Raw genomic sequence first — 57,671 nt, 5'->3', positions numbered from 1 at the left:
AACAAAATCATGGGTCTGTTAATACGCATCCTTATCAGCGCGGTAGCCGTTTTTTTTGCCAGCCGCCTGATTCCTGGCATTTCTGTTCCAGACTTTGGTACGGCGCTGCTCGTTGCCATCGTTCTGGGTTTATTGAACGCCTTCTTGAAGCCCATTCTGGTATTTCTTACCATCCCAATCACGATTCTGACCTTGGGGTTGTTTTATCTGGTCATCAATGTCCTGATGGTTTATCTGGCGGCGTATTTAGTCAGCGGATTCGTGGTGAGTGGCTTTATCGCGGCCCTGCTATTTAGCTTTGTCGTTGCCATCATCACCTGGATTATGGACGCCATTATTAACTAAATGAAAAGTGAGTAAGAATAGAGGTATTGCTGGTTATCAGGCCTTTGTTCTTACTCACTTTTGTATTTTAGGGCTTTACATCAATTCTTCCCCCGGCAGAGTGGGCCGCAAATTCGGGCGCGTAGAAACACTGCACCGTTGCTACCCCGCTGGTAAAATTCCCCGCATGAACCACCCGCAAATCGTACTCAAATACGTGCGTACCTACCGGTAAATACTGAATAAAAAAGTCGGTGCTGGCATCACGGGGCGTTTCATAATACCCAAGACTATTCTGGTATTTATAGCCAGAAAGCGCAACAACTGGCTCGAAGCCGGATGCGCGCCCATCCTTGAGATGCACGTATTCCGTCGTCCGATCGGTCGTCAGAATTAATCTAACTTTCACAACGTCACCGGGTTTTAAAGCCGTTTCGGGTTTGATTGCGCTTATGATTGGTCCAGCAGGAGAATCTTTTTGCTGGAAAAGGGTTTTCTGTACCGAAAGTCCCGCCGAACCCGCCGCTACCTGATCCATCGGAACAAAATGTTGCCAATACAAAGCGCCCCAGGCTGGACCGTCCGACTTTTTAGTAATTTCAACCCGGCCCATCTCCGGCTTAATTTCCGATGCTGTAAAACTAACTTTTTGATAGCCAGTCAGGGCTTCAGTTTGATCAGTCCGGCTTGCCAGCGAAACCGAACCAAGACGAACATCCGTATTGGGCTTTTGATCCAGCCAGTCGGTGCCACGGATTAAAAGCGCATAGATGGCCTCCGTAGTGGCTTTAGTCGAAGACCACGATTGCGTCTGCTTTTGCCGCAGCAGCCAGCGCTTAAGCTGATCGACCTCGTTTGAATTAGCACTATTTATTTCCGAAAACGCTTCGATAAGGTACGCTTGCGTTTCGATGGGCGCCTGGTGCCAGTAAACACCAGCTTTGTTTTCGGGCCAGTACATGCCTAGTTCTTCCGACGTTTTGGCTCGTTCGCGCAGCGACGCCAGGATGGCTGAGGCCGTCTGCGTCTGGTCGAAGCGGTGAAGCGCCAGGGCGGTCATGGCCTGCGCCTGCAACGTTTGTTTTAGCCAATCTTTGCTGACAATAGGGTATAGTTTGGCCAGTAACTTTTGGGCAACGGCCGGTTGCTTATAGAAACTCCGGGCATACAAGTACTGGGCAGGCAGGTAAGGCGCGTAGGAAGCCGTTTTCTGTTGTTTCTGTTCGGCCAGCCAACGGGTGATTTCCGCGTCGGCGTAAGCCACCGCCTTAGGAAGCATCTCATCCAGATCGGCTTGAATGGTTTCTGAAAATTGAACACCTAATTTCTGTAAATGACCAAAACCGCCCAACAGATGCAGGGTGATAGTTAGATCGGGTTGCATCCCACCAAACCACCGGAAACCGCCCGAACTGGTTTGCAGAGCCTTCAGTTTATCGATGGTTCGTTGCTGGTCGCTTTGCAGCTGATCTCCCTCGAACAAATCAGCGAGTTTAGCCTGTCGCTCCGCCTCCGTACGCGCCTCGCGTAGCCAGGGCGTGTTTTCAAGCGTTATTGCCTTTAGCTCTGCGTTCGTTGCCAGAGGATTTTTAGGCGCTTTTGTTTTCCAATCCTTAATAATTTGCTGAAAAGCAGGCCGCACCTGGATAATGTGTGCGGCGAGGCTGTTGGCATACAACCGACTAAACAATTGCTCAGCGCATTCGTACGGGTATTCGATCAGGTAGGGCAGGGCCTGCAACGCATACCAGGCTGGATTGCTGGTCACTTCGGCGGTCAGGCGCTCGTGTTGCACGGGTAACTCGGATGAAACATTGGCCAGGGCATCCAGCCGGAACGCTTTTTTCTCGCGGCCATTGACCCAAAACGGCAGGGTTTCGGTAACGAGCATCCGATTCGGTAACACGGGAATTGTGGCTTCTTCACCATCCGTAAAAGTCCCGGCGTTGGCTGTCAGGCGGTAAGTGATCGTTTCGTAGCCTGTTGGAACCAGCAACCGCCAGCCAGCCGCCGCACTCTGGTTGGCCTGGGTCGAGAACGTTTGCACCGGCAAATTATTCCCGAACGCCGCATTGATCGGCTGCCCTGTTTTGGTATCCAGTAGCTCGAATCGGACGTTCCCAGACAAATTTCGGTTGGTCAGGTTATTGATACGGGCTGTGATTCGAAGCGTATCGCCTTCGCGCAAAAAACGGGGCGCATTCGCCGTGACCATCAGCTCTTTCTGGGTCATCACTTCCTCTTCCAAATAGCCTGTTTTTAGGTCTTTGGTGTGGCTAAAAACCAGCAACCGCCAGCGTGTCAAGGCATCGGGCATGGTGAATTTAAGCGTCACCCGGCCTTGTTTATCAGGGCGTACTTGCGGAAGGAAGAAGGCTGTTTCGTTGAAATTCCGGCGGAGGGGCTCTATTTTGTTGGCAGGCTGTTTAGATGCTTCTTCATTCGCTTTGGGCTTTTCGGAGGCCGTAGCGACTTCGAGCTCTTGGACGAACTCAGCGACGGCGGGGGCGGCCATACGGGCTACCGATCCAGTTACGGAGCGTTGCAACGTATTGCCGTAGCCAACGACAACCACCTCATTTAAGCTAGTATGATCCGGTTTCAGCCGCACCGTCGCGCTTTTTTTATCCGTCAGGTTAATTTCTGTGGATTTTAAACCTACAAACGAAACTATAATCCGAAGCGACTTCGATGGATTGGTAACCGAAAAAGCAAAATGACCCGTCTGATCCGTAACAGTACCTTGGTTTGTTCCTTTAAGGGTTATCGTAATGCCGGGTACGGGCTGTCCAGAAGGATTAGTAGCACGTCCGCTAATTTTGTTTCCCTGCCGAGTGATGGTGATGCGTGGCGCTTCCTGGGCCAACGTTCTCGCTTGAAATAGTTGCTCCGGGTTACCCGTCAGATCATACGAATACCAGCTCAACTGATCGTAGACCCGACTGGACTGCCCTGGGTAGAAACTACGAGGTTCATAAACAAGAGGTTGCGTTCGTGTCAGGGTAAAGGCATTCGAGATCCATGCGCTAAAACCTGCCTGATAGCGTTCGTAAGGATTCCGCGTCCAGCTATGCCGTATAAACGTGTCCAGCGAAGCATCGTAGAGCGTGGCCGCCAGCTCGGCGGAAACCTTTTCCCGATCTGGCCCACTAATACGCAAGGTCCATTCTTCCGGCTGTCCGGGTTTCAAGACTTTCCGAACGGTTTCTGTCTCGATGCGGAGGCGCTTGTTCGTAAAGGGTACCTGAACGCTTGTATTTTCGGTTAGTAGACGGCCATTTTGTACCATCGTAAACAAAACACTAAAGCCACCGCGCTGCTCCTCGGTCACTGGAATGGCAACGCGGTGCGGCCTGCCATCTGTCTTAATCCAGCGTTCATCAATCGATTTTGATGTTCGCTGAATGGTCATTAAAATCCAGCCTGGTTGTGCATTACCAACGAAGAAAACGGCTTCCTGACCTGGTTCAAAACTGTTTTTTTCGGCGCTAACCCAGGTATTAGGAAGGGAGGAGGCTATCGGAGCCGCCGGATTATTGACAGTAAAATAAACCGACTGGCTTACTTTTTCGCCCGTAGAATCCTGTGCCGACAATACCGCCACGTATTCACCCGGTACAAACTGGCTTGATTGAAGCGTTAGATTGGGTTTAAGACCCGTTAAGGACGCTTGTTGCACCATCTCTCCTTTGGGCCAGTTTGCCGGTACATCCTCATCGGCGTAAATATCGTTGGGGAAAAGACGCTCATAATCAGTGCGGTTCACTAGGTAGCGGTCTGGCTTCTGCCAGAGTCGCCTCCGAAGCTGGCGGGTTGGACTTTGCAAGCGGTAAATCAAAATGTCGGTCTGGGCATTCACGGGCTTTCCGGCTGCGTTCGTAATCTGGACGGGCACGGGTAGATTCGAATCTGTATTGACGCGCTCGGGAATGGGCAGTTGCGCCCGCAAAGCCGTGTAACCAAGATTGAGTGAATAGGTAAGCGTATGGGTTTCGCCCGAACGATCGGTTACATCAAGGGCTATTTCAAAATCAAAAACCGGATTCTGACTCGGAGAAATCATGGGGTCCGGCGTGGCCGTAAAGGTAAAACTGACAGCTCCGGTTGCATCCGTAGTCAGCGTACCGTTGGCAATGGCTACGTCTGGCCCAGCGTCAATGATGCGTCGGCTCCACCCAAGCGCCCAGTGACGTTGCCGACGCGTGATGCGATACCGAACGTTTGCCGCGTCGACCGCCGCTCCAGAAAACGTTTTTGCCTGCGCGCGAACGGAAATTTTCTGATTCAGTCGATACGCTTGCCGGATGGTATCAAGGCGCACTTCAAACGTTGGGCGCTTGTATTCCTCCACCTGAATGAAGGTCTGACCGTTCTCCGACTGAAGCGTCATTATCCCAGTAAGCACGCCCGTGGGGGCAGTGAAGCGGCCTTCGAACGTGCCAAATTCATTGGTGGGCAGGCTCAGCTTGGCCACTTCTGACCCGTTCGTATCCAGTAAGCGGATGTCTGCCTCACGGTTCGCGACAACCGTAAAATCTCTATCCAACCCTTCGTATAGAATCCCTTTAAAAAAAATAGTCTGGCCGGGGCGGTAAATAGCCCGATCGGTGAAGAGCAACGTTTCCCGCTTTTTGGCCTCTGGTTTGGGACCTCCAGAGCCATATCGTATGTTGTACTGAAGTTCGGTAAGTAACGTATCGCCACGCGTTGTAATTCGGTAGCGGTATGGCGTATTAGACGGTAAAGACTTTGCTGGTGCCTTAACAAAGCCCATGGAATCGGTTTGAAAGCGAGCTTGCTGTTGTTCTTTTTGGTCCGTTACGGACAGTAAATCTACTGTAATATTCGCCAGGGGCTGGCCCGTTTGCTGGTCAACCACACCAAGTCGGTCCAGATTCGATGCCGTTTGCGAATGTTGGGTAAGATAGCCCAGGCGGGATACCGTCAAGGGTACATAGCTAAATAGCTCGGAATCAATCTTAAATGAATCATGGGTCGAAATGAGCAATACGTAAGCACCCATCGGCAAGCCACCCATTGGCGCTTCAACGGCGTGTTGGTTCAGGTCGCCATCATCCGGGAGTGTTATGGTTCCAAAGGTGATCTGCGGACGCAGCAGCAGCCGTTTCAGCCAGGTCTGCCGTTCTTCCTGACTGCGTATCGCAGTCAGATGCGCGCCTTCTGACCGGGGAATTCGGACGGTACGAAAATGAACTTTGGCCAGATTCTGATAAGTCACCAAAGCCCGAAACGCTTTATTTGGGTCAATGATTTTTTCGAGTTGGATGGTTAGCACGGACTTGGTGAGGTGTTCCAGCAGCGAACGGGCGTTCTGGGCAGCCAGGGTTTGCGGGTGTTTTTTGATCAGATTCCGGCACAGATCAGCGGCCTGCTTGCGATTCCAGCGGTCTGGGTTGGGCAGTGCAGAAGAGCTTAACGGTTGATTGCGGTCGGTCTGCTCACTCAGCGATTTTGCCAGGGCATAGATATAATCTGCTTCGGCAGGCTGGTTTTGGTAGCGTTCCATTTGCTTCCGGAGCGTTTGCCGGTAAATCGAATCTTTGTTGGCAACGGTGCTATACCGATAAATAAATTCCAGACGGTGAATATCGGCATCGACCAGCGCCAGCGGATTTTTATCTGGAAGATGCAAGGCAATCAGGCGCTGATAAAGCCGCAATGTCTGAAACCGAAGCGAGAGCGAATCGGGCGTTTGAAGCGTCAGACGGGCAAAAACGTCTGGCGTGTCGAGATAAGCCGCCTGATCAAGCGTAAATTCAAAAACGGGTTTGGTTAAGTCGGCTTCGGTATTGGCAAAAAAGTCTATCGCCCGGTAAGTCAGAAAATCGTAGAGGGTGGGGCGGCGGAGTCGGCTTTCGGCATCGCCTTTTTCCAGGAGCAAATCATACGTCGAAATCGGAATTTCCTGCAAAAGGGTTGACTGAGCCAGCGAAGACTGGTATAAAGCCGAAATGGTGGAGATCAATCGTTGCACATCCCAGGTTCGCGGGTCAGCATCTGCGTTTGTCGAATCACCAGTAGAACTAGCCTGCGTCGAGTTTTCCAACCGTGCCCGATTCCTGAATTTCCAGCGATTTTGCTGATAATAACGCCAATAAACTTCGGCCAGAATGGATTGCAGAATTGAACGAGCCGGAAACGGTGTTTCACGAATAGTCGTTTGCAGCGCCTTTATCCGAGTCACATAGTCAATCTCGTCGAAATAGCTTCGGTAGATTAACTGGTGCATGGCCACCTTGACAAGCTGCGGATAATTCTGATTTTTACGGGCGTCCGCTTCAATGCGGTTGACAATCTCCAGGGCGGACTTAGGCAGGCCCTTTTGGGCCAGCGAATCGGCCCGTTGCCAGTCGCGCACGTAAATTTTTGTCTGCGACTGCCCTTCAGCCGCGGTGATTACCAGAAGAATAACAATGAAAAAAAAGCGAAATAGGGTGGGCATAGCTGATGTCAAATTATAACCTTTAGGCCAATAACGGGTTTTAATCGTAGATGCTAAACAAACTAAAATTGCACACGTCATGAAAAAAAATAATTTCCTTCGGGGAGCGCTGGTCATAGTTTTTGCCAACTTCATTACGTTGGACGCTCAGTCTCAGTGCCGCGATGCCAGCGCCGAACAGAATGCATCGTACGAACGGGTTGTCAAGGCTTTGCAGCAGCAACTTAAGGAAAATCAGCCTTCGGGCACCTGGCGTATTTTTGACGAGCGTCATTCGCTGGGTAAGCTTCAGGTAAGTGATGAATATGGCCGGTTGTTTCATCCCTGTGGTGATCGGTACAGTCTGACGCTGGAACGGGGGGCCGCCAGTCGTGAACGCCGTGCCCGAATAGACAGCGCGGTGGCCCAGGCCAATCCCGAAAAGCAGGAAACGTCTTTGGTGTTAAGCACGGATTCAGTGTATAGCTCTTCGACGCCAGAACGAAGCCGGGAACTGGCAATGTCTACCATTGATATTGATGTGGCCATGAATGCCGGTAATTACCGTTTACAAGAGCCGATCAGCAACCGTTTTGTCGAATCATACAAAACCATTTCGGTAAAAGGGGCGCCACTGGCACTGCAAATTAATCTAAAAACGGATAGCAGCGGCATAGGTGCACGCCCAGAAACAGTGGTTCTGCTGGGTAATTGGAAAAATAATTTACGGAGCGATTCAAAAGGCAACAAGCTCTATCATTATTCCTTCGCGAAGGGCGGAAACCTGATTGAAAATATGGTTATAACGATCAAAGCACCGACCGATGTAGCGGAAGAAATTATCAAAAAGACCGACTGGCAGGCACTGAATCAAACGCTTGTTAAGTAATTGTGGCAAAAAAAGGATTCTGCGTTACTTTTGGGCATGAAAAGCATCGTAGTGTATTGTGGATCAAGTCCCGGTACTAATCAAACGTACAAGGAAGTTGCCCGCGAGTTGGGTGAAAAAATGGCAAGCCGTTCCATCCGGCTTATTTATGGCGGCGGTAATTTAGGTTTGATGGGGACCGTTGCCGATTCGGTTATTCTCAATGGTGGGCAGGTTACGGGCGTAATTCCAAACTTTCTGGCAGCGCTGGAAGTGGCCCACCAAACCCTAACGGAACTGCATTTTGTTGAGACCATGCACGAACGCAAGTTCAAGATGGTGCAATTTGCGAAGGGGGTTGTTGCCCTGCCCGGCGGCTACGGTACGCTGGACGAACTGTTCGAAATTCTGGCGTGGCGGCAGCTAAAACTGTATGATGGACCAATTGCCGTTTTGAATACTAATGGCTTCTATGATCTGCTCCTTCAACAACTGGATCGCATGGTAGAAGATGGATTTTTGAAACCAGAAAATCGTGCCTTGCTGATTGTGGCTGAAACCGTCGATGAAGTACTGGAAAAAATAGAAGAGTACTGGCAGGAGATCATATAAAAAGCGTACTTAGGGGAAACAAGGGCAGGCTTTCTTTTCAGAATAAAGTTGCCCAAGTATTCGTTTTACGTAGTAAAGCTTTCTCAACCGTAGCGTATGAAGGGCAAAGGAGCCATTCTAACAGGAATTTTTGTAGCCATAAGTCATTTGATCATTGCGCAACCCAAGGTCGAAAACCTGGGTAATCTGATTAATTCGGAATACAACGAAATTAATCCCGTGATTTCGCCCGACGGGCGAACGCTGTATTTTGCCCGTATCAGTCATCCCCAAAACACCCACGGCGCCAAAGGAAGCCAGGACATCTGGTACTCCGAAATGGGACAGGATAACAAATGGGGATCTGCACGCCGAATGACTTTCCCGTTAAACAAAGACGAGTACAACTGCGCCTACAGCATTTCTCCCGATGGCAATACCATGTTAATCAAGGGCGCTTATAACAACGGCACCTACGAAACGCGCGGCTTTTCCATTAGCAAGCGAACGGCAAGTGGCTGGGCTCCACCCCAGAAAATGCCCATTCCTGCCTACGAAAAAATGAGTAAAGGCCAGTTCGACTGCGGCTATCTGTCGGCAGACGGCAAGGTGCTGATTATGGCGTTCAGTGAGAAAAAAGGCAGCCAGAAGGATGATTTATACGTTAGTCTAAAGCAAAAAGACGGTTCGTGGAGTAAAATTATTAATCTAGGACCTGAGGTGAATACGGGTGATTTTACCGAAACAACCCCTTTTCTGGCAGCTGACGGAGCTACGCTTTACTTTTCGAGCGACCGGGGTGGCGGTCTGGGCAGCAATGATATTTACGTTTGCCGGCGCGTGGATAACTCGTGGAAACACTGGTCAAAGCCGGTCAATTTAGGTCCAGCCATTAACACGGATGGTTACGATGCTTACTATACGCTATCTGCTTCGGGCGAATATGCCTACCTGACTACCTTCAAGGAAACGTTGGGCAAAGGCGATATTGTCCGAATTAGGCTAAAAGACCTGGAGCAGGAACCGCAGACGCCGAAGGAAACCCTACCGGATCCCGTCGTTCTGGTGAGCGGTAAAGTAATCGACCAGCGAACCGGCAAACCCGTTGAGGCGCGTATCGTTTATGAAACGTTGCCCGATGGCGTTGAGGTAGGTACGGCGACATCTAATCCTCTGACCGGCGAATACAAAATTGTACTGCCTTACGGGAAAAAATACAGCTTTCGCGCCATTGCCCCTGATTTTATTGCGGAAGGAGATAATATAGATCTAACGCAAGCAAAAGAACATCAGGAAATTACAAATAAGTCCTTAAAGCTGATCCCAATCGAGGTAAACAGTACGGTTCGTCTCAATAACATTTTCTTTGATCTGGGAAAAGCAACCCTGCGTGAAGAATCCTTCCCTGAATTGGATCGTTTGGCGCTAACACTCAACGAAAATCCGAAGATTGTTATTGAGATTGGCGGACATACCGATAATACGGGTTCCAATGAGTTGAACCTGAAACTGTCTCAGGATCGGGCGGATTCAGTTCGGGAGTATTTTATTGGCAAAGGCATTGAACCCGACCGCGTAGCCAGCAAGGGCTATGGAGAGTCCAAGCCGGTTGCCATGAACGACTCCGATGAAGGTCGGCAAGCGAACCGCCGCGTTGAGTTTAAAATTCTGAAAAAATAAGCATCGGGCAGCCATTTGGCTGCCCGAAACATTTAATCCAGACCGGGGCGCACAAACGTTCTGGCGGTCGGAAAAAGCACGTCCATTTTGCGGCGAATGCGATCCAGCAGTACCATCATATCCAGCACCTCATCCATTTTTTCCGGATATTGCTCCAGCAACGTATGCCAGGCTTGCAGCGAACGATCAACGCTGACAAGAACTAATTTTGCTTTTCCGTTAAAATAAAGCGCCATCACTTCATCGTTTGCCGGGGCGCGCTGCATTTGCAGGGCAGACATCACCTTAACGGGAATAAGCGTGCGATACCATTTGATTACCTCCCAGGCGTCTTTCAACGTGTTAAGGAGTTTCAGCGATTCTGCCTCCGACCGAATGCCTAAATCAACTTCAAATGCTTGTTGCTGCGCCGACTGGTGCAGTAGATTATTCTCTTGTTTGAGCCAGTCAGCCGTCGTTTTCAGGTAGTCATCGCACAAACTGGCTATGGGTGTTTGTTCGTCTTTGTTGATCGCATAAACACCCGCCGCCTTGCTTTCCAGCGCTGTTTGCGCATGCTGGGGTAAGGACGACTGGTTTTTTTCGATGTAAGATTTAGTCATTTGCAGCGCTTCCATGAGGCGTTTGACCAACGTTTCGGCACTCATGTCTTGCTGGGGGACGCCATCGGGATATTGCAATGTGAAACTTTGGCAGCGCTGGGTAAACCGGCATCGTTCGCACCACGAATCACAATAATTGTAGATGCCTGGAATAAGCTCAGATGAAGGAATCATTTTAAAGTACAGGTTACGAATGGGTATTTAGTAAAAATAAACTTACAACGAATACGGCCTAAAGAATAGTCGTTTATTAATCACAATTTAATAGCTTCCAGGGCGATTTTACCTTGGATGTATTCACGAAAAAGCGGCTTTTATCAGCTTCGAATTTGCCAGGATAAACTAAGTTGTATTTTTGCCGCTATACGATCACGAACTTTAATTAAATGGCTATAATAAGTGTTATTGGGTGCGGCTGGCTGGGTTTACCCCTGGCCGAGAGTCTGGTACAGGCGGGTTATCGGGTGAAAGGAAGTACCACCTCTGCCGATAAGCTGACCCTATTGCGCCAGAAAGGAATTGACGCTCACTTGCTTCGGCTGTTTCCTGAACCTGAAGGCGAATTGGTTACGCTACTGGAAGCAGACGCCATCGTCATTAATATTCCGCCCAAAGCGGGGCCGCAGGGCGATGACTTTCATCCGCAGCAGATCCGCCATTTGCTGGCGGCTTTGGCGGAGACAGGCTCATCGCCCTATCTGATTTATGTAAGCTCAACGTCCATTTACCCAGATTTAAACCGGGAAGTAGTGGAACAGGATGTCGTTACGCCGGACCAGGCCGCTTCGCCCGCTTTTGCGGAGGCTGAGCAGCGGGTATTGGCGCAGGGCAACGCAACAGTGCTTCGTTTCGGGGGACTGCTGGGCTATGAGCGGGTGCCGGGAAAATACGTAGCCGGTAAACAAGGGCTGACCACGGGGGACGTGCCCGTCAATTACATTCACCGCGACGACGGGGTAGGCATCATTCAGGCTATACTTCAGAATCCGCAGCCCGGCCAGACTTTTAATGTCGTAGCACCGATGCATCCATCGCGTGAAGCGGTCTATCGGAAAAACTGTGAAGAATTAGGCTATGACTTACCTACGTTCGCTGTGCCCGCCGAGCCGGTGCCTTTTAAAGTAGTAAGCCCTGAAAAGTTACAGCAAACAATTACCTACAAATACCATTACCCAGATCCATTGGCGTTCTATTATACTCGTTAGGAGCTTATAAACCATTTACTTATCGGTCATTCCAATTAAGTTCATGTCGTTTATTTTTGTGTAAAAAACAACAAATACAGACGATGAAACGATTATTGAGTGCGCTGGTTCTCAGCGTTGGCTTATCAACTTTTTCCTTTGGGCAGGCCTTTGTGCCCCCCTTCGAAGTTTTTTCCGGTTCTAAATTGGCTTATATCACTCTGGAAGATGGGACAATGCTGGAAGGAACCATTCATGACATTGACCGGCGGAAAGGCCTCATTGAGGAGATCACCATCAAAGACACGACGAATAAAAAAGTAAAACTGACGGCAGATAAAATCAAGTACATGTATCTGCCACCGAGCAACTTTGCAAAGTACGCAGCGGCAGATGATTACTTGATGAAAGCCAACAAATGGGGACGGGGTGAACTCAATAAGGATATTCTTAAAAAAGGGTACGCCTATTTTGAGAAATCAAAAGTGAAGCTGAGGAAAAGTGAAGAAGAACTGCTTTTGCAATTGCTAAACCCGGCAACCAGCAACCGCATTCGGGTTTACCATGATCCGCTTGCTCAGGAAACCAACGGCGTCAATATGTCGGGGATTCAGCTTTCGGGTGGCGAAGATCGGTCTTATTTCGTTAAAATCGGCGACAAGCCCGCTTTTAAATTACTGAAAAAGAACTACGACGATGAGTTTGCCAACCTGTATGGTGACTGCCCAACGTTTATTCAGAAGGCAAACCGCAAAATAAAATGGGCCGATTTCGATCAGCACGTTGCCGACTATACTACGGAATGCGGTCTGGTAAGCCAGAAATAAGAAATTTTTGAAGCTATACTATAAGAGAGGCGCTACCGAGTAGCGCCTCTCTGCATTAAAAAGCATACTTAAGTCTCAGCGCAATGTTTCGGCCCATGTCGTCGGAATAATACCGGAAACGATTTAAATAATCGCGGTAGACCGTGTTAAATAAGTTGTTCACACTCAGGCTGGCCTCGATTTTATGCTGCTCTGTAACCGGCACCGAACAGCCAGCGGTTAAGTTCCAGAGGGCGTAGGCGGGTGGTGGCGGTGCAAAATCGCTGTTGGCGGGTACCCTCTTTTGCTGGGCTACCCACAAGTTGCCAATACCCACATACGTATCCTGAAGAAGCCCGGTTTTTCCAAAATCATAACGCAAACTATTTTCCCAGCGATTGGGCGGGATCATGACAAGTGGCTGGCGCTGTTGCAAATCCTGCACATACAAAAGCGTCAATTTAGTGGTCCCGCTCAGTTTGGCAAACAAGTTAGCGTTGACAGTGGCGTCGAAACCGGCATAAAGCGCGTCCGTTTGCGTATACTGAAAGGCTGGGAAAGCGCCCCGAATGGTCAGAATAGGAGCTGTTTGTGGCTTTAGATAAATGTAATCCCGAATCGTATTGGCGAAAACACCTAGCTCGGCTTGAACTCGTTTGCCCGTAAATTCAGCGCTGATATTTAAGTTATACGCCATTTCGGGTTGTAAACGCTGGTCACCTTTCTCATAAGCTGCGGCTCCGTGGTGCACGCCGTCGCTAAAAAGCTCGCTGACATTGGGCGCCCGCCAGGAAGTTCCCGCGTTAAAACGCGCTGTCCAGCGTTCGTTAATGGTATAGGTTGTACCGAGCGTCCCGGAAACATTTCCAAATTGGAATACAGGCTCGGTCAACTGCTGGCTAACATACCGGAAAACCTGCATGTGGCGGTAATCGTACCGCAATCCCATCTCAAATTCCCATTGGTTATGGCGGTATTTTTCAATCCAGAAAAGCCCGGCATTATAAAGCCGAAAGTTAGGAATTAGTGGCCGCCCGTTCATGATGTTGAACTGGTAAAGTCCGCTCAAGCCAAGGCTGCCCCGCCATTTACCGTTGATTGGTTTGTGCTCATACACCAGATCAGACGTAAAGGTTGTCAACCGGAAGCGAAGTTCGGGGCGGTTGAGGCTGGCGAGACTGTCGTTACGCGGACGGTGTAAGTCAAATTCGCCTCGGTCGTCGTATTGCCGGGCCAGCGTAAGGTTCCATTCACCACCATTTTGGGGTTGCCAACTGGTTTTCCATTTTAGCAAATCATGCCGGATATCCTGATTAGGCCGGTTGATGGCGTAGCTAAAGCCCGATTTGATCAGCGGTTCGCCATTCTCCAAAACGGTTTGCAAATCCGTTAGGCTGCCGATGTGCGAGCCAGAGAAAATGCCAATATTGGTAGCAAATAAGCTATAATATAATTCCGTGCGGAGCCGTCCCATCCGGTAAGCGGCTGACGCCGAGAAGTTCTGTTCAGCAATGCCTGTATTGTCCAGATAATAACGAGGTGTCCGAATGTTACCTCCTCGCTTCAAGGTGCCTTGCACTCGCCAGCTTAATTGGGGAAGAGCTTTAAAAACGCCTTCGGTCTGTAGGGAAGCAACTCCCTGGCGACCATTAGAAAAACCAGCCAGATTCAGAGCGCCGTGAATGCCCGGTGTGGTTGGCAAGGGGGCCGGTTCGACCAGAATAACGCCGCCAATGGCATCCGACCCATACCGTACGCCCGCCGCCCCTTTAATGACTGTCAGCCGATTGGCGACAAACGGGTCTATTTCGGGCGCGTGTTCAGATCCCCATTGCTGGCCTTCCTGACGGATGCCGTTGTTCAGGATCAAGACCCGATTGCTGTGCATGCCGTGGATAACGGGCTTGGCAATGGAGGAGCCTGTTTGCAGCGTGGTCAATCCCGACAAGCCTTTCAGCGCTTCTCCGAGTGATTGCCCGCGAGTTTGGTCCAGCGCCTGCCCCTGTAGCTGCGAAATGGCTTGGCTGTTCAGTACTTCAGTGCGTTGTGTCGTTACATTGACATCGTGTAAGTGAATGGATTCTTCGGATAAGAGCACATCCTGTTCACTCGTATGTTCCAGGGCAAACAACCGTGCCACTTCTTTGTAACCAACAATCCGGCAAACCAGGGTATAATTCCCTTGACAAAGGTCGGTAAACCGGTAGTTGCCATTATTATCTGTAATGGTACCCTTTTGTAACTCCTTTATATATACAGTTGCGCCAGGAATGGGCGACTTGTTTTCCTGATCCAGAATCTGACCTTTTACGAAGCAGTGACATTCTTCCTGTGCCCAAGCAGGGACTTGTATACCCACCTGGAAAAGGAGAAGAAAAAAATAAGCGGTTTGCCGCCTTAAGAAAAGACCCATTAATAGACCAATTATTGACCTTAAAATCACAAAGATACAATAATTGCAACTATGTTGCGAATAAGAATTGTGAAACAATTCTGCGTGTTTTTAGATGATGGAAGTTTGTTTAATTAAAGGTTGGGTAACTATAAACAAAAATTCCCCATCGCTATTCCACAAACTGGGGTTTATTTTCCACACTCACCGAATTTAAAAAAATTGGCACTTGGGCCACTGGCTCAGTCTGATTTTTATAAATGGCTGTATTTCAGGGATAAAAGGGCATTGGGGCCAGATAAGATTGAATTTTAAGATAAGTGGTTACGTATTTGTCTACTACTCTAGCAGAATAGGTTCAACAAAAACGGTTCACAGTCATGACAGCTCTTGAATTCACATACCACATCGGCAAAGTTTCAAAGTCGCTAAAACCATTTGCACTTCGGTTAACAAAAGATGTTGAAGATGCTAACGACCTGCTGCAAGACACGTTGTTAAAAGCCTTCACAAATCGGGATAAATATACAGATGGTACTAACCTCAAAGCGTGGTTATATACTATCATGAAAAATACATTTATTACAAACTACCAGCGGATGGTGCGGAAAAACACTTTTATCGATACAACCGATAACCTGCACTATATCAATTCGATGGATAGCAGTACCGATAACACAGCATATTCAACGTTTGCACAGGAAGACATTCAGAGAGCCGTTAGCGCTCTTGACGAAACATACCGGATGCCATTTATGATGCATTTCCGGGGCTTTAAATACCACGAAATCGCTGCCCGTCTGGATATCCCCATCGGAACAGTGAAAAATCGGATCCATATTGCGCGTAAAGAACTGAAAGATAAACTGAAAGTATACGCGTATCAGGCATAATCACTTTTACTAAAACTGGATTTCGGTTCAGATTGTTTCCAGCGAAATTACCTGAACCGAAACAGACAAAATACTGATTGAGTAGTTTTTGGTTAAAAAAGAGGAAGGTTCCGAAAAGTTAGATGGTTTCCGTCTAACTTTTTTGATTTTATAGGTTTTGCTCCATTAGGCTACTATATTCCGAAGATTTACGGTAGTTTTCTGAATTGCTACTCTACCGCACCAGTAGCGCAAGTTATTTATGCCAAAAAAAGTAATTGTAATTGGGGCCGGGTTTGCCGGCCTTTCTGTGGCCACCAGTCTGGCAGACAAAGGGTATGAGGTTACAATAGTAGAAAAGAATAGCATGCCGGGGGGCCGGGCACGCTTGTTCCAGGCCGATGGGTTTACCTTTGATATGGGGCCAAGCTGGTACTGGATGCCTGATGTCTTCGAAACCTATTTTGCCCGCTTCGGCAAAAAACCATCCGATTATTACAACCTTGTCCGCCTGGATCCTTCTTATTCCGTCATTTTTGGTCCGGATGAAGCCGTCCATTTGCCCGCTAACCTAGAGAAGCTAAAAACCCTGTTTGACTCTATAGAAGCTGGAGCAGGTCAACGGCTAATGGATTTTCTGGAACAGGCTGCTTATAAATACGATGTAGGCATTAACAAGTTTGTCTGGAAACCAAGCCGCCACCTCAGCGAATTTGTTAGCTTAAAGCTGTTAGCCGATGTGATGCGGCTGGATGTTTTTCAGTCATTTGCCAGCCATGTCCGGAAATATTTCCACCATGACCGACTGTTACAGTTGATGGAGTTCCCGATTCTCTTTTTGGGAGCCACGCCCGAGAATACGCCCGCCATGTACAGCCTGATGAATTATGCCGAAATAGCCTTGGGAACCTGGTATCCAATGGGTGGCATGCACGAAATCGTCAAAGCGATGGTTTCACTGGCGGAAGAAAAAGGCGTTAAAATTCGGCTTAATCAAACGGTCGAAAAAATTGAAGTCAGTCAGGGGGCCGCTCGTCGCGTGAAAACCAGCACAGATTCGTTCGATGCCGATGTTGTAGTTGCAGGCGCTGACTACCAGCATGTTGATAGCAAAATACTCGAGCCTGCTTTTCGCAACTACGACGATAAGTATTGGAACAGCCGCGTTATGGCTCCTTCTTCTCTACTTTTTTACCTCGGAGTAAATCAAAGGGTGCCCAAGTTACAACACCACAATTTGTTCTTCGACGAGGATTTTAAACTGCACGCCAAGGAAATCTACGAAACCCCCCAATGGCCGTCAAAACCGCTCTTCTACGTATCCGCTCCGTCAAAGACAGATCCGAGTGTAGCACCAGCGGGCATGGAGAATTTGTTCGTTTTAATCCCTGTTGCTCCCGATCTGGAAGACTCCGAAGCGATGCGTGAAAAATATTACAATATCGTGATGGAGCGTCTGGAAACGTATACGGGTCTGGACATTCGTAATCATTTGATTTATAAAAAAAGCTATGCTCATCGAGATTTCATAGCTGATTATAACGCCTTCAGAGGAAATGCCTACGGGTTGGCCAATACCCTAAAACAGACGGCAATTTTAAAACCTAGCCTAAAGAACAAAAGGGTAAACAACTTGTTCTATACGGGTCAATTGACAGTTCCAGGCCCCGGTGTTCCACCTTCATTGATCTCAGGACTGGTAGTCGCGGATGAGGTAGCGAAAGAGTTTGCTTTAGACTAATTGCAACTAAACCAATAACATAAGCTGTACCTGTAGCCCCAAAAAACAGGTTTGGCCTAAGCCTATAAAAGGTATGATGGATTTATTTAACCAAACCTCTCTGGAGTGTAGCAAACTTATTACAGAGTGTTACAGCACCTCGTTTACGCTAGGGATTAAAACCCTGGATCGTAAATTTCACCTCCCAATTTATGCCGTCTATGGCTTTGTACGTTACGCCGATGAGATTGTAGATACGTTTTATGATCATGATCAGAAATATCTGCTGGATAAATTCAGAGCGGATACATACGAAGCACTTAACGAAGGAATCAGCTTAAATCCTATTTTGCAAGCCTTCCAGTTGATCGCTAAAAAGTATAAAATCGAGCGGGAACTGATCGATGCTTTTCTAAAAAGCATGGAAATGGATTTGTACTTTAGCCAGTATAACTCCGATGGGTACGAAGAATACATTTATGGTTCTGCGGAAGTAGTTGGCCTGATGTGTCTGCGGGTTTTCTGCGAGGGCAATGAAGAAATGTACGAGCGCTTGAAGGAGCCAGCCCGTAAATTAGGTTCTGCGTTTCAGAAGGTTAATTTTCTACGGGATATAAAAAGTGATTACGTAGATCGAGGCCGGGTATATTTTCCGGGCGTTGATTTCAACGATTTCGGTAAAGGGGCTAAACAGCTTATTGAGGAAGATATTGAACGGGATTTCGACGAAGCCTACATAGGCGTAATGAATCTGCCCCGTGGTGCGCGTATGGGCGTGCATCTGGCGTACACCTATTACCGCACACTTTTTAACAAAATCAAAGAAATTCCCGCTTCCCGAATCCAGCAGGTCCGCGTTCGGGTACCTGATTTGAAAAAAATGGCTTTATTGGCTCAAACCTACGTTATGTTTCGGCTAAATGTAATGTAGCAAGCCGTTTATAAGTCGTTTTTATGATCAACCATTCCCATCAAAACCGCTATCTTTGCTGAAAATCAAGAATTTTCAGTAATGGTATCCGAAGAAAAAACGGTATCACCCGACGTAATGGCTCGCTACGAGATGGTTATTGGTCTCGAAGTGCACTGCCAGCTATTGACCCAGACCAAGATTTTTGCGCCCGATTCCAATCAGTTTGGGAGTGAGCCCAATACAAATATTAGCGTCATTACGCTTGGGCACCCCGGTACATTGCCAAAACTGAACCGCCGCGCCGTTGAATACGCGGTGCGGATGGGACTCGCCTGTAATTCAGCCATTACGCGGTACAATATTTTTGCCCGAAAAAATTACTTCTACCCAGATCTTCCTAAAGGCTATCAGCTTTCGCAGGACAAAACACCCATTTGCGTTGGCGGAGCTATTCCTGTTAAATACAAAGACGCGTCTGGACAACTGGTAGAAGGCGCCGTTCAACTGCACCACATTCACCTGGAAGAAGATGCCGGAAAATCCATTCACGAAGCGGGTGAATGGGACACCCTCCTGGACTACAACCGAGCTGGTACGCCTCTCATCGAAATGGTGACTGACCCTTGCCTGGGCAGTGCCGAAGAAACCGCTGCGTATTTGACCGAAGTACGGCGACTGGTTCGCTACCTGGATATTTGCGACGGTAACATGGAGGAAGGCTCTCTGCGCTGTGACGTCAATTTATCGGTCCGTTTAAAAGGAGCAAGCGCGCTGGGTACCAAAGTCGAGGTGAAGAACATGAATTCAATCCGCAACATCCAGCGGGCCATTGAATTTGAATTCCGTCGGCAGGTAGAATGCGTTGAACGGGGTGAGCCGATTTTACAGGAAACCCGCATGTTCGATGTCGCCAATGGCCAGACCTACGCCATGCGTACAAAAGAAACCATGAACGATTACCGCTATTTTCCGGACCCCGATCTTAGTCCGGTAATCGTGTCGGAAGAATGGCTGGAAGAAATCAGCGCGGCGATGCCTGAGCTTCCTAAAGCAAGGTACGAAAGACTGCTAAATCAGTATGGCCTGCCTGAATACGATGCGGCCTTGTTGTCTGATACGAAAGAGTTGGTGGATTATTACGAAGCCGTTTGCCAGCACACCTCTAATTTCAAAGCGGTTTCTAACTGGATTATGGGCCCAGTGAAAGCCCAGCTAACCGAAAAAATAGCCCGTTCGGGGCAGTTTCCGATTTCGGTGACCACCCTGGCGGCGTTAATCAATCTGGTCGATTCAGGAAAAGTGAGTTTTTCGACGGCGAGCCAACGCATTTTTCCAGTCTTATTGGAAGAGCCGGGAAAAACGCCTGAACAAGTTGCCCAAGAGCAGAATTTACTGCAAAACAGCAATACAAACGATTTGCAAGCGTTGGTAGATGAGGTACTTAATTCGCTCCCTGGCAAGGTTAAGGAATATAAGAATGGGAAAAAAGGGTTGCTAGGCATGTTTGTCGGAGAGGTCATGAAAAAGTCGAAAGGCAGCGCTGATCCGCGTCTAACCAATGAATTGGTAACCAAAACCCTAGCCTTACTCTAATTTTGAAAATAGCTATGAACTACACAGTAAAAGCAGCTGGTCGAATGCTGACCGGACTAGCGTTAAATGCGGTTTTTGTACTGTCTGCTTTGGCCCAGGACAATCAGAGCTTCACGGTAAAAGGAACGGTTAAAAATAGCAAACCGGGGGCAAAAGCCTATCTGGAAACCGTTCAGCCCGTTCGAAAGGTAGATTCGGTGCAAATCGGTGAAAATGGTCAGTTTAGTTTGAGCGCCAAAGAACCCAATGGCGGCAGCTTTTACCAGCTGAACTTGGGAAATCAGCAGCGCATTGGTTTGCTGGCTGAAGGAGGCGAAACACTAGACGTAACGGCCGATATCACGGGGAAAAAATCGGAAGTGAAAGGCTCTAAAAACATGGAGTATTACCAGAAAATACTCGAAATGGAAGCCGACATGACCGAAAAAGGCAAAAACTGGCAAAAGCAATATTCCGAAGCGAGTCAGAAAGGTGATACCAAGAAAATGACTCAGATTGAGCAGGAGTCAGCGACCGCCAGTCAGAAAGCAGTTGCTTCCATCAAGGAGCTAATGCCTGGTATGGGCACTTCGCTGATTGCCGTCATTGCCATTAAATACCTAAGCCCTGAGGAAGATTTTACGGTTTATGAATCCCTGGCGAAACGGCTGGAAGCAGAAAAAACAACCAGCAAGCAAAAACTCGCCTTTGTTGACTACGTCAATAAAATAAAAGGAGTGATGGTAGGATCTGCCGCTCCCGATATCATTCTCAATAGTCCAGACGGAAAGCCCGTTAGCTTATCATCGCTGCGCGGAAAATATGTTCTGATTGACTTCTGGGCTTCGTGGTGCGGACCTTGCCGGATGGAGAACCCCAATGTTGTACGGATGTATAACAAGTTCAAAGACAAGGGATTTACTATTTATGGCGTTTCGCTGGACCGGGAAAAAGAAAGTTGGGTAAAAGCCATCCAGAAAGACGGCTTGCCCTGGACCCACGTCTCCGACCTAAAATTCTGGCAATCCGAAGCAGCGCAGCAGTACGGTGTGCAAGCGATTCCAGCTACGTTCCTGCTGGACAAAGAAGGCCGGATTGTTGCTAAAAATCTTCGTGGTGAAGCTTTGGAGAAAAAGCTGGAGGAAGTGCTGGAAGCAAAATAAGTCATTTACTAATTCGAGACATAATTCTAGCGACCCCGCAGAAAGCTCAATGTGCTTTCTGCGGGGTTTTTTAGTGCATACGGTTGTGGATTAACAGAATATGTGGATTTTTGCGGTTCACATCACTGGTTTTGATAAAGATGAAAGTAGCCATTGTCGGTTGTGGAAATATGGGGATGGCCTTCGCCAAATCGTTTCTGCAATATAATCTGGTTCGGAAAGAAGATTTGCTGTTAATCGAGAAAAGCGCAGGTCGCTCCGAAACCTTGAAAGCGGAAAAAGCGGGTGTTGTTGTGGATACGATCAGCCCACGCGTTTCAGAAGCAGAACTAATTATTTTGTCCGTAAAGCCGCAGGATTTTGCAAGTGTTCAGGACGCTTTGCGCGAGGTTGTGCAGCCTAAACAGGTTGTTTTATCCATTATGGCTGGGATTCCGATTGCGCTGATTCAGGAGCGGTTGGATCATAAACTGGTTATTCGGGCAATGCCTAATACACCGGCCATGCTGGGAATGGGTATCACCGGCTTTACGGCGGCCCCAGAGGTAGATTTCAATAACTTACGCAAGGTTGAAAACCTGATCAATGCAACCGGACGATCTATTTTTCTAGAGGATGAAGCGATGCTGGATGCTGTGACTGCGCTGAGTGGTAGTGGACCGGCTTATTTTTACTACCTGGTAAAGGCGATGGTCGAGGCCGGAAAACAGATGGGATTTGAGGATGCTGTGGCGTCTTTGCTCGTTAAACAGACCATGCTAGGTGCTTTTCACCTGATTAATACGGCCGATCAATCGCTGGATGAACTTATCAAAGCCGTTGCTTCGAAGGGTGGAACGACCGAAGCTGCGTTAAAGACTTTTGAAGAAGGTATGCTGGCCGACACGCTGATTGCCGGGATAAAGGCCGCCCAGGTTCGGGCTACCGAACTGTCGAAGGGTTAATATAAACAGCTTCACTCTAGCTCAAAAAGCTGGGCCAGAGTGAAGCTGGCATTTTCAAAGGCCGGTATAATTGAACGGCGTTATTTTCCGAAGTTCTTCTTTAACAGACTCTTCAACGTTCAGATCATTGATGAAACGCTGGATGGTCTGCTCCGTAATTTTCTCGTTGGTGCGCGTTAAATCTTTAAGGGCTTCGTAGGGTTTTGGATAGCCTTCGCGCCGCAAAATGGTTTGAATGGCTTCGGCTACTACCGCCCAGTTTTCATTCAGATCTGCTTTCAGGGCAGCTTCGTTCAACTCCAATTTATTCAGTCCCTTCAGCAGCGCCTTTAGGGCAATAACCGAGTGGGCAAACGGCACGCCCAGGTTCCGCAGCACCGTCGAATCCGTTAGATCGCGTTGCAAGCGGGAGATAGGAAGCTTGGCGGCCAGGTGCTCGAAAAGGGCGTTTGCAATGCCAAGGTTACCTTCCGAATTTTCAAAATCAATCGGGTTGACTTTATGCGGCATGGCCGAAGAACCTACTTCACCCGCTTTGATTTTCTGTTTGAAGTAATTCATCGAGACATACGTCCAGATGTCACGGTCCAGATCGATCAGGATGTTGTTCAGCCGTTTATAGGCATCCAGCGTAGCCGCCAGCATGTCGTAATGCTCAATCTGCGTAGTTTGCTGGCTGCGTTGAAGCCCCAGCCGATTACAAAACTGGTTGCCAAAGCGTTTCCAGTCGATATCCGGATAAGCAACGGCATGTGCGTTGAAATTCCCCGTTGCGCCGCCAAATTTGGCCGATACCGGAATATCTTCGAGCATGAATAACTGTTTCTCCAGACGCTCGCAAAAAACCAGCAATTCTTTCCCCAAACGCGTGGGCGAGGCTGGCTGACCATGCGTACGGGCCAGCATCGGAATGTCCTGCCAGCGACTGGCCAATTCCTGTAATTTGATGTAAATCTGCCGATACGTAGGCTCAACGACCATGTTCAGGGCGTCGTCCAGTAACCGAGGAATAGCCGTATTGTTAATATCCTGCGAGGTCAGTCCAAAGTGAATAAATTCCAGGTATTCAGAAATATTCAGGTCAGCTAGTTTTTCCTTAATAAAGTACTCAACGGCCTTTACGTCGTGGTTGGTTACACGTTCAATTTCTTTAATTCGCAGCGCGTCATTCTCCGAAAAATTTTCGTACAAGCCGCGAAGGGTCGGAAAAATCGCGTGATCAATGCCCTTCAATTGCGGCAATGGAATCTCGCAAAGCTCGATAAAATATTCAATTTCAATCTGGATTCGGTAGCGAATCAATCCCCATTCCGAAAAATAGGGGGCCAGAGATTCAATCTGAGCGCGGTAACGACCGTCGATAGGAGATAGGGCTGTCAGTGCAGAAAGTTGCATAGAGTCGATTACTAAAATACAAAGGTAGTGGATGTTGGCTAAACGCAGCTAATGGAATTTGTGTATATTGGCGACCGTTGAATTTTACCAGTATAAAATAGACCTAAACCCGTATCTTGTATGCAGCCTTCTCCGTTTCTCGGTGAATTGGTCGGTACGATTGTACTTTTATTATTAGGAAATGGCGTAGTAGCCAATGTGGTTCTCCGGCAGACAAAAGGCGAAAACAGCGGCTGGATGGTCATCACCACCGGTTGGGCTTTTGCCGTCACGATGGGTATTTTTGTGGCCAAGGCTTTTGGAAGCATTGATGCGCACTTGAATCCAGCGGTTACGGTAGCCTTTGCGGTAGCTACCGACGACTACAGCCATGTTATTCCTTATATTTCTGCGCAACTTATCGGCGCTTTTTTGGGCGCTATTCTAGTCTGGCTCTATTACCTGCCACACTGGCGCGTTACACCGGATGCCAGCGCCAAGCTAGCCGTTTTCGCTACAGGCCCCGCTATTCGTAATCCCGGTGCCAATTTTATCAGTGAGGTTGTCGGGACACTGGCCCTCATTATCGGACTGGCTGGAATTTCCTCAAAATCGCTCGGTGAAATGGCCATTGGCGTAGGTCCTTATATGGTCGGGATACTGGTTTGGAGCATCGGCCTTTCGCTGGGGGGGACAACGGGTTATGCCATCAATCCTGCCCGGGATTTTGGGCCGCGTATAGCGCATGTACTGCTACCCATTCCGGGAAAAGGTTCTTCTGATTGGGGGTACGCCTGGATTCCGGCGATTGCTCCCCTGGTCGGTGGAGCAATCGGGGGCCTCTTGATTCGCCTGTTTACGTTGTGAAAAATCAATTAATTACCGACTTAGCTAAAATTATGCCTTCTTATATCGCTGCCATTGATCAGGGAACAACCAGTACGCGCTGCATTATTTTCGACCGTCAAGGGACCATTGTATCGGTGGGCCAGAAGGAACACACCCAGATTTATCCGCAACCTGGCTGGGTGGAGCACGATCCGGAAGAAATCTGGCGAAACACGCTGGAAGTGATCGCTATTGCCCGAATTAAAGCGACGATCCAAAGCAGTGACATCGCGGCGGTGGGAATTACCAATCAACGTGAAACAACCGTTGTCTGGAACCGCCGGACTGGTAAGCCTTACTACAACGCCATTGTCTGGCAGGATACGCGAACGGGCGAGCTGGTCAACCAGTTTGCCCATGAAGGTGGCATCACCGGCTTGGGTCAGGACCGGTTTCGGGCGAAAACGGGCTTGCCGTTGGCTACCTACTTTAGCGGGCTAAAACTTCGGTGGATCCTGGATAACGTACCCGGCGTTCGGGAGGATGCGGAGAAAGGAGAGGCTTTGTTTGGCAACATGGATACCTTTCTGATTTGGCACCTGACGGGTGGTCCGTCACACGGCGGTCCGTCGCACGGTGGCCCGTCACACGGCGGTTTGCACATCACCGATGTGACGAATGCCAGCCGGACGCAGCTGATGAACCTGGAAACGCTCGCCTGGGACGATGAGCTGCTGCACGTGTTTGGGGTACCCAAAGCCATGTTACCCGAAATCCGGCCTAGCAGTGAAGTTTACGGAACGGTAAAATCCGAAGTATTACCCGGGGTCCCCATTGCCGGTATTTTAGGCGATCAGCAGGCAGCGCTGGTCGGGCAAACCTGCTACGAATCCGGAATGGCCAAAAACACTTACGGAACCGGTTGCTTTCTGCTCATGAACACCGGAACCGAACTGCGCCACTCGACTTGTGGACTGTTAACCACTGTCGCCTATCAGTTCAAAAATCAGCCAGTTCATTATGCGCTCGAAGGAAGCGTAGCCATTACGGGCGCATTGGTGCAATGGTTACGGGATAATTTAGGCCTAATCAAGCATAGTTCGGATATCGATGCGCTGGCCCAGACGGTAACTGATAACGGCGGGGCTTACTTTGTGCCCGCTTTTTCGGGTTTGTATGCGCCATACTGGAAAGCCGATGCGCGTGGTATAATTGCTGGCCTGACGCGCTATGTCAACAAAGGACACATTGCCCGGGCGGTTCTGGAAGCCACTGCCTACCAAACGCTGGACGTGGTGCGGGCGATGGAGGAGGACGCGGGCATTCAGTTGAAATCCCTGCGCGTCGATGGCGGAATGACCGTCAATAACCTGCTCATGCAGTTTCAGGCGGATATGCTGGGTGTCTCCGTCATTTGTCCAAAAATTGCTGAAACTACTGCCTTAGGAGCTGCCTACGCCGCTGGGCTGGCCGTAGGCTATTGGAATGGTTTCGATGATTTGCGGCAGAATTGGGGCGTTGACCGCGTGTTTGAGCCCACTATGAATCTGGAAGAAAAGGACCGATTATACCAGGGTTGGAAAAAAGCCGTGGTACGTTCATTTGCCTGGGAAGACTAGCTAAACCGCTCATTTCGATTAATTCAGCACTGGAATTGACTATAAAACCGCCCAACCTTCCTACTTTTGTAGCTGTAATTATGTACTTGTGCAAGAAATGACGCATCAGCTCAAACTCAAAAAGCCACTGGCTTTCTTCGATCTCGAAACAACGGGCATTGAAGTTATGAAGGATCGGATTGTCGAAATATCCATTGCGAAAGCGATGCCGGGAGGCGATGTGATTATAAAAACACATAAAGTCAATCCTACCATTCCTATTCCGCTGGAGTCGAGCTTGATTCATGGCATTTACGACGAAGATGTAAAAGATTGCCCGACCTTCAAGTCGATTGCCCGCAACCTGGCCCAATTTCTGGACGGCTGCGATCTGGCTGGCTACAACTCCAACCGATTCGACATTCCGTTGCTGGTAGAAGAGTTTTTGCGGGCCAACGTCGATTTTGACCTGAAAAACCGGAGATCCATTGATGTCCAGCGCATTTATCACTTCATGGAGCCACGCACGCTGGTGGCTGCGTACCGTTTCTTCTGCGGAAAATCGTTGGAAAACGCGCACAGTGCGGAGGCCGATACGCTGGCTACCGCCGAAGTGCTGGATGCCATGGTAAAACGCTATGAAGGCCAGACAGTGCGCGATGAGCGGGGCAACGAAATCGTAATCAGCAACGATGTCGAAGTGCTGAATAAAATCATGATTAACAACAATGTGGACCTGCGGGGACACATGATTTACAACAACGACGGCCAGGAGATTTTTAACTTTGGAAAGCACAAAGGCCGTCTGGTCATGGATGTTCTGAAAAAAGAACCATCCTTCTACGACTGGCTGATTAAAGGCGAATTTCCGCTGGATACCAAGCGAAAACTGACCGAGATTAAGCTACGGATGTTCAACCAGCGGTGAGGCAAATTGCCAAACCATTTGAGTAAGCGGGAATAATCTGTAACTTTGCTCAGTCTTCTCTGGCATTCTGCCTCCTGAATAAGACCGTAACGATGTGTTAAAGACCGACTGATTGGTATGCAACCAACGCAAATGCCTGTTCAAGTACCGGAAGTTATTCAGCTTATAGATCTGAAATACTACCTCATTATCAGTACTGCCTTATTTGTCATTGGCATCATTGGCGTACTAACCCGGCGAAACGCTATCATTATCTTCATGTCGATTGAGCTGATGCTTAATGCCGTCAACCTGCTTCTGATTGCCTTTTCGTCGTATCGATCCGACCCAACCGGCCAGGTTTTTGTCTTTTTTATTATGGCCGTGGCCGCCGCTGAAGTGGCCGTCGGATTAGCGATTATTGTTATGATCTACCGAAATATCCGGTCGATTGATGTAGGTGTACTGGATAAACTCAAGTGGTGATGCCGCTTTTGTTAAGGCAGGTTTTAAGCTAAAATTTGCCAAATCAGTCACTTACAAATTTAAACCTATTAACATACTCTACCTTTCATGCAGACGGATTTGTTGGTAAAACTAATACCTCTGTTTCCTCTTCTGGGCTTTCTAATTAACGGACTCGGTTTCCGGCGTGTTCCTAATGGCATGGTCGGATTGATTAGCTCGGCGGCTCCGCTCGCGTCTTTTGCTTGCGTGGTGTTGCTCTTTATGGGTTTCTCCGGTCCACAACCCGAAAAAGTAGCCCTTTTCGACTGGATTACAGTGGGTCACCTGAATATCCCCTTTTCCTTCCAAATTGACCAGCTCTCCCTGATTATGTTGCTGATTGTGACGGGAGTTGGATCGCTAATTCACATTTATTCAATTGGTTACATGCACCACGATGCGGGTTACGGAAAGTTCATGGCTTTTCTGAACCTGTTTTTGTTTTTCATGCTCCTGTTGGTGATGGGATCCAATTACGTCATTATGTTCATTGGCTGGGAAGGCGTGGGGCTTTGTTCGTATTTGTTGATTGGCTTCTGGAACAAGAATACCAATTATAACAATGCGGCGCGTAAAGCCTTCGTGATGAACCGCATCGGTGACCTGGGTTTCCTATTAGGAATTTTCATGATCATCGCCGCTTTTGGCTCCGTTGAATACACCAACGTCTTCGAGCAGGCGGCAGGCTTCCCCATTGGCGACCCAACGGTGGTAGCCATTACGATGCTGCTGTTTGTGGGAGCGATGGGTAAATCGGCGCAGATTCCGCTGTATACCTGGCTACCCGACGCGATGGCGGGTCCTACTCCCGTATCGGCTCTGATTCACGCCGCAACAATGGTAACGGCGGGGATTTACATGGTTGTTCGCTCGAACATTCTGTATACGTTGTCACCTATCACGCTGGAAATTGTCGGAGGAATTGCCGTTGTAACGCTTCTGTTAACAGCTTCGATTGGTCTGGTGCAGAATGATATTAAGAAAGTACTGGCCTATTCTACAGTTTCTCAGTTGGGCTATATGTTTTTAGGACTGAGTGTAATGGGCTACACGGCGGGAATGTTCCACGTCATGACCCACGCGTTCTTCAAAGCTTTGCTGTTCCTTGGCGCAGGTAGTGTTATCCACGCCATGTCCGACGAGCAGGATATTCGTCGAATGGGTGGTCTGCGTAAATACCTGCCGGTTACGTACTGGACCTTTTTGATTGCCACGATTGCCATTGCCGGTATTCCTCCGTTTGCGGGTTTCTTCTCGAAGGACGAGATTCTGATGCATGCTTACGAGCATAACAAATTCTTGTGGGTACTTGGGGTAATTGGCTCAGCCATGACTTCTTTTTACATGTTCCGGCTGCTATTCCTGACCTTCTTTGGGCGGTTCCGGGGAACGGAACACCAGCGGGAGCATCTGCATGAATCACCGGCAACGATGACCATTCCGTTATTGATTCTGGCGGTTCTGTCGGCGGCGGGTGGCTTCCTCAACGTTCCGGAAGTACTGGGTGGTAGCGCCAAACTGGCAAACTTCCTGAGCCCTATTTTTGAACTGTCGCGGCAGGCAAATCCCAATGCATTTGGCGAAACACTGTTGACGCATAGCGAAGAATACATGCTGATGGGTATTTCAACCGGCGTAGCTATTCTGATGGCCGTTGTCGCGTATGTTATCTACGTTCAGCGTGCGGTGCTGCCCGAATCTGACCTAGTTGAACGACCAATGACCGAAAAGGTGCTGTACAACAAATACTACGTGGATGAGCTATACGAAGCGATTATCATCAAGCCAATTCGTGGGTTATCCGACGTCTTCTACAGCTTCGGTGAGTTCCTGATCGACGGGGTTGTAAACGGCACGGCGTGGCTGGTGAAACAAATTTCGGGTCAGTCGCGGCGGCTGCAAACAGGCTCCATTAGCTTTTACGTCTTCGCAATGGTCGTTGGAATCGTTTTGATTCTGGGCGTCCGGTTTTTCATCAAAATATAGCGGTAAAGATATAGATGCTTACACTTACGCTCATACTATTTCCGATTGTAGCTGCATTACTGGTTTTGGCGGTTCGTAGTGAACAAACCAAGCAATTGGCTTTTGTTGCTGCACTGGCTGAATTTGGTCTGGCAGCCTATGCTTTCCTGAATTTTAAAGCCGATACAACTTCTCAGTTTGGTTTCGACTATCCGTGGTTGGCAAACTTCGGCATTCGCTTTAGCGCTGGCATCGATGGTGTCAGTATTCTGCTGGTTTTGCTAACGGGTTTACTGACGCCGTTTATTATCCTGTCGGCCTTCCAGCGGAAATATTCGCGTCCTAATGTGTTTTTTGCCCTGATTTTGTTCATGCAAGCGGCGCTGATTGGCGTATTTACGGCGCGGGATGCCTTTTTATTTTACCTGTTCTTTGAGGCGGCCCTGATCCCTATTTACTTCCTGGCAGCGCTCTGGGGCGGCGAAAACCGAATTGCGGTAACGTTCAAGTTTTTCGTTTACACGATCTTCGGTAGTTTGTTCATGCTGGTAGCGCTGGTATATCTGTACTTTCAGACGGGTACGCCTGGTGTTCCGGGATCGCATTCAGCCGCAATTGTAGACCTTTACAACTTAAAACTTAGTCCGGTGGCCCAAGGATGGGTTTTCTGGGCATTTTTCATTGCTTTCGCGATCAAGATGCCTGTCTTTCCTTTCCATACCTGGCAGCCAGATACGTATACTGAATCGCCTACCCAGGCAACCATGCTTTTAGCAGGTATCATGCTGAAGATGGGGGTCTACGGGGTTATTCGTTTGCTCCTTCCGATTGCACCAGCAGGCGTCGACACGTGGGGCTTTACGGCCATTGTACTGTCTGTTATCGGCATTGTTTATGGGTCTATCATTGCCATCCGCCAGCGGGATATAAAGCGTTTGATTGCTTACTCGTCTTTCGCCCACGTGGGCCTGATGGCTGCCGGCGTTTTCTCATTGACTGAAAATGGATTACAAGGTGCCCTGGTGCAAATGCTGGCGCACGGTATCAACGTGGTTGGAATGTTCTTCGTCGCTGATGTGATTCTATCCCGTACCAATACGCGCCTGATTGACCAGATGGGAGGCATTACCCAGCATACGCCGAGACTAACGGTTTACTTCATGATTCTACTGCTGGGTAGTGTGGCACTGCCGTTAACCAATGGATTTGTGGGTGAATTTCTGCTGCTGTTAGGCGTATTCGAATACAATAATGTGTTGGGAGCTGTTGCCGGAACTACCATCATCCTGGGAGCCGTTTACATGCTTCGCTTATTCCAAAAAACGATGTTTGGTAAGAAAACCGAACTAACCGAAACCTTTACCGACGTATCTGCCAGTGAAAACTGGGTGCTGATCCCGCTCTGTATTATGGTTTTCTGGATCGGTATTGTACCAAACACATTCCTGAAGCTGACTGAACCAGCTGTTGCTAACCTGTTGCAGATCATTAATCAGTAAAAGCATATGTTGCCTATCGTTCTGTTGTCTGTCTTCGGAATTGCCATGTTGTTTCTGGGCTTTATGAAATCCCGGGCAGTTCTGTTGCCAGCTGCGTTATTATTTCTGCTAGTTGCGTTTGCGGCTAGCTTCCTGGACTGGAATCATACGTATCTCTATTTCAAAGGGATGCTACTGACTAATAACCTAACCATTCTTTTCTCTGCCATCGTGCTTCTTTCCGCCTTTATGATTGTTGCCTTATCCGGCGATTTTCTGGAGGATGAAAACGCGCAACCCGCCGAATATTACGCCATCATGCTTTTTTCGCTGGTTGGCGCCATCATGATGATTGGGTTCGAAAACCTGATCATGCTATTTGTGGGCGTGGAGATTCTATCCGTATCGATGTACGTCCTCACGGGTTCTGACAAGCGGAACCTGCGGTCAAACGAGGCGGCTCTGAAATACTTCCTGATGGGGGCTTTCGCGACGGGGATTTTGCTTTTTGGAATGGCACTGCTTTACGGAGCGGTTGGCTCTTTCACCATTACCGACATTAAAGCGTATGTTCTGCTGGCAAAAGGCGGTGTGTCTTTGCTACTTTACATGGGTCTGCTGCTGGTACTTATCGGCCTGTTGTTTAAAGTATCAGCTGCTCCTTTCCACTTCTGGACGCCTGATGTGTACGACGGAGCGCCAACCTTATTTACGGCTTTCATGTCAACCGTTGTCAAGACCGCCGGTTTTGCGGGTCTGTTGCGGTTGTTATCCGTATCGTTTACGGACATTTATAATTTCTGGTGGATCATCTTAGCCGCCATCACTGTACTTACCTTGCTGATCAGTAACCTGACGGCGGCTTATCAAACCAGTTTCAAGCGGATGATGGCTTATTCCAGCATCTCGCACGCAGGTTATCTGCTAATAGGTCTGGTTGCTTTGGGCCAGCAAAGCAACGGAGCGTTAGCGTTTTATTCATTAGCCTATTCGTTAGCGACCATATCGGCCTTTGGAATTTTGATACTGGTTGCTAAACACCGGGGAACCGAAGGCCGCTCAGGAGAAAGCTACGAAGCCTTTAACGGACTGGCGCACCACAACCCACTACTGGCATTCGTGCTGGCCGTGTCGATGCTATCTTTGGCCGGTATTCCACTCACCGCCGGATTCTGGGGTAAATTCATGGTATTCTCTGCGGCAGTAGAAAAGGGGTTTGTTTGGCTCCTGGTTGTTGCTGTGTTGATGTCGGCAGTGGGGATTTACTATTATTTCCGCGTGGTAATTGCCATGTACTTCCGGAGTAGCGAAACAGAAAGGATTCGTGTGGCTCCTTTTTACCAAATTGTGCTCATTACCGCTACTGTTCTAACCATCGTGTTAGGAATTGCGCCGGGTCTGGTGCAAAAGCTGGTTTAAATAAATTGCTTTCAGGCTGAAAAGCGCCCGCCAACAGCTTGTTGGTGGGCGCTTTGATATAGTATAAATCTTAATGGGTAACCCCCGTGCTGTGCATTGATAACCGTGGAGAAAAACAGTCAGACGAAGAAAGACACCCAAAAAAAGGAAATAAGAAGCTTTCTTTCTTTCTTCCTGACGGCATTATTGGGGGCATCCGTCAATTTTTTTAGTCAGATATTCTACCGCGACCACTTTGACTACGGCATGAGTGTCCTGTTAGGTTACCTGACGGCGACGGTGGTGAGCTTTCTTCCCACGAAGATTTATGCCTTCTCGGCTAATAAAACGGGTAATACTTACCGGGAGGCCATCAAGTTTGGCATCATTGCGCTGATCGCGTGGGGCGTGCAGGTGGGCATAGCTGTTTTAACCCTGGACTGGATTGCTAATCCTTTCTTTCCCTTCGTTCCTTTATTCTGGCGGGAGAAGATATCACACGTAGTAGGAATGGGCTTTAGCTTTCTGGCAAATTACTTCGGGCATAAATTACTTACCTTTCGGAGCACGGGCGTATACGACCTTTTGAAATCGCGTTCTGAAAAATAGGAGCTTAAAAGATACTAACAAGATTTTTCCAATTCACGAATGCATTTTGTGGATATTTTGCTGGTATACTCTTGTATTTTAAGGGTTTCTGTTAATTTTGTGATGAAAACCTTAAACGTTCCGAAACAAAATGAAAAAATTATTCTCTTTGTTGTTTGTCGCTAGCATGATGACATTCGCAGCTTGCCAAAGCAAGCCTAAAGCTGAAGAAACAACAACTACAGAAGCAACAACGATGGATAGCTCAGCATCAGCAACTGGTAGCTCTATGGTTGATAGCGCAACAACGACAGTTGATAGCGCTGCTGCTACTGCTGACAGCACAAAATAAGCCCTGCTTAGGCACCAAGTAAAAAGCCCCATCCAAGATGGGGCTTTTTGCATATAAGGGAAGAGCGTTTATTCCGCCGACGATTGCATAAAGGCTCGCGCTTTTCGAACGTTTTCATTAATGCGGTCCGTTTCAATCAATCCGTCACGAAGCCGGATGATTCGATGGGCATATTCCGCAATATCTTCTTCGTGCGTTACCATAATGATGGTATTGCCTTTGCTGTGAATCTGGTCGAAAAGATCCATGATCTCGTAGGAGGTCTTCGTATCGAGGTTCCCTGTCGGTTCATCAGCCAGCAAAATACTAGGATCATTCACCAAGGCACGGGCTACTGCGACCCGTTGCCGTTGCCCACCCGATAGCTCATTAGGACGGTGACCAGCGCGATTTTCCAAGCCTACGTTCTTCAGGGCCAGCATGGCTTTTTCGGTCCGATCTGCCTTGTTATAGCCCGCATAAATTAAAGGCAGCGCCACGTTTTCAAGCGAAGTCTGGCGGGGAAGCAAATTGAAGGTTTGAAAGACAAAGCCAATTTCTTTGTTTCTAACCTCAGCCAAGGCATTTTCCGTCATATCGCTTACGTCCTGGCCATTAAGAATGTAATTGCCGGCAGTAGGCGTATCCAGACAGCCCACAATGTTCATGAGCGTTGACTTTCCGGAACCAGAAGGCCCCATGAAAGCAACGTATTCTCCCTTTTGCACCGAAATGGTCACGGATTTTAAGGCTTCAATAACCTCGCTACCCATTACATAGCGTTTGGAAATAGTGTGGGTTTCAATGATATTCATTGGCTGCGGTTCTGGCGTAAAGTTGATTAACCGATGGCGGCTATTTTGCGTCTTCGTAAGAAATAATTGCGGACAAAAAGGCCCGATAAAATCAAAACTTCGGCATTGGGTGATGACGTCAAGAGTTCAATGTCGCCCTCATCGCTCAAGTAAGCACGGTTTCGGTCATAATGAATAATCTCCTGCTGGTCGTTTTCCGAGATAATACTCCATTCATGCATCAAAAAGTTCTGCCGCTGCCACAGGTATTTTTCACCGGTAGCCAGTTGCAGTTCTGCCGTTTTATCCCAATCGAATTCAATATGACCGATGGCGTGCTTCTCCCCATTAATGTGTTGGTAAAGCGTCACTTTGTGGAGCAGAAACCCTTCTACATCAAAATGCAACTGAACATTATTCAAATACGCATGAACATCACGAGCCAGAACTTCACGGAACATTTTGCCAACAACGCGTTCTCCTTCCATCAGGACAACTTCGCGACTAAAGGCTTCTTTAACCCAATGTAGTTTCGTTTCCATAAGTGAAAGCAATTGAATAACCTAGGTAAGCAAGCTACCAAACTTACCCAAATTATTGAAACGTTTCCCGCTGTTTTTCTATCAACGTTCGTCGGGTCTGATAGTGGGTTAGAAATGCCTGATAATCGGTAGGCGTGGTAATGGATGGAAGGCGATTTAAAGCGGTATCGGCATAGTCGAATAAGCCCAAATCGAGGCAAAGATCAATGTATGCTTTTTGCAATTCCGCGTTCTGCTCATTCTGGGCCAGCGCACTTACAACCAGATTATACGCCTTTTCCGTTTGTTTGTTTTTTTGTTCCAATCGAGCGGCGGCCACCACTATTTCGGCATTAAACGGTGCTTGCTGCAAAGCTTTGGTATACTGTTGCCGGGCCTGAGCTACTTGGTTTTTCGCTTCGTAAGCGCGCGCAATCAGAAATTCCTTTTCAGCCTGAAAGGAAGGAGAAACCGCCTGATGGGCGGCCTCAATGGTTAAATCAAATTGCCTCTTCGCATTTTGTAAGCGCATGTAAGCAACCGTAATGACCGAGCCTGCGTATAGATTAAGGTTTGCATATTCGGCGACCTGCTTAAACCAAGTCTCTCCGTCAGTTAACTGATTTGCCAATAACGATTGCCGACTGCGCTGGGCGGCTACTACCGAGCGAAGATTAGGATCTTGGATGGCCACAATGAGCTGCTGACTCTGTGCAAACGAAGCGGGTGGATTATAAAGCAGGAGAAAAGCGCGTTCAAGATCATTGGTAGGTTGCTTATTGGTGTACAACAAATCAGCGAGCGCTTTCACGTTAGGATCGGTCTGGCCCGCAACTTCCCAGGAAGTCTGAGCCGAAATCAAATCACCTGCCTTGGTGTAGGCCAGGGCGCGGTAGTAAGCCGAAAGGGTATCTGAGTTAAGTTGAAAGCTTTCAGCCGCTTTGGTATACAGACCCTGCTCCAGCATCCAGAGTCCAGTGACCGAGTTGAAGGTAGCCCCATCCTGCGTATTTCCCTGCGCTAATTGATTCGTAAGCTGGAAGGCCGTCAGCTGATTCCCCGTGTAATAATTGGCAACCGCGCGGGCAAATGACAAATCATCCAGAAACTCCTGATTGGCTGGATTCTGCTCCAGACGTTGTAGCTGAACCAAAAGCGTTGTATCCGCTGTGCGATTAAGTAAAGCATAATTGTAAAGATTGGAAAACCGACCAACGCTTAAAACCATTCCGCTATCAGGCTCGGCCAGCCAGTCGGGGCGAAAGGCGGCGGCTTTTTGGGTGGTATCAACTGTGGTAGCGCGGCGCAACACAGCCAACGCAGCCCGGTTTGCCTGATAAGAGTCGTAATCGCGGGAGTCGGTGGTTTTGGCCAGTGAATCCAACGAAATAAGGGTTGGATTACGCAGCCAGAACGCCAGCAGGTTGGTTTGCGGCACTACTTCCTGACTTGTGTTACCGGTAGAGGCGGCAAAATAATAGTAAGCGGAATCAGCAACGCTGGTTTTGGCGTATAGAAAGCCCAGGTTATTCTGCAACTCCCCACTTTTAGGAAAAGTACGGATTCCTTGCTGCAACGTTTTGATGGCCTCAAAAAACAGGTTTTCCTGCAAAAAAGTGAGGCTTAAACCGGCATAAGCCTGTGGACTAGGTTGCTTCAGCAAGGCCTGTTTGAAATACTGCGCCGCCAATGCATTGTCCTGCTGATTCAGAGCCAGTGAGGCCAGCGCATAATTGGACTTATGGTTTTGAAATTCGCTTTGCAAAGCGAGTTGGTAATATTGCTCGGCAACACGAATTTCGTTCGTAGCAGTATGTAAATCCCCTAAATTATTAAAGTAGCCCGCAACAGCCTGGTTTAGGGGGAAAAACCGCTGGGTCGATAGCAGCGCCATAATGGCAATTCCTGCCAGGATGCGGGTTTGAAAGAGGGAGAAAATAGTCGGTTTGTAGAGGACACGGTGAACGGGCAATGCTTGCCGATACAGCATCTGAAAATTGATAATTACGTAACCCGTAAAGATGGCTCCCACCGCCAAATACGTGTAAATAATGGTATCCTCCAACGCCTCGATGAGCGGATCGTTGGCCGTAGCAAACGCATAGGCCATGGTAAGCGTCGAAATGAGGGCTAGACCCAAGTACAGAAAAGCGCCGGATTCCCGGTAAGACAGTCCGCTTTCGGTTTGCTTGAGCTGTTGCCGAAACCCCCAGAAACCCAACACCAATGATATTAGGTACAAGATGAAAGGACTAACCAGCAGAGGCGTCCAGGAAATGGCGCGGGTATTACTCAGCCAAACCAGCAACAGATTCGCTAGATATAAGCCGCCGATTACCAAAAAATTGATTAAACCCAGGGGCGGCGTTTTTTCGCCGTTCCGACTGGTGCGGGTAACAGAAGTGATATACACCAGTCCGGCAATGATTTCCGTGCTCGTTAAAAAGATAAAGCCAATGGTGATAAGCAGGAAACCGGGCATGGCGTAACTGACAAACGCCATCGCGGGCTGCCTCTGATCGGCAAGACCTTGTAAAAGCAGCCAGCTCAAAATAATAACAGTTAGAAACGCAAGCAGACGCGTGGCCAGCGAGGCCTCCGTTTGAAAAGCGTGAAAGTAATAACTGACCCCGCTCAGAAGGAGGACAAGCAGTAAAAAGGAAAGTCGGCCGCTAAAGACGGTTCCCAGAAACCCGGACAGCTGGAGCGTTTCAAGGCGGAATGTTGCCAGCAGAACAATCAGCAACGCCATCGCTACAAGATACGGCCAGCGGTTCAGGCGCGTAATGGCCGCGTAGATAAAGGCCAGTCCAAAGCAAATGCCCAGAGCCATCAGACGGGCTGCTAGAATATTGGTCTGCATGGCCGAAGCCACAAACTGTTCCGCCACGATATAAGCCTTGCCGTTAATCGGGTAATCAAACAAACCATCGGTGAAAGACGAGATCGTCGTCGGAATATCAAGCAGTTCGCTCAAAACATCCCAGCGGACTACATTTTGAAGACCCAAAACCCAGGCCGCAATAAGGCAGGCCAGCGCGGCCAGCAGTATGACAATACCGGTCCAGAGCGACACCCGGTGGGCGGTAGACCATTTTTGCCAGAAAAAAATTGAAGACATATAGACTAAAAAGTAAGCGCGATTGACTAAAACTACTCAAAATTACCAACGCACTGAGCAAAAAGAATAGTGTCCTGTTGGAGCACAGTTTGACAAGATTTGGTTTTGGGTGTCCTTACTTTTGTACAATCAGGTGTGAATCAGTAAAATGCTTCATTTTAGGCAAACTAATTGGAATAAAAACGCTTCCGTTCAGAAATCCGAGAAAATACGCACAGAATCAACTTGGCATTAAGCAAATTATACCCTAATTTTGCGGTCGCAAATACGACGCACATACATTTTTTTCTTCTCATAGCATGACAACTGCAATAGCAACGAATACGGGCAAGGTTACGCAGGTAATTGGTCCGGTTGTTGACGTGAGTTTCGAGGGCCAGGGATCGCGGTTACCAGCGATTCTGGACGCTTTGGAAATCACTAAAGCTAATGGTCAAAAAATTATTCTAGAATGCCAACAGCACCTCGGCGAAGACCGTGTCCGTACCATTGCTATGGACTCTACAGAAGGGTTGGAGCGGGGAATGGCCGTTGCGCATTATGGTACTCAAATCAGCATGCCAACGGGTGAAGGAATCCGTGGCCGTCTGTTCAATGTAGTAGGTGAAGCAATTGACGGAATTCCGCAGCCTAAAAGCGATGGCGGGATGTCAATCCACCGGTCGGCACCAAAATTTGAAGACCTTGCTACCTCAACGGAAGTTCTCTTTACAGGGATTAAAGTAATTGACTTGCTGGCTCCTTATACTAAAGGGGGTAAAGTTGGATTGTTCGGTGGTGCCGGTGTAGGCAAAACCGTATTGATTCAGGAGTTGATTAACAATATTGCAAAAGCATACTCCGGTTTATCGGTGTTTGCTGGTGTGGGCGAACGGACCCGCGAAGGAAATGACCTGCTGCGCGAGATGATCGAAGCGGGAATCATCAAATACGGCGATGAGTTCAAACACGCCCTGGAAGCCGGTGACTGGGATCTGGCAAAAGTAGACCAGGCTCAATTAACCGAAAGCCAGGCAACCTTTATCTTCGGCCAGATGAACGAGCCTCCGGGAGCCCGCGCGCGGGTAGCCTTGTCAGGTTTGACTGTTGCCGAGCACTTCCGTGATGGTGACGGTACGGGCCAGGGTCGCGATATCCTGTTCTTTATCGACAACATCTTCCGGTTTACGCAGGCGGGTTCTGAGGTATCGGCTCTTTTAGGCCGGATGCCATCAGCCGTAGGGTATCAGCCAACACTGGCAACGGAGATGGGTACGATGCAGGAGCGGATTACGTCAACCAAGCGGGGTTCAATTACGTCTGTACAGGCCGTATACGTACCTGCCGATGACTTAACTGACCCGGCGCCAGCAACGACGTTTGCCCACTTGGATGCTACCACGGTATTAAGCCGTAAGATTTCTGAGCTTGGAATTTATCCAGCGGTAGATCCGCTTGACTCTGTTTCGCGTATCTTGACCGCCGAAATCCTGGGTGATGCCCACTATAACACGGCTCAGCGCGTAAAAGAGATTCTGCAACGCTACAAAGAATTGCAAGATATCATTGCGATCCTTGGTATGGAAGAGCTTTCGGAAGAGGACAAACAGACGGTACACCGGGCTCGCCGCGTACAGCGTTTCCTTTCTCAGCCGTTCTTCGTTGCTGAGCAGTTTACAGGTCTGAAAGGGGTACTGGTTCCGATTGAAGACACAATTCGTGGCTTTAACGAAATCATTGACGGAAAGTGGGATCACCTGCCAGAAGCTGCCTTCAACCTGGTTGGTTCCATCGAAGATGCCGCAGCTAAAGGCGAGCGCCTGATGAAAGAAGCAGGAAAATAAATTGATCGTTATCAAGTAGCCGGGTAAACGAGTTGAAAAACCCTTTTGCCTGGCTGCTTAGCCACTTATAGAATAACATGCAACTCGAAATTATTACGCCCGACCGAAAGGTTTTCTCTGGTGAAGCTACCTCCGTTACTTTTCCGGGAATTGAGGGCCAGTTCCAAGTCTTGAATGGCCACGCACCTCTGGTTAGTACGTTGTCACGAGGACCGGTAACCATTGTTACCAATGGCGGACAACAGAGCTTTACGGTTGATGGAGGCGTAGTGGAAGTACTGAATAACAGAGTTTTAGTGCTGGCTGAAGCTGTTGTATGAGTAGATATTTTCGTGTAAGAAAGCAAAAACAGGCTGTAAGGTCTGTTTTTGTCGTTTTAGAATAAATAATATTGCCTGTCCTTTTACTTAGTATTTAATTGATAATCTGGCACTATGAATCAGATGTCCGTGTCTGTTGCTATGTGTACTTATAATGGGAATCGGTACGTACGCGAGCAGTTAGAAAGTATTGCTGCCCAAATCCGCTTGCCAGATGAAGTTATCATTGTAGATGATGTTTCCAGTGATTTTACGATTCAAGTGATTGAAGAGTTTTGCCGACAAGTTTCTTTTCCCATTCGATTGCTAGTTAACGAAGAGAATCTGGGCTCTACTAAAAATTTTGAAAAAGCGGTCATCAATTGCTCCGGTGACATTATTGTCTTTGCGGATCAGGATGATATCTGGCGCGAAGATCGGTTGACGAAAACGTGCGCGTTTTTTGAGCAAAATCCGGCGGTGAATGTCGTTTTCTCCGATGCCGATATTATCGACGGAGCATCAAAACCAGTTGGGCGCAAAATCTGGGAAGAGGTCCAGTTTGGTGAACAGACGCAAGCCAAATGGCAGGCCGACAAAGCCTACGAAATACTGTTTAATGGCTATGTCGTAACTGGGGCAACCATGGCCATGCGGCGTTCCTTTCTTCCTTTAGTGCTGCCCTTTCCCACCCACATCAAATACCTGATTCATGACGCCTGGATATCTCTGATAGCAGCGCTCCACGGGTCTATCGATTTCATCTCAGAGCCTTTAATTCAATACCGCCAGCACGAGTCCCAGCAGGTGGGTTTCAAGGCGCCCCGGAAAAAAGTAACCATATGGGATCGCTTTACCAGAGGTCGTCAGGAGAAACTAAAACACATTGAAGCCGAAGCCCTCCGCTATCGGCAGCTGTACGATTTGCTGTATAGCCGCAAAGATATTCCCAAAGAAAAATTGCAGGTGTTGGCCCAGCAAAGAGATCATTACCAGCATCGTGTTACCCTACCCGCTGAGCGGTACCGGCGGGTTCTGCCCGTTTGGAAAGAGTTTAAGCGTGGTAACTACCAACGATTTCACGGTTATTGGATGCATACTGTTCTGGGCGATCTACTGGAAAATTAATTGGTTTACGGAGAAAGTCTGTTATGAATTCAGCCGCTATTGTCGTTCCAGTCTATAAAATAGATCTTAGTGCCTACGAACAGATCTCGCTGGAACAATGCGTCCGGATGTTTACCAATCACGCGATTTACCTGGTTAAACCCGCCCATCTGGACGTTTCAGTTTTGACGGATAAATACCCACAGTTGCAAGTTAAAACCTTTGCCGACGCGTATTTTCAGAACATCAGCGGCTACAACCAGTTGCTTTGTTCCGAACGTTTCTACGAAGCGTTTGCGGAGCACGAATGGATGTTGATTTGCCAGCTGGACGTCTTTATTTTCCGTGATTCGTTGCCGGAATGGATGGCCAAAGGGTACGACTATGTGGGCGCACCGCAGTTTCAGGATATCGTACCCGTGAAAGAAGGCAAACGAACGCTGCGGGAAAAAATTTCTCCTTACCTGCAATGGCCCATTCTCAACGGAGGCTTATCACTGCGCCGAATTCCTGCCTGTATACGCTTGCTAAAGGCCTATTACCGCTTCCAAAAAAGCTGGCCGGGCAATGAGGATTTGTTCTTTTCGTTGCACTTCCCGCGCCTGATTCCGTTTCGAGGACTGATGCGCTTGCCCCAGCCAAAGGAAGCGCTTGATTTTGCCATGGAGCTGAAGCCAGCCCAGAGTATAGCGCTCAACGGAGGGAAATTGCCCATGGGTTGCCACGCCTGGTATACGTATGATCTGGATTATTGGCGACCATACATTGAGCAATTTGGCTACAAATTATAGATTCGTGGACAAGTGAGAGCTTGTCCTTTTTTATTTTCTTTGGTTATGAATTACATCGAATTAGAAGTATCGCTGACGGCAGATTTTACGGACATTCTAACGGCGGAGTTGGCTGAATTGGGTTTTGACTCTTTCGTAGAGACCGACGAAGGACTTAACGCCTATATTCCCGAAGCCGACTTTCAGGCGGCTGCTTTGCAGGAAGTTATCGACAAATACGCTGCTCAAACCGCAATAGTGTATCGAGTCAATACGTTAGAAAAAAGGAACTGGAACGAAGAGTGGGAGCAGAGTTATCATCCCATTGACGTAACCCATCCCTCAGGGAGAACCGCCCGGGTGAGGGCCTCTTTTCATCAACCAGCGGCAACGGATGGAGCTAATAGGGGGTCTGCCTTCGACATAGTCATTAATCCTAAAATGTCGTTTGGCACCGGCCATCATGAAACAACAGCCATGATGATTGAGCACCAGTTAGGTCTCGACAGCGCCGGAAAGAAAGTACTGGATGTCGGCTCTGGAACGGGGATTCTGGCCATTTTGGCCGCTTTGCAGGACGCAACGGAGGTGGTAGCTTTTGATATTGAAGAATGGGCAGTCGAAAATGCCCGCGAAAATGCGGATTTGAATCGTTGCCCGCAGATTGAAATTTTTCAGGGAATGATTGACGGAGTAAGCGCAGCCAGCCAGTTCGACATTGTATTGGCTAATATCAACCGAAATATTCTTTTGCAGGATATTCCCGCTTATGTGCAACGCATGGCTCCCGGTGCTACTCTGTTGGTTAGTGGTTTTTATGAAGCAGATGCTCAGGATATTACCCAAAAAGCAGTAGAAGCTGGCTTGGAAAAGGATGCGCAACTAACTAAAAACAATTGGGCGTCATTGAGCTTTAAAAAAGTAGAATCGTGAGCAGTCTGGCAGTATAATATTGCCCGGCCTGTTCCGCTTAATTCATCAAAAATATGATTCGTATATACAGCATACTTAGCGCATTGCTGCTTATGGCGACAATCGTGCAGGCACAAAATGTGAAATTGTCCGATAACCCTGAGCAATTTGTCAGTGATGTGCAAAAACTGATGGGATCGGCCGGGCCTTATGCCCAAAAAGCACAGAAAAATCTGGAGGGCTTGTGGACCAATAATACCCTGTCTGCTTCCCAGAAAGAACGCGTCATGGCCATTAGCCGAAAAATGTCGGCTAAGCGTTACCAGCCCGCCACCCACTTTGCTCCGCTGTATGAATCCATCTATCATTTGCTAGTTACGCAGCAAATTCCGGCGGCCGATGTGGATAACTACCTACTAATTGTGGATAAGTATGTGGATAACTCCAATTCCAAGGACCTAAACAAGCTTTTGGAGACGGTTCGGCTATTTGGTGAGAAGCGGCAATTGTACGGAAGTAACTACAATAAGTTGTTTGTAAACGGAGGGACGGTTGGTTTTCGCATGGCGGAAGTGGCAGGAGCCAGCCCGACTGCGGATAGTGCCAAAGCACAGTCAATGGCTAGCCGCTTTGACGGTTGGGATACGCCCATAGACTCCATGAATAACACCCCAATGATTGCTGTCATTAAGCGGCGGGCACTGCCGACTTTGATCGGACCCGTCATGGAACTGAAGGGAGCTGACCTGATTATGGTCACGGCAAACGATTCCGTGGCAATTCAAAAAACAGATGGTTCCGTAAGCCTGAAAGACGGGATTTTTGTGGGTAAGAATGGAAAGTTCACCTGGGAAGTAGCCGGGCAGCCCGAAACATTTGTAACTTTTTCGGACTACTCATTCGGCATTGCTAACCCAAGTCTGGCAGCAGACGACGTTACTCTGACGTATGGTTTGCTGGCAAAACCCGTACGAGGAACCTTTGAGTTTACGAGTAAAAAACGGGATAAGAAATCGCCTCCCGTTTACCCGCGCTTTATGTCTTGGCAGAATGATGCGGTGCTGGCCAACATGGGTAAGGAAATGGAATACAAGGGTGGGGTCGCCCTGGCCGGATTGCGTCTATACAGCTCATCGGTCAGTGGGCTTCCCGCCAGTCTGCTCGTTCGTTTTAAAGGCAAGCCAGCCTTCCGTGCGCAAAGTCCGCGCTTCGAATTTTCCGCTGATTCCGTCATTTCGTCCCCTCTGGCCGAATTCACAGGTTACCTCGATACGGCAGATTCGCTTTATCATCCCGGTGTAAATTTTCATTATGATCGTCCCAATGGCATTGCCAAGCTTTATCGGTCTCCCCGTACCCGTTATGTAAATACCTACTTCAGCGATAGCTACCACAAGTTTTACATTCAACCGGAAGTAGTGCGCTGGGACCTGGCGAAGAATAAAGTTGATTTCTACATGATTGGCGCCAAGCGGGAAGTACCCGTGCGTTTTGAATCATACGACTTTTTCCATCCGAAACGCTATACGGATCTGACGGTGGATTATGGTTTTCACCCGCTACAGATTGCTGGTAACTACGTATCAAAAAATAAAACCCAGACGTTTTTAGCGGATGATCTGGCCCGTTTTGCCAAAATTAATCCGGCAGTGATGCGGGATGTCATGAATCGGATGGTAACCGAAGGGTATGTGACCATGGACCCGAAGTCGGAAATGATGCGGCTGAGCAGAAAAGGAGTTCTTTATGTGTTGGCCAATGCAAAGCAACAGGATTATGACAGCTTCCTGATTTACTCGAAATACAGCTCCAACGACAGCCTGACCAACGCAACTATCAACCTGAATGACAAGTTTTTGACCATTCGGGGCGTTGAGAAATTCACGATTAGCGATTCCCTGAAAATTACGGCTGTACCCAGTGACAAGACCCTGCGAATTGGCAAAAACCGGGCTTTCACGCTTAACGGACAACTGAAATCAGGTAACATGCGCTATACGGGCCAGGCGCTGGCGTTCAATTACGACCAGTTTTCGATGAACATGAACAAGATCGACTCCATCACGTTCACGCCCAAAGGCAAAGACGCTGAAATCGGGGGTGATATTCAGTATGAGAAGCCGGGAACTGTGTTTTTAGCGGATAAAGGAAATAAGTCTGGACTGCAGAAAAACAAAAAGACTACCCAGCGCCTGGTAATGCCAGAGGGAATGACCGTTTATTTCAATCAGCCTTACCGGGGAAATATCTTATACAACAAAAAGGTATACTTCAAAGTCCCGGCGGTGGATAACGACACGCTTGGCAATGGAGATATGTTCTTTGACGGGACGTTTTATTCGGATGGTATTTTCCCACCGATTAAGACTGTTCTGAAAACCATGCCGGACAATTCGCTGGGATTTGTCTACAAAGCGCCTGCTGCTGGCTTACCCCTGTATGGAGGTAAAGGGAACTTAAAGTTTACGGGCGAGCTGATCATGGATAAAAAGGGTTTACGGGCTGAAGGTGTGGTTACCCACCTGATGGCATCCCTGCCCACCAAGGAAATGTTGATAACGACCGATTCACTGATTGCCTCCGGCACCGATGGATTAATCAAGGAAGGTGTTGTTGGAAAAGGGTATTTCCCGGCTGTTGAAGTGAAGAACTTTGCCATGAAGTGGTTTCCAAAGTCGGACAGCCTGTTAATTTCTACTAAGGCCGACCACTTTAATTTCTACAATGGCTCTACCAATCTGGCCGGTGATCTGGTCCTACGCTCGACAGGGTTGTTTGGACGCGGTAAGGTGAAGCGCGCCGATTCGGAAGCTGTATCAGAAAGCATCAAGTTCAACAAAGAAGGGTTTTTAGCTAACAATGCCCAGTTCCGTGTAACGGCGCAGGATAAGCAAGCCAATAAGCCCATGTTGCTGAGTACCAACGTAGATGTTGACTTTAACCAGGTTAAGGGAATCGTTACCATCTCGACCAATGCCACCGCCGTGAGCGACACAGTTGGCTCAAGCCTGGAATTGCCCTACGCTGCTTACCGCACCTCGATTAACAAGGCGCAGTGGGACATTAAAGCCAAGACAATTGCCATGAAAGGGGACGTTAAAACATCGACGTTCACCGCCACGACCGAGGAGCAGGAGGGCTTAACCTTCAACGCTGCGGCTGGTCTGTATGATGTAGAAAAAGCAACCTTAAACATCAGCGGTGTTCCTTACATCACCTCCGCCGATGCGCGAATTTACCCCGACAAAGGCCTGGTATCCATCAAGCGAAACGGGGAAATGATGGCGTTGAAAGGAGCTCGATTGGAATTAGACACCGTTAGTTTGTTCCACAAATTAAAGAATGGTACAATCCAGGTTGTGTCACGAACTCGCTTTTCGGGCGATGCTACCTATCAGTTCCCGACCAGCAAAGGCGATACGGCCAGCATCAAAATGGGGAGCTTTGAGCTGAAAGAGGCGACTACGGCCAATGCCGTTGCCTCGCGCGAAAACCGTAAGAGCCGACGCAACCAGCCCGCCGTGACCTATTTTACAGAGGCGCGGGCTGAGGTTGACGAAAAAGATAACCTGATGCTGGCTCCCAAAATTCAGTACCGAGGGAACATTGTCATGCTAGCACCGGAGAAAGACCTGAAAATGGACGGGGCGATCAAAATGGCGCTAAAAAAACGCCCTAATCTGGTAAGCGACTGGTTGCCGTTCAAAGAAAAGATTGGTGAATCATTCAGTATTAAGGTCGATCAAAACCTGAAAAACGACGGAAATCAACCGCTCCTAGTTGGGTTGCACTTCCGGGGTGGAGGAAGCACGGGAATTTATCCTACTTTCCTGTCTACCAAAGAAAATGATCAGGATGAAGATCTGATTAAGATAACAGGAACCATGTCGTATAACGATACGGCCAAGGTATTCCAGGTGGTGAGTCGTGGGGAGGATGGTTTGGCCGATGAGGAAGGCGCTTTCCGGTTCGATGATGGTAAAGGTGTGATGACTTTCCAGGGAGCGTTGCGGCTAGCCAATACGGCCCCGAATAATTTTGTGCTGGCGAGCGGCTCCGGTCGTGCCAATATCGATAGCAATACCGTCCGCTTGAATACGCTGCTGGCTTTGGGCTTCCCGATTCCCCAGCCATTGAACGCCGCAATTTCGGATAAGATGGTCAAAGTGAATCTAGAGGAAAAAAATGACGAGGCCGCCGATGATGATTTAAATCGTCTTTGCGCCAAAATCGCTTTCCTGATTGGCCAGAAAGCGACCGAAGTATACCGGACAAAAGCACAGAACCAGCACGTTTCGGTAGCGCAGGCTTCCCCTAAACTAGCTACTTCGCTCGTCCTATCGAACGTGAATCTGCGGTGGTCGGATAAATATAACTCCTTCTATAGCATTGGTACCGTTGGAGTATCCAATATTGAAAATGTGGATATCAACGCCCAGATGGAAGGATTTGTTGAGATCCGCAAGACGATGGGCGGCGATGAGGTAACGGTCTACCTCGAAGGCTCTTCAGAAGATTGGTTTTACTGGGATTACAAACAGGGGCAACTGTCTTTATTGACTTCGGATCAGGCTATTAACGACCGCATAACGGCCGGCGGCGCTAACGCTGGAAAAGATAAGATTCAGATTACCAGCGCCGATTTGCAGGATAAACAATTGTTCACCGATCGTTACCTGGATCAATACAAAACCAGACCTAAAGTAAAACCGCAGGCCAAAACCGTCGTGAAAAAAGACGCTACCAAAAAAGAAGAGAAGAAAAAAGACAAGGAAGATAAAAAGGAAGGTTTTTAGCAGTTGGCTTACCTTCTGTTTGCAGAAAAGCGGCTAAGGCTTATAAATAAGTTGGCATTGAGGCTTTCTTAAGCAATGTGAACTTATTGTAACCTTAGTCGCTTTTACGTTTACGCCCTGAAATAGAAACGTTCCAAGGCCTGTCAATTGAACATTAGTAATAATCGATACGCTTTTAACGTGAATTTAGCGATAAAATGGCCAAAAACGCTATTTTTGTCAATCCTACCGTATATAGAAACGAACAAAAGATTGCCCTTAACCAAACCTTTTTGTTGATATTCCTTGTTTTTATATTAAATCATTCGGCTGCGAAAGCGTAGCGTTATCTTTCTATGAACGTTCTGATTATCATTGCAACGACGGTACTGGCGTATTTACTGGGCTCTATTCCAACCGCAGTTTGGTATAGTGAAGCCTTTTTCGGGATTGATATTCGGAAAAAAGGAAGCGGTAATGCGGGTGCTACCAATACCTTCCGGGTGTTGGGCAAGCGTGCTGGTACGGTGGTGATGCTAATTGACGTTTTGAAAGGATATACGGCTACAATTTTGTCAACCCTGCTGCTTTATTTCGACGTGATTGGCGCCCACGAACTGCTAACGTTCAAGCTGGTTTTTGGGATGGTAGCGGTCATTGGACACTTATTTCCCGTATTTGCCGAGTTTAAAGGCGGCAAAGGTGTGGCTTCTCTGCTGGGTATGGTTTTGGCAATTCATCCCGAACTAGCCGCAGTCTGCATTGGTATCTTCCTGATTGTGCTGATTGCCTCGCAATATGTTTCACTGGGATCGATTCTGGCAGCGCTGGCCTTTCCGGTATTGCTGATTCTCAATGCCTTTGGAAAAACAGAAAGTCCTTTGTTAATCGTTTTTGGGGTTATTGTCTTCTTGACCGTTGTGATTACGCACAAAAAGAACATCAGCCGCCTCCTGCAAGGAAAAGAAAACCGGACTAGATTGATTCGGTTCCGCAGTAAGGACGATGAGTAAATAAGAATTAGCGAATTCATTGTATATATCTTGCCCCCAAGCGATAACAAAATGTTAACTTGGGGGCGTTTTTATTTGTATCCATGCAAACATACCTCGAACAAAATAAAGAGCGATTTCTAAACGAATTGCTCGAGCTGCTGCGGATTCCGTCCGTTAGTGCCGATCCGAAATTCAAGGATGATGTCCGCCGAACGGCCGAACTCGTACGGGAAAAGCTGACAGCAGCCGGTTTAGATAGCGCCGAACTATGCGAAACGGCGGGCCACCCCATTGTTTACGCAGAAAAAATAATCGATGCTTCGTTGCCTACCGTACTGGTGTATGGCCACTACGATGTACAGCCAGCCGATCCGTATGAGCTTTGGAATACGCCCCCTTTCGAACCAACGATTCGGAATGAGCGGATTTATGCACGCGGTGCCTGCGACGATAAAGGCCAGTTTTACATGCATGTAAAGGCGCTGGAAGCCATGCTGGCGACGGATAATTTGCCTTGTAATGTAAAGGTGATGATTGAAGGAGAAGAAGAAGTTGGCTCCGATCACCTGGGTGCCTTTGTGGCTGAAAACCGGGAGAAACTAAAGGCCGATGTAATTCTGATTTCGGATACCAGCATCATTGCCAACGATGTTCCCTCGATTGAAACCGGTTTGCGCGGCTTGTCGTACGTGGAGGTCGAAGTGGTTGGACCCAATCGGGACTTGCATTCGGGTGTTTACGGCGGCGGTGTAGAAAACCCACTTAACGTGCTGTGCCGGATGATTGCTTCGCTGCACGATGAACAGGGTCGCATTACCATTCCAGGATTTTACGATAAAATTGAGGACTTAAGCGCCGAGGAGCGCGCCGAACTGGCCAAAGCGCCTTTTGACGAAGAAGAATACAAACGCGACCTGGATCTGAATGCGGTGGCTGGCGAAGCGGGTTATTCAACACCTGAGCGCACGTCCATTCGGCCAACGCTGGACGTAAACGGCATTTGGGGTGGTTACACCGGCGAAGGAGCTAAAACGGTGCTGCCGTCGAAAGCACAGGCTAAAATCTCCATGCGCCTCGTACCAAATCAGGATCCGGATGAAATCACGGAATTATTCACGAAGCATTTTACGGCCATTGCGCCCCCAACGGTAAAGGTAAAAGTGACGCCTCACCACGGAGGACAGCCATACGTCACCCCAACCGATTCGATTGAATTTGAGGCAGCACGGCGGGCTTTCCGCGAGGCTTGGGGCAAGGAAGCTATTCCAACGCGGGGTGGCGGGAGTATCCCAATTGTGGCCTTGTTCGAGCGTGAACTAGGCATCAAAACAATCCTGATGGGCTTCGGGCTGGACAGCGATGCTTTGCATTCACCCAATGAGAGCTATGGACTGTTCAATTTTTACAAAGGAATTGAGACAATTCCGTATTTCTACAAGCATTACGCTGAGCTTAAAGCACAAGCGGTCAACCAATAACTAAATAAATGGCAGAACACCTCCGGATTGACTGATTCGGAGGTGTTTTTATGGTCATAAGCCTGTATGAAAAAGGCCCTTCTCTTCTTATTCGCTGCCCTAATCACCAACTTAGCGAGCGCTCAAAGTACAACAGATTCATTAAGCGAAAACGAACCTTCCTATCCGCGCCGCGAATTTCTGCCGGTTGGCCATCTCTTTGACCCAATTGTTCTTGATCCTCTGGAAGCCCAGACCTACGTTAGCGTTTTGCCCGCTTACTGGACGGATGGCAAGCGCTACGATGGAACCATCGTTCCTTTTGCTTTTGGGTTGCGTAAACCTTTTTTTCGGTGGTATCGCTCTCCCGAACGAGCGAGCGAATTATCCCTTGATGTTGCTTCGTTCACTCAATTTGAAGTTTTCTCCGATCCTAATCGCACTGTTCGCAAGCAACGTCGGCAATTGATGAATAATGATTATCGGGTTGGGTTTTGGTATAACATCCGGGTTCGGGATCACGTGTGGCGAATTCGCCTGTATCATCTTTCCTCGCACCTGGGCGATGATTACATGATCCGCAACCAAATCAATTATTACCTGCCTAACGCGGCCAATTATGAATTGCTGGACCTGACGTATAGCCACGAAAAAAATGGCTTTCGGAAATACATAGGAGGGGGCTTTGTGCTTCGTAAGCCAGAAGACCGCAAATTATTGGCTGGTCAGGCGGGATTTTATTACCGCAATCTACGTCGGCCAACAGCTAGCGGTCGCTTCGTGGGTGGGATAGACCTGAAAGTTTGGCAGCAGACCAACTTCAAGCCGGGCGTTCACGCCGGGTTAGGCTATGAGGTAGGAAAGCCAAGCAGACACCTGACTTTCCTGTTGGAAGCTTATACGGGCTTCCGCCCTTATAGTTTGTATGAGAATCAAGACACCAACTGGTTGGGCCTGAGCGTTTATTTTAATCCAATCTAGACGCGGTATCGTTTGAGCGTCAGTAACAAAGCGGGCAGTAAAACGAGGTTGGTGACGCAGGCCATCAATACGGTGGTGGCCACCAGAACGCCCAGGGCGGCGGTGCCTCCAAAGCCCGAGGCAGCAAATACTGCAAATCCACCAGCCAGAATCAAAGCGGTATCAATCAGGCTATTTCCCGTCTCGAAGATAGCGCCGGAAAGGGCCGTCTGCGGTTCGGCTCCGTCTTCGAGATGCCGCCGGTAACTGGTTAGAAAATAAACTGTTCCGTCGGAAGCTAACCCAAAGGCAATGCTGAAAACGAGAATGGTTGATGGCTTGAACGGTAAATCCAGATAACCCATCATACCCGCTGTCACAACCAGCGGAATCAGGCAGGGAAGCTTGGACAGGAGGATAATGGGAATGGACCGGAACAAGATCATGCCTACCAGCGCGATCAATACAATGGCGATGGCCAGACTTTCGTACAGGTTGCCAAGCAAATAATCATTACTTTTCAGAAAGACCAGACTGTGGCCGGTCAAGCTCACGTGATAATCTGTTCCGGCAAAAAGGGAATCAATGCGAGGGCGGAGGTTCGATAAGATTTTTTCCAACTGAATAGAGCCAATATCGGCCATTTGATAGCTAACCCGCAAAATCTGCCGGCTGCTGTCAGTCATGGATTTAACCAGCGAAGCAGGCCCAATCGGTGGTTTTGAGGCATTAGCCGGAGCGGTTTTGTTACCAGCCATTACGTTGTTAGCTGCCGGAATGCTATTGGCCACTTTTTGCAGTTCCAGCAAGGGAGGAAGCACGTAATATTTAGGATCACCACCGCGATAAGCCTGGTAAGCAAAACGCAAGCCATCTACCAATGACCGGGGCTTCGCAAACGCAGGATATTCGGCCATGATACGTTCCAGCGAGCGGACTTTGTATAAAACGCGGGCACCATCAGCAACGATTCCGTTTGGCTTTTTGGTATCGATCATGACCTCCATCGGTAAAACCCCTTTGAACTGTTGCTCAAAAAAGCGCAGATCAGCGTAGACCGGATCTTTCTGGGGCAAATCATCAACGACGTGGCCTTCGATCCGAATCCAGGTTAGTCCCCAGGCACTAATTACCGTGATGAGCGCAATCGAGATATAAATCACGGGTCGACGGTGCTGCACCCACTGGTCAATCAGGCCAAGCAGCTTTACGCGCCGGTTTAATTCCGAAGCGGCCTGTTTTTTCGCCGAAGCATCAGGTAGATAGCTAAGCAGGATCGGTACCATGATCAGGCAAATGACGTACATCGCCATGACGCAAACCGCTGCCACCACCCCAAATTCCATCAACAATCGGCTGTTGGTAAAATAGAAAACACCGAATCCAATGGCAGTTGTAACGTTAGCCAGCAAAGAGGAAAGGCCAATTTTACGAATTGCGTTTTGCAACGCCAGGTCTTTCTGGCCGTGACGTGCCATCTCCGCGTTGTAGAAATTAACCAGAAAAACGCAGTTAGGAATCCCAATGACCAACAGCAGAGGTGGAAGTAAGCCCGTCAGGATGGTAATTTCGTAGCCGAATAAGCTCAAGGTTCCCACGGTGACGCAAACGCCCATCGTAACTACCAGCATGGATAGGGCCACCACGCGAATGTTGCGGAAGAGAAGCCAGACCATGCCGCCTGCTGCCAGAGCCGACAAAAACATAAACAGCTTCATCTCGCCCGAAACCCGCCTCATAACTTCTGTCCGAATGGAAGGCATACCGGAATAGTGCACCTCAATGCCCGTAGCCTTCTCGAACGCTTCCCCGTGTTCGCGGATGTGCTGAACCATCGCAATTCGTTCGCGGGAGTTAAGGCGACTCTCGTCGAACGTAATCGCCATCAGCGTCGAACGATTCTGCGAATTAAGCAACAGGCCCTCGTAGAAAGGCAGCCGCTCTACGGCCTGTCGAATGCTATCGACGGCCGCCTGCGTGCTGGGCCGGGCCGTTACCAGGGGTTTCACGCTCCAAAGCGTATCTTGGCGCTCAACGGTATATAGCCGCGCCGTTGAAAGTACTTCTTTAATGCCCGGAATGGCTTTGATCTGGCTGGTCATGTCGTACCATTTCTGATAAACAGGCAGATCGAACCAGCGTTGGTCCTGCCAGCCGATCACCATTAAGGTGCCATCGACGCCAAAGCGTTCCTTGAATTGCTCATACTGCTGCTGGGTTGAGTCGGAGAGCGGAAGAATGCGGGCAATTTGGTAAGAAAGCTGCAAACGAGTGCCCAGATAAGCCATACCAGCGGTTATGGCAATGAGCAAAATGAGCCAGTATTTTCGATAAGAAAGAATTCCGTGCGAAAGCCACGTCCACATAAGCAATGAAGGTAATTGGTTTTGCCAGGCTTAATGCTGACAAAATTTACATTTGAAGTAGATGAATGTTACTAGTATTTCAAGAGTAGTATGGGGCACAAAGGTCGAGCCTATTTGCCATACTCACAACTTTATGACAAAAGTTATTCGCAGTAAAATAAAACCAGAGTAAGAATAGGTGGCTAATAATCAGCGAGATATATTCACTCGTTTTACAGTTTAGAACCGCAATATTTGCAAAAAGTGGCGTCTCGGTCATGGCCTTCCCGACTGCAGTTAGGGCAGCTTTCCGACGAAGTTCCTTTTTGAACGGTGTTGATTAACTCGGAGGTAACGATGCCGGTCGGAACGGCAATAATGCCATAACCACAGAGCATAATGATGGCCGCGAAAAATTTTCCGAGGGGTGTAGCCGGTGAAATATCGCCGTAACCTACCGTGGTGAGTGTCACAATGGCCCAGTAAATGCTGTTAGGAATGTTGTCAAAGCCATTTTTACCACCTTCCAGCAGGTACATTATCGAACCTAGAATGGTTACGAGAACCAGAATGAAAATGATGAATACGGTAATTTTGACGTAGCTACGCGTAAGGGCTTTGGTAATAATCTGGCCTTCCGAAATGAAGTGCCACATTTTCAGGATACGAAAGATGCGAAGCAAGCGCAAGGCCCTGATTACCAGTAGATATTGAGTTCCGGCAACGAACAAGCTAATGTAGGCGGGCACAATGGCCAGAAGATCAACGATGCCGATAAAACTGAATACATAATAAAGCGGACGCTGGATACTGATAATCCGAACAAGGTATTCAATGGAGAAAAGAATCGTGAAAACCCACTCGGCCACGTATAGCCAGGTGCCATATTGCTGGTGAATTTGAGCGTCACTGTCCAGAAAGACGACCAGAATACTCAGTAAAATGGCCCCAATTAAGCTAACATCAAATGTTTTGCCCCAAAAGGTATTTGATTCAAAGACAATTTCGTGCAGTTTTTGCCGCCAGTGACTGGCATCTTTCTCTAGTGATTCCATGTGTATCCATTACCAATTAATTCATTGCCAGGCTAAGTTAGGTCCTAATTATAGAATCTCTGAACTAATCCTGCACGTTTCTGGAAGCATTTACAAAACCGGGCGCAGTTTTGCTTATTTTTGAGCCATGACTCAACCATCGACGATTAGTCCCGCGCTATTTCTTGACGCACTTCACCAGGAGATACAACAAACCCAGTACGGCGAGCAACCTGTTGAACTTTATGAGCCGATTCGTTACATCATGGCGCTGGGTGGCAAACGCCTGCGTCCGCTAATGACCTTACTGGGGGCGTATCTGTTTGACGATAACTGGCAAAAGGCGCTGCGTCCGGCGGTGGCAGTCGAGGTTTTTCACAATTTTACCCTGATGCACGACGACATCATGGACCAGGCACCGCTCCGCCGGGGCCAGCCAACGGTGCATGAAAAGTGGAACCAGAACAGTGCTATTTTGTCGGGCGATGTGATGCTCGTCAATGCCTACGAATTACTGCTAGATGTCGATACAAGCCACCTGAAACGCGTTATTGCCCGGTTTAACCGGACGGCTGCCGAAGTATGCGAAGGCCAGCAACTAGACATGAATTTCGAAACCCGCTGGGATGTAAGCGAGGCCGAATACCTGGAAATGATTAAATTAAAAACCTCTGTTCTGTTGGGTTTTGCCCTTGAACTGGGAGGGATTATTGCCGGGGCGAGCGATGAGGCTACGCAGTTGCTCTACGAGGCGGGCGTTAATATTGGATTGGGCTTTCAGCTCAAAGATGATTTGTTGGACGTTTATGGCGACCCCGCTAAGTTTGGGAAGCAGGTAGGCGGCGATATTATTGCGAATAAAAAGACATTTCTGCTGATTGAAGCTTTGCAGCAGTCTACCGGAGCCGTGCGCGAAAGCCTGACGGAATGGATTGGCCGTACAGAATTTGACAAGCAGGAAAAAGTACAGGCGATTACCCAAATTTATGATAGCTTGGGCATTCGTCAGTTAACCGAACAACGCATCAATGACTATTTTGCCCACGGTTTTGCCAGCCTTCATCAGTTACCGGCAAATCCAGAGCGCAAAGCCATGTTGCTGGAGTTTACTAAACAATTAATCGAACGAGAAAGCTAAGCCATAATGATCAACATTACACTTGCCATCATTCTTATAACAACGCTTGTCTCGTTGTATGCCTGGAATAACCCGGTATTTCTGGAGAGCATGCTCTTGAACCCTAAAAAAGTTTTTCAGCGCGGCCAGTGGTACCGGCTGCTAACTTCAGGCTTTGTTCACGCCGACTTTGGGCATTTGCTGTTCAACATGATCAGCTTGTATTTCTTTGGCGGAGTCATCGAAATGGTGTTTGCCGCGCTTTTCCCCGGCAACGGATCGATCTGGCTGATTGGCTTTTACCTGGTGGCTATTGTCGTGTCTGACCTACCTTCCTTGTTTCGCCATCGGAACGACTCGAATTATAACTCCCTGGGAGCCTCAGGCGGAGTGTCGGCGCTGCTGTTTTCGGCCATTTTGTTTCAGCCCCTGAATTCGATTTGTTTGTATTTCGCTATCTGTATTCCCGGTTTCATTTTTGGCGCACTTTACATGGCTTATTCGTTTTACGAATCGCGGCGAGCGGCGGGAAATATTAATCACGATGCGCACTTATACGGGGCCATTTTTGGCGTTGTAGTCATGATTGTGCTTTATCCGCCGGTGATGAGCTCTTTTGTGCAGCAAATAGCGAGCTGGCGACTTTTTTAGCAAACTAGCTGATGTTTTCTGTCCTAAGACAACCGTATCCTGTTGAAGAACCCCGGCGCCAGCGCTGGCGGAAAGCATTTTTTATTGGTCTGTTTGTTGGCGTTTTTCTGCTGATTTTTCAACCGTTCGGTTTAGCTGAGTGGGCAACGCCTAATAAAATAGCCAAGGTGCTGGGTTTTGGGCTGATTACCTTTGTCGTTACGGCCATTAATTTCTTTGTTCCGCCGCTGATCGCGCCCCGTCTGTTCACGGATCAGCATTGGACCGTTGGAAAAGAGATTACGTGGGTAATCCTTAATATACTCCTGATTGGGGTGGCCAACCGACTTTATCTGGCGTGGCTGATTGGCGATTACACGCACGGCAGCTGGATCGGGGCAATTCTGGTCACGTTTATTATTGGAATATTTCCTGTTACTGCTTCTGTCGTCCTGGGATACATCGTTAAGTTGAAAAAATATACCAACTCGGCGGCTAGTTTGCCGGTTCACGAAGCGACAGAAATCAATGACCCCACTGTGCGTGTAATGCCTTTGACTTTAGTCGCCGAAAATGAAAAAGATTTGCTAACGCTTCTGTCCTCAGACTTGCTTTTCATTGAATCCAGCGACAACTACTCAACGGTTACCTACTTGAAAAATGGTCAGCCCACTAAATTATTGCTACGCAGCAGCCTAAGTCGTTTGGAAGGCCAGTTGGCCGATCAGGCCGGTAGTGAGGGCCTGTCAATGCAGGAGGCTATTGTCCGTTGCCATCGTTCCTACATTGTGAATCTAGCGAAAATAGAGAAAGTGACAGGTAATGCACAGGGCTATAAGCTGCATTTATTGGAGGGCCAGTTTCAGATTCCGGTGGCCCGGAAATACAACGAAAGCCTGGTGCGCCAGTTGAAAGCACTTGCCTGAGGCTTGTTGAATGGCCCAGCGCCTTTGTCAAACGTCCCACATCATCCCATTTCTCCCAAACCATTGGCAGACAGCCCTTTTTTGGGCGAGGTATGTCGCGTTTCTGTACGTTTGTTTCAATTACTTGTGACACAAAAACAGAAAAAGCGATGAGCGTGCTTGTGAAAATTATGCTGGTTATCCACATTGCTGCCGGGTTTACAGCTTTGTTGGTCGGGATTATTCCCATGATTGCTAAAAAAGGAGGGCGCGTACACAACCGGGCCGGGAACATATTTTACTGGTGTATGGCTGTTGTTTGCCTAACCGCGTTGTATCTAGTCTTCTTCAAACCGAGCTCTTTATTCCTCCTTTTTATTGCCATCTTTAGCTTTTACATGTGCTTTACTGGCCGGCGCGTACTGCGTTTAAAGAAAGCGGTGAACCAGCCGACTGCTTTGGATCATTGGGCTGCCTATCTGGCTTTAGGAGCCGCTTTGATTATGTTTGGTTTGGGCGTTCAGAACGTGATAAAAATTTTTACTACAGGTTCAATCGCCGTGTTCGGGTTGCTGTATTTTTTCTTCGCCGGTATCCTGTTTTCGCATGCCCGGTATGATATTGTGCATTTCCGAAATCCTGATAAAAGAAGACACGGTAATATGGAATGGTTTTTTGGCCATATCACCCGCATGGTTGGCTCATACATTGCCACTATAACCGCTTTTGCCACGGTTAACACCCGTTATCTTCCCATCGAAAACCTATGGGTTGACATTGCCGCCTGGACCTTACCTGGCATTGTTGGAGGAATGCTAATTGGCCGTTGGATTGCTTATTATAAAAAGAAATTTGAGCAGAAGAACGAAAAGACCTCCAGCCAAGCAAAGTCCGTTTTAGCCTAATCAATTAATCTTGCACCCATAAAAAAGCCCCGAAAGATTACTTCCGGGGCTTTTTATATAAGTATGATTCAGTGAGAACGTCACCTCCAAGCGGGCATCTCCCCATTGATAATTAGTTCGGTCCGGTTCGCTCCATCAACATCAACGGCAACGA

General features: G+C 48.3%; 44 protein-coding genes (1 of these 44 running past the window's edge). 33 read left to right on the top strand and 11 right to left on the bottom strand.

The window, feature by feature from the left end; translation table 11 throughout:
• Positions 1-9: 9 nt before the first annotated feature.
• On the top strand, positions 10-345 hold the full coding sequence (locus tag L0Y31_RS05965) for a phage holin family protein (protein ID WP_234736218.1): 336 nt from the start codon (positions 10-12) through the stop codon (positions 343-345).
• Between the two features lie 67 nt (positions 346-412).
• Here L0Y31_RS05965 and L0Y31_RS05960 read toward each other — a convergent pair whose 3' ends face one another.
• A complete protein-coding gene (locus tag L0Y31_RS05960; RefSeq protein ID WP_234736217.1) occupies positions 413-6,787 on the bottom strand; it encodes an alpha-2-macroglobulin family protein in 6,375 nt (2,124 codons plus the stop codon).
• Positions 6,788-6,866: 79 nt separating this feature from the next.
• On the opposite strand from L0Y31_RS05960, the gene L0Y31_RS05955 reads away from it, so the two are divergent.
• The 3 genes from L0Y31_RS05955 (at position 6,867) to L0Y31_RS05945 (ending at position 9,905) form a co-directional block, all read left to right on the top strand.
• Entirely contained in the window at positions 6,867-7,655 is a 789-nt protein-coding gene (locus L0Y31_RS05955) for a hypothetical protein (protein WP_234736216.1), read from the top strand.
• Between the two features lie 36 nt (positions 7,656-7,691).
• A complete protein-coding gene (locus L0Y31_RS05950; protein ID WP_234736215.1) occupies positions 7,692-8,246 on the top strand; it encodes an LOG family protein in 555 nt (184 codons plus the stop codon).
• Between the two features lie 96 nt (positions 8,247-8,342).
• On the top strand, positions 8,343-9,905 hold the full coding sequence (locus L0Y31_RS05945) for an OmpA family protein (protein ID WP_234736214.1): 1,563 nt from the start codon (positions 8,343-8,345) through the stop codon (positions 9,903-9,905).
• A 32-nt stretch (positions 9,906-9,937) separates the two neighbouring features.
• Here the strand turns inward: L0Y31_RS05945 and L0Y31_RS05940 are convergent, their stop codons facing one another.
• Complete coding sequence (locus L0Y31_RS05940; RefSeq protein ID WP_234736213.1) at positions 9,938-10,681, bottom strand: hypothetical protein; 744 nt, start codon at positions 10,679-10,681, stop codon at positions 9,938-9,940.
• Between the two features lie 212 nt (positions 10,682-10,893).
• Here L0Y31_RS05940 and L0Y31_RS05935 point away from each other — a divergent pair, with 212 nt between their 5' ends.
• Together L0Y31_RS05935 and L0Y31_RS05930 are read left to right on the top strand one after the other, a co-directional pair.
• Positions 10,894-11,712 carry an SDR family oxidoreductase gene (locus L0Y31_RS05935; RefSeq protein WP_234736212.1) on the top strand — a complete coding sequence of 273 codons (819 nt, stop codon included), beginning with the start codon at positions 10,894-10,896 and terminating at the stop codon, positions 11,710-11,712.
• Positions 11,713-11,795: 83 nt separating this feature from the next.
• Positions 11,796-12,518, top strand: coding sequence for a hypothetical protein (locus tag L0Y31_RS05930; protein ID WP_234736211.1), 723 nt, complete (start codon positions 11,796-11,798; stop codon positions 12,516-12,518).
• Positions 12,519-12,573: 55 nt separating this feature from the next.
• On the opposite strand, the gene L0Y31_RS05925 is transcribed toward L0Y31_RS05930, so the two are convergent.
• Positions 12,574-14,856: a TonB-dependent receptor gene (locus L0Y31_RS05925; protein ID WP_234736210.1), complete on the bottom strand. Its 2,283-nt coding sequence runs from the start codon at positions 14,854-14,856 to the stop codon at positions 12,574-12,576.
• Positions 14,857-15,269: 413 nt separating this feature from the next.
• Between L0Y31_RS05925 and L0Y31_RS05920 the strand changes: the two genes are divergently transcribed.
• The 6 genes from L0Y31_RS05920 to proC all read left to right on the top strand — a co-directional run bounded on the left by L0Y31_RS05920 (position 15,270) and on the right by proC (position 22,073).
• Complete coding sequence (locus tag L0Y31_RS05920) at positions 15,270-15,782, top strand: RNA polymerase sigma factor (RefSeq protein ID WP_234736209.1); 513 nt, start codon at positions 15,270-15,272, stop codon at positions 15,780-15,782.
• Between the two features lie 241 nt (positions 15,783-16,023).
• Positions 16,024-17,502 (top strand): phytoene desaturase family protein, encoded by a 1,479-nt coding sequence (locus L0Y31_RS05915; RefSeq protein WP_234736208.1) that lies wholly within the window; start codon positions 16,024-16,026, stop codon positions 17,500-17,502.
• Between the two features lie 73 nt (positions 17,503-17,575).
• Positions 17,576-18,412, top strand: coding sequence for a phytoene/squalene synthase family protein (locus L0Y31_RS05910; protein ID WP_234736207.1), 837 nt, complete (start codon positions 17,576-17,578; stop codon positions 18,410-18,412).
• Between the two features lie 81 nt (positions 18,413-18,493).
• Positions 18,494-19,987, top strand: coding sequence for an Asp-tRNA(Asn)/Glu-tRNA(Gln) amidotransferase subunit GatB (gene gatB, locus L0Y31_RS05905; RefSeq protein ID WP_234736206.1), 1,494 nt, complete (start codon positions 18,494-18,496; stop codon positions 19,985-19,987).
• Positions 19,988-20,001: 14 nt separating this feature from the next.
• Positions 20,002-21,129, top strand: coding sequence for an AhpC/TSA family protein (locus tag L0Y31_RS05900; RefSeq protein ID WP_234736205.1), 1,128 nt, complete (start codon positions 20,002-20,004; stop codon positions 21,127-21,129).
• Between the two features lie 140 nt (positions 21,130-21,269).
• Entirely contained in the window at positions 21,270-22,073 is an 804-nt protein-coding gene (proC, locus tag L0Y31_RS05895; RefSeq protein WP_234736204.1) for a pyrroline-5-carboxylate reductase, read from the top strand.
• A gap of 54 nt (positions 22,074-22,127) precedes the next feature.
• Here proC and purB read toward each other — a convergent pair whose 3' ends face one another.
• On the bottom strand, positions 22,128-23,468 hold the full coding sequence (gene purB, locus L0Y31_RS05890; RefSeq protein WP_234736203.1) for an adenylosuccinate lyase: 1,341 nt from the start codon (positions 23,466-23,468) through the stop codon (positions 22,128-22,130).
• Between the two features lie 120 nt (positions 23,469-23,588).
• Here purB and L0Y31_RS05885 point away from each other — a divergent pair, with 120 nt between their 5' ends.
• The 8 genes from L0Y31_RS05885 to L0Y31_RS05850 all read left to right on the top strand — a co-directional run bounded on the left by L0Y31_RS05885 (position 23,589) and on the right by L0Y31_RS05850 (position 32,737).
• Positions 23,589-24,314: an MIP/aquaporin family protein gene (locus L0Y31_RS05885; RefSeq protein ID WP_234736202.1), complete on the top strand. Its 726-nt coding sequence runs from the start codon at positions 23,589-23,591 to the stop codon at positions 24,312-24,314.
• Between the two features lie 32 nt (positions 24,315-24,346).
• A complete protein-coding gene (gene glpK / locus L0Y31_RS05880) occupies positions 24,347-25,894 on the top strand; it encodes a glycerol kinase GlpK (RefSeq protein WP_234736201.1) in 1,548 nt (515 codons plus the stop codon).
• A 97-nt stretch (positions 25,895-25,991) separates the two neighbouring features.
• Positions 25,992-26,801 (top strand): 3'-5' exonuclease, encoded by an 810-nt coding sequence (locus L0Y31_RS05875; protein ID WP_234736200.1) that lies wholly within the window; start codon positions 25,992-25,994, stop codon positions 26,799-26,801.
• 117 nt (positions 26,802-26,918) lie between these two features.
• The gene (nuoK, locus tag L0Y31_RS05870; RefSeq protein WP_234736199.1) at positions 26,919-27,266 is read left to right on the top strand and encodes an NADH-quinone oxidoreductase subunit NuoK; all 348 of its coding nucleotides are present in this window, start codon (positions 26,919-26,921) and stop codon (positions 27,264-27,266) included.
• Between the two features lie 87 nt (positions 27,267-27,353).
• Positions 27,354-29,273, top strand: a complete 1,920-nt coding sequence (gene nuoL / locus L0Y31_RS05865; protein WP_234736198.1) for an NADH-quinone oxidoreductase subunit L — start codon at positions 27,354-27,356, stop codon at positions 29,271-29,273.
• A gap of 14 nt (positions 29,274-29,287) precedes the next feature.
• Positions 29,288-30,751 carry a complex I subunit 4 family protein gene (locus L0Y31_RS05860; protein WP_234736197.1) on the top strand — a complete coding sequence of 488 codons (1,464 nt, stop codon included), beginning with the start codon at positions 29,288-29,290 and terminating at the stop codon, positions 30,749-30,751.
• A 6-nt stretch (positions 30,752-30,757) separates the two neighbouring features.
• Entirely contained in the window at positions 30,758-32,149 is a 1,392-nt protein-coding gene (locus L0Y31_RS05855; RefSeq protein ID WP_234736196.1) for an NADH-quinone oxidoreductase subunit N, read from the top strand.
• A gap of 105 nt (positions 32,150-32,254) precedes the next feature.
• On the top strand, positions 32,255-32,737 hold the full coding sequence (locus L0Y31_RS05850) for a GtrA family protein (RefSeq protein WP_234736195.1): 483 nt from the start codon (positions 32,255-32,257) through the stop codon (positions 32,735-32,737).
• A gap of 111 nt (positions 32,738-32,848) precedes the next feature.
• Here the strand turns inward: L0Y31_RS05850 and L0Y31_RS05845 are convergent, their stop codons facing one another.
• The 4 genes from L0Y31_RS05845 to L0Y31_RS05830 are packed head-to-tail and all read right to left on the bottom strand — an operon-like array spanning position 32,849 to position 37,483.
• Positions 32,849-33,121, bottom strand: coding sequence for a hypothetical protein (locus L0Y31_RS05845; RefSeq protein ID WP_234736194.1), 273 nt, complete (start codon positions 33,119-33,121; stop codon positions 32,849-32,851).
• Between the two features lie 15 nt (positions 33,122-33,136).
• Positions 33,137-33,862, bottom strand: a complete 726-nt coding sequence (locus tag L0Y31_RS05840; RefSeq protein ID WP_234736193.1) for an ABC transporter ATP-binding protein — start codon at positions 33,860-33,862, stop codon at positions 33,137-33,139.
• A gap of 26 nt (positions 33,863-33,888) precedes the next feature.
• Entirely contained in the window at positions 33,889-34,383 is a 495-nt protein-coding gene (locus L0Y31_RS05835) for a hypothetical protein (RefSeq protein WP_234736192.1), read from the bottom strand.
• 52 nt (positions 34,384-34,435) lie between these two features.
• Positions 34,436-37,483 carry a tetratricopeptide repeat protein gene (locus L0Y31_RS05830; protein ID WP_234736191.1) on the bottom strand — a complete coding sequence of 1,016 codons (3,048 nt, stop codon included), beginning with the start codon at positions 37,481-37,483 and terminating at the stop codon, positions 34,436-34,438.
• A gap of 299 nt (positions 37,484-37,782) precedes the next feature.
• Between L0Y31_RS05830 and atpD the strand changes: the two genes are divergently transcribed.
• From atpD to L0Y31_RS05785, 9 genes are all read left to right on the top strand, one after another.
• Positions 37,783-39,306: a F0F1 ATP synthase subunit beta gene (gene atpD / locus L0Y31_RS05825; RefSeq protein WP_234736190.1), complete on the top strand. Its 1,524-nt coding sequence runs from the start codon at positions 37,783-37,785 to the stop codon at positions 39,304-39,306.
• 77 nt (positions 39,307-39,383) lie between these two features.
• A complete protein-coding gene (gene atpC, locus L0Y31_RS05820) occupies positions 39,384-39,626 on the top strand; it encodes an ATP synthase F1 subunit epsilon (protein ID WP_234736189.1) in 243 nt (80 codons plus the stop codon).
• A 114-nt stretch (positions 39,627-39,740) separates the two neighbouring features.
• On the top strand, positions 39,741-40,733 hold the full coding sequence (locus L0Y31_RS05815; RefSeq protein ID WP_234736188.1) for a glycosyltransferase family 2 protein: 993 nt from the start codon (positions 39,741-39,743) through the stop codon (positions 40,731-40,733).
• A gap of 23 nt (positions 40,734-40,756) precedes the next feature.
• Positions 40,757-41,503, top strand: coding sequence for a DUF5672 family protein (locus L0Y31_RS05810; protein ID WP_234736187.1), 747 nt, complete (start codon positions 40,757-40,759; stop codon positions 41,501-41,503).
• A gap of 45 nt (positions 41,504-41,548) precedes the next feature.
• Positions 41,549-42,415, top strand: coding sequence for a 50S ribosomal protein L11 methyltransferase (gene prmA, locus L0Y31_RS05805; RefSeq protein ID WP_234736186.1), 867 nt, complete (start codon positions 41,549-41,551; stop codon positions 42,413-42,415).
• A gap of 53 nt (positions 42,416-42,468) precedes the next feature.
• A complete protein-coding gene (locus tag L0Y31_RS05800; RefSeq protein WP_234736185.1) occupies positions 42,469-47,190 on the top strand; it encodes a hypothetical protein in 4,722 nt (1,573 codons plus the stop codon).
• Between the two features lie 335 nt (positions 47,191-47,525).
• The gene (plsY, locus tag L0Y31_RS05795) at positions 47,526-48,182 is read left to right on the top strand and encodes a glycerol-3-phosphate 1-O-acyltransferase PlsY (RefSeq protein WP_234736184.1); all 657 of its coding nucleotides are present in this window, start codon (positions 47,526-47,528) and stop codon (positions 48,180-48,182) included.
• Positions 48,183-48,265: 83 nt separating this feature from the next.
• The gene (locus tag L0Y31_RS05790; protein ID WP_234736183.1) at positions 48,266-49,642 is read left to right on the top strand and encodes a dipeptidase; all 1,377 of its coding nucleotides are present in this window, start codon (positions 48,266-48,268) and stop codon (positions 49,640-49,642) included.
• A gap of 66 nt (positions 49,643-49,708) precedes the next feature.
• Positions 49,709-50,602 (top strand): DUF1207 domain-containing protein, encoded by an 894-nt coding sequence (locus L0Y31_RS05785; RefSeq protein ID WP_234736182.1) that lies wholly within the window; start codon positions 49,709-49,711, stop codon positions 50,600-50,602.
• Here L0Y31_RS05785 and L0Y31_RS05780 read toward each other — a convergent pair.
• Both L0Y31_RS05780 and L0Y31_RS05775 read right to left on the bottom strand, forming a co-directional pair.
• Positions 50,599-52,947: an efflux RND transporter permease subunit gene (locus tag L0Y31_RS05780; RefSeq protein WP_234736181.1), complete on the bottom strand. Its 2,349-nt coding sequence runs from the start codon at positions 52,945-52,947 to the stop codon at positions 50,599-50,601. The genes L0Y31_RS05785 and L0Y31_RS05780 overlap by 4 nt on opposite strands.
• Before the next feature lie 212 nt (positions 52,948-53,159).
• Entirely contained in the window at positions 53,160-53,981 is an 822-nt protein-coding gene (locus L0Y31_RS05775) for an ion transporter (protein WP_234736180.1), read from the bottom strand.
• A 145-nt stretch (positions 53,982-54,126) separates the two neighbouring features.
• On the opposite strand from L0Y31_RS05775, the gene L0Y31_RS05770 reads away from it, so the two are divergent.
• From L0Y31_RS05770 to L0Y31_RS05755, 4 genes are all read left to right on the top strand, one after another.
• Positions 54,127-55,098: a polyprenyl synthetase family protein gene (locus L0Y31_RS05770; protein WP_234737132.1), complete on the top strand. Its 972-nt coding sequence runs from the start codon at positions 54,127-54,129 to the stop codon at positions 55,096-55,098.
• Positions 55,099-55,107: 9 nt separating this feature from the next.
• Positions 55,108-55,728 (top strand): rhomboid family intramembrane serine protease, encoded by a 621-nt coding sequence (locus L0Y31_RS05765; protein WP_234737131.1) that lies wholly within the window; start codon positions 55,108-55,110, stop codon positions 55,726-55,728.
• A gap of 11 nt (positions 55,729-55,739) precedes the next feature.
• Positions 55,740-56,633, top strand: a complete 894-nt coding sequence (locus L0Y31_RS05760; RefSeq protein ID WP_234736179.1) for a LytTR family DNA-binding domain-containing protein — start codon at positions 55,740-55,742, stop codon at positions 56,631-56,633.
• Between the two features lie 149 nt (positions 56,634-56,782).
• On the top strand, positions 56,783-57,517 hold the full coding sequence (locus L0Y31_RS05755) for a DUF2306 domain-containing protein (protein WP_234736178.1): 735 nt from the start codon (positions 56,783-56,785) through the stop codon (positions 57,515-57,517).
• An 80-nt stretch (positions 57,518-57,597) separates the two neighbouring features.
• Here L0Y31_RS05755 and L0Y31_RS05750 read toward each other — a convergent pair whose 3' ends face one another.
• Positions 57,598-57,671 carry the final stretch of a carboxypeptidase regulatory-like domain-containing protein gene (locus L0Y31_RS05750; RefSeq protein WP_234736177.1) on the bottom strand. Its footprint extends 1,420 nt past the window's final position, so 74 of the gene's 1,494 nt are visible here — the last part of the coding sequence; the start codon falls outside the window, past its right edge; the stop codon is at positions 57,598-57,600.

Source organism: Tellurirhabdus bombi, assembly GCF_021484805.1.
Classification (GTDB): Bacteria; Bacteroidota; Bacteroidia; order Cytophagales; family Spirosomataceae; genus Tellurirhabdus; species Tellurirhabdus bombi.
The sequence above is the reverse complement of the archived record's forward strand: the minus strand, read 5'-3'. Positions and strand labels throughout refer to the sequence as shown.

What these genes read in the sequence shown, in the direction of transcription:
- L0Y31_RS05965 (WP_234736218.1), top strand. Translation starts at nt 10, where the DNA reads ATGGGTCTGTTAATACGCATCCTTATCAGCGCGGTAGCCGTTTTTTTT.
- L0Y31_RS05960 (WP_234736217.1), bottom strand. Translation starts at nt 6,787, where the DNA reads ATGCCCACCCTATTTCGCTTTTTTTTCATTGTTATTCTTCTGGTAATC.
- L0Y31_RS05955 (WP_234736216.1), top strand. Translation starts at nt 6,867, where the DNA reads ATGAAAAAAAATAATTTCCTTCGGGGAGCGCTGGTCATAGTTTTTGCC.
- L0Y31_RS05950 (WP_234736215.1), top strand. Translation starts at nt 7,692, where the DNA reads ATGAAAAGCATCGTAGTGTATTGTGGATCAAGTCCCGGTACTAATCAA.
- L0Y31_RS05945 (WP_234736214.1), top strand. Translation starts at nt 8,343, where the DNA reads ATGAAGGGCAAAGGAGCCATTCTAACAGGAATTTTTGTAGCCATAAGT.
- L0Y31_RS05940 (WP_234736213.1), bottom strand. Translation starts at nt 10,681, where the DNA reads ATGATTCCTTCATCTGAGCTTATTCCAGGCATCTACAATTATTGTGAT.
- L0Y31_RS05935 (WP_234736212.1), top strand. Translation starts at nt 10,894, where the DNA reads ATGGCTATAATAAGTGTTATTGGGTGCGGCTGGCTGGGTTTACCCCTG.
- L0Y31_RS05930 (WP_234736211.1), top strand. Translation starts at nt 11,796, where the DNA reads ATGAAACGATTATTGAGTGCGCTGGTTCTCAGCGTTGGCTTATCAACT.
- L0Y31_RS05920 (WP_234736209.1), top strand. Translation starts at nt 15,270, where the DNA reads ATGACAGCTCTTGAATTCACATACCACATCGGCAAAGTTTCAAAGTCG.
- L0Y31_RS05915 (WP_234736208.1), top strand. Translation starts at nt 16,024, where the DNA reads ATGCCAAAAAAAGTAATTGTAATTGGGGCCGGGTTTGCCGGCCTTTCT.
- L0Y31_RS05910 (WP_234736207.1), top strand. Translation starts at nt 17,576, where the DNA reads ATGATGGATTTATTTAACCAAACCTCTCTGGAGTGTAGCAAACTTATT.
- gatB (WP_234736206.1), top strand. Translation starts at nt 18,494, where the DNA reads ATGGTATCCGAAGAAAAAACGGTATCACCCGACGTAATGGCTCGCTAC.
- L0Y31_RS05900 (WP_234736205.1), top strand. Translation starts at nt 20,002, where the DNA reads ATGAACTACACAGTAAAAGCAGCTGGTCGAATGCTGACCGGACTAGCG.
- proC (WP_234736204.1), top strand. Translation starts at nt 21,270, where the DNA reads ATGAAAGTAGCCATTGTCGGTTGTGGAAATATGGGGATGGCCTTCGCC.
- purB (WP_234736203.1), bottom strand. Translation starts at nt 23,468, where the DNA reads ATGCAACTTTCTGCACTGACAGCCCTATCTCCTATCGACGGTCGTTAC.
- L0Y31_RS05885 (WP_234736202.1), top strand. Translation starts at nt 23,589, where the DNA reads ATGCAGCCTTCTCCGTTTCTCGGTGAATTGGTCGGTACGATTGTACTT.
- glpK (WP_234736201.1), top strand. Translation starts at nt 24,347, where the DNA reads ATGCCTTCTTATATCGCTGCCATTGATCAGGGAACAACCAGTACGCGC.
- L0Y31_RS05875 (WP_234736200.1), top strand. Translation starts at nt 25,992, where the DNA reads ATGACGCATCAGCTCAAACTCAAAAAGCCACTGGCTTTCTTCGATCTC.
- nuoK (WP_234736199.1), top strand. Translation starts at nt 26,919, where the DNA reads ATGCAACCAACGCAAATGCCTGTTCAAGTACCGGAAGTTATTCAGCTT.
- nuoL (WP_234736198.1), top strand. Translation starts at nt 27,354, where the DNA reads ATGCAGACGGATTTGTTGGTAAAACTAATACCTCTGTTTCCTCTTCTG.
- L0Y31_RS05860 (WP_234736197.1), top strand. Translation starts at nt 29,288, where the DNA reads ATGCTTACACTTACGCTCATACTATTTCCGATTGTAGCTGCATTACTG.
- L0Y31_RS05855 (WP_234736196.1), top strand. Translation starts at nt 30,758, where the DNA reads ATGTTGCCTATCGTTCTGTTGTCTGTCTTCGGAATTGCCATGTTGTTT.
- L0Y31_RS05845 (WP_234736194.1), bottom strand. Translation starts at nt 33,121, where the DNA reads ATGCAAAAAGCCCCATCTTGGATGGGGCTTTTTACTTGGTGCCTAAGC.
- L0Y31_RS05840 (WP_234736193.1), bottom strand. Translation starts at nt 33,862, where the DNA reads ATGAATATCATTGAAACCCACACTATTTCCAAACGCTATGTAATGGGT.
- L0Y31_RS05835 (WP_234736192.1), bottom strand. Translation starts at nt 34,383, where the DNA reads ATGGAAACGAAACTACATTGGGTTAAAGAAGCCTTTAGTCGCGAAGTT.
- L0Y31_RS05830 (WP_234736191.1), bottom strand. Translation starts at nt 37,483, where the DNA reads ATGTCTTCAATTTTTTTCTGGCAAAAATGGTCTACCGCCCACCGGGTG.
- atpD (WP_234736190.1), top strand. Translation starts at nt 37,783, where the DNA reads ATGACAACTGCAATAGCAACGAATACGGGCAAGGTTACGCAGGTAATT.
- atpC (WP_234736189.1), top strand. Translation starts at nt 39,384, where the DNA reads ATGCAACTCGAAATTATTACGCCCGACCGAAAGGTTTTCTCTGGTGAA.
- L0Y31_RS05815 (WP_234736188.1), top strand. Translation starts at nt 39,741, where the DNA reads ATGAATCAGATGTCCGTGTCTGTTGCTATGTGTACTTATAATGGGAAT.
- L0Y31_RS05810 (WP_234736187.1), top strand. Translation starts at nt 40,757, where the DNA reads ATGAATTCAGCCGCTATTGTCGTTCCAGTCTATAAAATAGATCTTAGT.
- prmA (WP_234736186.1), top strand. Translation starts at nt 41,549, where the DNA reads ATGAATTACATCGAATTAGAAGTATCGCTGACGGCAGATTTTACGGAC.
- L0Y31_RS05800 (WP_234736185.1), top strand. Translation starts at nt 42,469, where the DNA reads ATGATTCGTATATACAGCATACTTAGCGCATTGCTGCTTATGGCGACA.
- plsY (WP_234736184.1), top strand. Translation starts at nt 47,526, where the DNA reads ATGAACGTTCTGATTATCATTGCAACGACGGTACTGGCGTATTTACTG.
- L0Y31_RS05790 (WP_234736183.1), top strand. Translation starts at nt 48,266, where the DNA reads ATGCAAACATACCTCGAACAAAATAAAGAGCGATTTCTAAACGAATTG.
- L0Y31_RS05785 (WP_234736182.1), top strand. Translation starts at nt 49,709, where the DNA reads ATGAAAAAGGCCCTTCTCTTCTTATTCGCTGCCCTAATCACCAACTTA.
- L0Y31_RS05780 (WP_234736181.1), bottom strand. Translation starts at nt 52,947, where the DNA reads ATGTGGACGTGGCTTTCGCACGGAATTCTTTCTTATCGAAAATACTGG.
- L0Y31_RS05775 (WP_234736180.1), bottom strand. Translation starts at nt 53,981, where the DNA reads ATGGAATCACTAGAGAAAGATGCCAGTCACTGGCGGCAAAAACTGCAC.
- L0Y31_RS05760 (WP_234736179.1), top strand. Translation starts at nt 55,740, where the DNA reads ATGTTTTCTGTCCTAAGACAACCGTATCCTGTTGAAGAACCCCGGCGC.
- L0Y31_RS05755 (WP_234736178.1), top strand. Translation starts at nt 56,783, where the DNA reads ATGAGCGTGCTTGTGAAAATTATGCTGGTTATCCACATTGCTGCCGGG.